Below are 57,671 nucleotides of genomic sequence, written 5' to 3'. Positions count from 1 at the left end.
AGATATACCAGTATAGCTTTCACAGAGAATAAGCTCCAGGAGTGTATAGATTCCGAGGTTAGTGTTTTAGTAGATGATGCCCCCCATTATGCAAAAGAATTTGCCGAAAAGAATATTCCAGTTATTTTGTTTGAACAGCCGTATAATACGTTTGTGAAGATTGATATGGTTTATCGTGCGTCTAATTGGTTAGAGGTAAGCAGACGTATCAGTGAATTAGAAGTGTCTAACATTAGTACTATAGTTTAACAATCAGTGAGCAGATTGCCGGTCGGCAGCGGCTCTCTTTTTCATTTAAGAAAAGGGCAGATTAGTTGTGTAAGAGGTGTTTGTACTCTATAAGTCGAATATGTTCTAGACTTTTCGATGGAGGTTCCATACATGGCTGATAAAGAATTAGTCCTCGATATTGGAGGAGTGCTTGCTACTAATTTTTCTCCTCTTTTTTGGCAAGAACTATCGGAACAATCAAATACTCCTTATGAAGTGCTTTTTGATTTTAGAAGGGAAATGCGTGAAGAGTTATGGACCGGAAAGATACCAGAGGAGGGTTTCTGGAAGCAGTTACATTTGAAATTCCCTTCAATTCATATGGAAAAGGCTAAAGAAATCCTTATTTCGAATATTCGTCCATTGCCGGCTATTGAGAAAGTACAGTCGTGGAGTAAAAACGCAAATATTCATTTATTAAGTAATCATCGCATTGAGTGGATTAAATCCATGCTTAAGCCTATTGAACCTTATATATGTAGTGTTACAGTATCCAGCGAAGTAGGCTATTGCAAGCCTAAGCCAGAAATATACGCACTTGTTCATGAGCAACTAAATAACCATGGAGATATATTATTTGTTGATGATCAGAATAAAAATTTTAAGGAAGCAAATTCGCTCGGTTGGAAAACCATATTAGCCGACGAAAACGGGGACTGGATTTATAATCTCACTTCACTTTTATCAACTGCAGAAGCTTGATATCAATTACCGTTCAACGGAGAACGTTAGTTCAATTCAAATTGATCGCAGCCAGGAAGTAACCGGCTGATGTTTTGCAATATATCAGAGTATCTTTATTTGAATTCACTGCTCGTAACGGAAGGAGTTCAAGCTTGTGACAACAACTATTTACGTAAAAACAAGTTCTTATAATTTCTGGTGGGGCGTCTATGGCATGGAGTCTCTAACAGGATGGGAAGATATCGTACTGTATACAGATAACAAGCAGAGGAATAAGCTGATTGCACTCTGTGTTTGCACGAAAAATTACTTTCGAAACGCTGTCGAGGAGTTGAAGGATGATCCTTTCGAGGCCGACTTCGTTCAGAAAATACAAGCTTTCCTTGTTGAAGATAAGGTCCACTATCATTACTATTATGACCATCCAGAAGATGAGAATCTTTATGAATTGCCTTTTGAAAAGTTGCCGCGCAACGAGCATGGTTTGTATCCTCGTTCATTGGAAGTATGATACCCAAGTGAAGGTATTAATGAAGCTCTCATAGAAGCATGTATCAGGGAAGTTAGCTGCGATTATCTTGAGATAGAGACTGATCATATTTCATTTATTGAGCCGACCGATAGGGAGGAGGCGCTGAAAGCCTATTCAGAGCATATAGCTCGTTTCGGGGGGAATGTGAAGATGGTTTTCACAGAAGAACTGATTGAGTCAATGATTAAATAAATGTCGTTCACGCGAGAGGAAGTAGTAAATCTGCTTGATCGTAGCGTATAACAGTAACCAATAATGAGTTAATGTGTATTGTGTGAGGGATGGAGAACGATAGTTGAATAACCAGAGAGCAGATCGCCGCGACCGCCATCTGTTCTCTTTTTCTTTGAAGTAACGGGAATTAAGTATAGGAAAATAAATGAATTAACCGAATATATTTATAAAATTGATAAATCAGGAAGGAGGGATTACGAAAGATGCTGAATTATTGGGCAGAGAATCAAAATTGGGCTAAATTAACACCTTGGTTGGGGTTCATTACCATTGTAATGCTATTCTGGACATTCAGTCCTGTCGACACGATGTTCTGGGCATTGATCAACATCCCATTATATTTGTTTCATCAAACCGAGGAGCATTATTGGCCGGGTGGCTTTAAGGATTACTTTAATCGAGTCGTGAATAGGTTGCCAGAGGGTGACGAGGCTTTAACGGATGAAAAAGTGTTTTGGATCAATATTATTCTAGTATGGCTGGCGTTCCTCATTTTCGGACTTTTATGTATCGTAAATATCGGCTTTGGTTTGTTAATTGTCATTTTTAGCTTGATGAACTGTGCCACCCATATTTATACAGGAATTAAATATAGAGAATGGAATCCGGGGCTGGTAATGGCAAGCCTTCAGTTTATCGCATCCGTTTATGGTGCATACGTGATTACGGCTAAAGGTATTTCCAATCCAATGACCTGGTGGATTAGCTCGGTTTTATTTTCGATTCTTGTTCATGCCATCTTATTTAAGTTTGTGATGGGTAAGAAATAGGTCGGGAACTAACGAAAAAAGATAGCGCTGCGGTGATGGAGCCGATCCATCGCTTATTTTCGTTTCGGTGCGCTCCGCTCAACTATTGGGCAGATAGTTTAATTAAAATTAATAATTCTCTTGTCCAAATATTCCAGATTATGTAATGATTAAGCATCCTAATATGAGTCGGTTTTACAGGTGCTTTCTTTACCACACAAATATGAAGCAATAATTATTCCTGGCGGGTCATTTTTACTCATAGAACAACGAGAAGAAAGGAATTTTTGAACGGTTATTGATATAATAGAAAGGTGGGAGATTCTTGATAGAAACAAAACGTCTTATAATTAGAGAAATGGTGCAGTTCGATTATGATGCATTGTGCGGAATATTGTGTGATGAGGAAGTAATGCGTGCTGCTTATGAAAGTGCATTCAACTTAGAAGAAGCACAAAATTGGCTTAACAGACATCTTAAAAGATATGAAGAGTATGGTTTTGGACTTTGGGCTGTTGTATTAAAAGAAACAAACAAAATGATTGGTCAATGTGGCTTAACAATGCAAGGCTGGAGAGAAAAAGAAATTTTGGAAATAGGATTTTTGTTTCAAAAAGCGTATTGGCACAAAGGTTACGCAACAGAAGCGGCAATTGCTTGTAAGGAATACGCGTTCTCAGTTCTTAATGCAAATAGGGTTTATTCTATTATTAGGGACACAAATATAGCCTCTCAAAAAGTTGCTGTTCGAAACGGTATGAATATTATTGATAAAGATACTAAGAATTTTAGGAATATAGATATGGAATTTTTTCTGTATTCTGTAGAGCGAACAAAATGAGCATAATACAAAGTAAAAAACAATTGATAATGTAATATACCTTTAAATGCTATTATGAAAGTCAAAATGATAAATTCCAAGTTGGAGAGATAATTTTGATTCTCAATCGTTTTCAATTGCGAATATAAAAGGCATTCAATCTTGTCATCGTAGAATGGAACGGCGAGCAATGGAACAACAATATTCTAATCCGACAATTCTTGAGACAGAATCCTGAAAATGCTAGAGAATACTCCGGAAGAAAATTTGAAGCTATGGGGAATATACATACGACCTTTACCAAACAAATGGATTAATCTTACAATCTTGTTCATTTCGCTCATACTTCTTGGATGCTTAAATTACAAGCTCAACTATCAAGTGGCTTGGGGTGAACATAAAAACAACTTAGGGATGCTTATTGAGTTTCTCAACAAGATTATACCAATAAGGCTTCTTTTCCAAAATCATTAAAGATGTATTCAATATTTATACCTGTTTGTTCAATAAAATCAACAGAGACTGAAGTAATAATGCTGCACAAAAACCATATGAGCGGTCAAGCTATAAAAGATAATATAACCTTTCAAAAGAAGTGATTACGATAACGGGGACACGATAGTTGAGCAGAACTAGTGGTAGCTATGCATATTGAAATATAGGGAGTAACTATGGAGAAAATGAACACCTTAGAAACAAAGCCCTCATGTCGCACTGATTTTGAGCTGATCACTTTTTCCTTGATCCTGATATGAAAAAAATTAATATCGGTCCTTTTTATTTTGAATGGGAAAATTATAAAAAAGTAATTAAGAGCACCTTAGGAATTGCAGGCGTTCAATAGTAAGGCACCAGGTTAAGCTATCTCGAGACAACACCAGGAGAGGCTGCCGATTTGATCGATGGCCTTCATGAAATTTTTGTCTACCGAAAGGCAAAGTTTATCTTGTTCCTTGGACGAATGAGTGGGGAGCGGAATTTAGGAAGGGACAGATCGCCGAGGCCGGCAACTGTCCCTTATTTTATTCAAGTGACGGGTAGATACGGTATCTTTTATATACGTCTTCCATTGGACTTTGCTGAATTTAGTAGATGAAACTCACTGTTAAAATCCAGCAAGCGCAATTATTCAATTAGGTTTTTCGTGGCCTTATACAGATTTTCCACGTATACATCTACTTCATCTCGCGTCATGCGTAAGCGATTCACAGAAGTACCATATCCAATTTCCTTTTTACCTTCTTCTAATGTTTTGAAAATTCCATCTACGAAGGCATCTAATGGTTCTCCTTGGGTATGCCCCCCCGCTCCACCTAAATTTGTATTCACTGCCGGAGGAGCAATTTCAATTACTTCTACAGACGTTTCAGAAAGTTGGTGTCGTAGACTCATTGTAAATGAATGAAGCGCCGCTTTTGAAGCTGAATAAATGGGGGCAATTGCAAACGGTGTAAAAGCTAATCCAGATGTCACGTTGATGATAGTCGCCTCTTTTTTTGTTGCAAAAAATGGGGCGAACATCATAGAGAGATGCAAAGGTGCTTCAAGGTTGGTTGTGATTTCTTTACTGAAATAATTCCAATTGTTCTTCGCATCCCCTTTTAACACATTAAAGCGTTGTTGGATCCCTGCATTGTTAACTAACACATTCACTTCTGGATAGTTTGCTGTTACCCAATCAAACAATGCTACACGCTCGAATTCAATATCCAAATTACTTACACGAGTAATAAGGTTAGGGGATTTTTCTTTTGCATGTTGGAGTACATCTATACGTCGTCCACAAACAATGACTATATTTCCTGCCTCGATAAAGCGCTCTGCAAAAGCTAAACCTATTCCAGTACTTCCGCCTGTAATAAGTATTGTATTTCCTGAAAGTTTCATTCTATTTCCTCTTTTCCAATATGGTTTCATCTTCTCTTGCTTCTTTTCTTTCCTGCGTATACTTTGTATAACGTGTGATTTTTACATCAATTCCTTTTAATGCTTCTTGCATTAGCGAAATTTCAGCTAGTACATTTTTTTTGTGATTCTTCATCATCTCAAGTCGCAATTCAGTAGTACTCTCTCCTTCTACTACCCAATCAACATATTGTTTAATTACACTTATTGGCATATGCGTGTTTTTTAGATAAATAATGATTCGAAGGAAAGTAATTTGATCTTCTGAAAATAACCGCCTCCCTGCTTCATCACGCTCAACTTGTGGTAATAATCCTTTTTTTTCATAATAACGTATCGTTGATTCCGGAATATCGAGTCTGTCTGAAACTTCGCTTATTGAATAATACTTCATCTGGAGGCCTCCAAATTTTATATTTCATGTCGACAGGAATATGATACGACTTAAACTATGGTTTAAGTCAACAAAGAAATTAATAGTCTGTCGAAGGCTAAAAATTTGAATCCAAGAACGCCTACCGTTCCTTCATAAATTGCAACCAAGTGTTTCGACAATCGTAATACAGCATATACTGATGTACGGAGGTGCTTGAGATGGATTTTCTGAAGGATTTAGGTAAGTTGGCAGGCGATGTGACAGGTAAAGTGCTTGGAGGAACTGTTCGAGTGGCAGGAGAGCTTGTTCGCAGTGATTATATAAAGGAAATCGGCAATGATATAGAACAGGTAACGGCCAAAACTGGCGAAATCGCGGGCCATGCAGCGAGCGGTGTATGGAATTTAAGCGCAGGCCTAATTACCGCAGATAAGCAGCAATCGAAAGCTGGACTCCATGAACTTGAACAAACAGCCATTACGACGGCAAAAGGAGTTGTCCATGGCATCGAGTATGTGGTTGAGAGCGGAAAAGATGTCGTGACAGGCTTTAAGGACAGCGATAAAGCACGGTTGAAAGACGGCGTGAAAAAGCTGGGAAAAGCAGCTGCTATCAGCATTCTGGCTATCGGTGTGATCGATGTCGTCGATGGTCCGGACGTACCAGATTCCTCAGGTACAGTTTAAGACATGTGCCGTCATAAAAACAGACCCGACGAGAGATCGTTGGGTCTGTTTTAGTAGTGGTATTAGTTTAATCTACCTGAACAGTGGTCAAGACAGCGGAATGAAGACATTTAGGTAGCTTACTTGACAATCAGTTGCCGTTCCCAAAATAGTAGAGCGTGGTTTATTCTTCCAAAGGTAAGGCAGTTAAGAGTTATCCTTGAATACGAAGAGTAGGATAGTTTGGAGTAATCCTTTATGATAAAATGTGGCTAAAAGCCTAAGGTGGATTCTATGGAGAACTGTTCACAAATAATGGGGATTCCAGTACCCAAAATAACAATGGAAGATACAGTCCATATCATTGACCAAGTAATAACGGAAAATAAAGCGGAACTGTTTCATGTGGTAACGCTAAATCCAGAAATCACTATGTCTTGTCAACATGATTTGCTGCTCCATACCATAATTGATGAGGCGGGTCACCTAACTGCGGACGGTGCAGGGATTGTCATGGTCTCTCGTTTAAAGGGGAATCCACTTCCCGAACGTGTTACAGGATGTGATCTTTTATTTAATTTATTAGAGATGGGGAACCGAAAAAAATGGTCATTTTATCTTCTGGGCGCCAATGAGATAACAAGTAAAATGGCAGCGGAAGTAATAAGTAAGAAATACCCAAATGTATCCGTTTTGGGTAGACAGCATGGCTTTTTTGATCAGAAGGATGAGGCACAAATTGTAAATGAGATTGCGACCTTGAGTCCCGATGTTCTAGTGGTTGCACTTGGAGCCCCAAAAGCTGAATTTTGGATACATAAATTTAAAAACGAATTAAATGTTAGAGTTGCTATTGGCGTTGGAGGAAGTCTTGATATCATTGCTGGGACAGTAAAAAGAGCACCAGTTATATGGCAGAAGTTAAATGTAGAATGGCTTTATCGATTATTAAATCAACCATCCAGATGGCGAAGACAATTAATTTTGCCTCGTTTTGCAATGAAAGCATTGTTATTTAAAGAAAATAATCGGTGATAACGGAACAGAAAAAGGTTTGGGAGAACTAGTCAAGAAGGAGAGTGAAAAGTATGTTTCATGTAAAAGATATGTTATCCGATCAGTTATTAGCAAATGCTAATGACCCTAGTTGGTACCTACCATTTTCAGCTGCAGTTGACAATTTGTCGGAGGAAGTAGCTTTTTGGAAGCCTAGTGAAGATAGCAATAGTATCGCTGAAATTGTGCAGCATTTACTTTATTGGAATGAAACATGGCAAGCCAGATACCAAAAATCTGATGTCAATGCCGTGCCTTCCATAGGAGATAATAATAAAAGTTTTATAGTTCCTAAAGACAAAAAGTTCACTGATTTAAAAGATCAATTATTAGATGTGCTTTTAAAATGGCAAGCTCTACTTACTGAAGAAAAAGTCGAAAGTGATGTAATCGGATTTCCGGTGGCTGCCAAGTGGTGGGAGATACTTGGAAATGTATCAACTCATAATGCCTATCACATTGGTCAAATTTGCTATATTAGGAAACTGCAAAAGAGCTGGAGTATAGACGAAAAATAAGAAGAATGAAATCCTTCGGATGCTTATTAGACAAAAACATGTTCTCATTAAAAGCCGCGCAAATCGCGGCTTTTTCTCATTTTTTAAGAAAAACTCTTCTCGTATTCTTTTAAAAAAGTCAGCAGAACGATAACAAAAAAGTCAGCATACTGTTAGTGGCGATTTCGACGCTATTGTATGATAGGACCAAAGAAACGCAGAAAGAGGGGAACTACTTGGCAGAGGCAGCAAAAATACGAAAGAGAGTTTTTAAAAAGTATATCCCGCTAACAGTAATGACGGTTCCTGGGTTGCTTTACCTGGCGCTCAATAACTACCTACCCATGTTCGGTATCATTATTGCTTTTAAAAATATCAACTATGCCAAAGGGATATGGGGTAGTGATTGGATTGGTCTTAAAAATTTTGAATATTTATTTAAGACTTCGGATGCTTACGAAATTACGAGAAATACGATTCTCTATAATGTAGTGTTTATTATAATAGGGACCTTGCTTTCTATAGGAGTAGCGATCCTTTTAAATGAAATCAAGAATCGATTCCTCTCAAGGCTGTACCAGAGCATTATTTTGTTACCGTTTCTCATTTCTATGGTCATCGTCAGTTACTTAGCTTATGCAGGTCTAAGCTTGGAAACGGGTTTTCTCAACAAAACAGTACTTCCTTTCTTGGGTATGCGGGAGATTGACTGGTATCAGGAGTCGAAGTATTGGCCGGTCATTCTAACCTTGATCCATGTATGGAAAGGCCTGGGTTACAGCAGTATTGTTTATTTTGCCGCTATCATCGGAATTGACGAAGAATATTATGAGGCAGCGAAATTGGATGGGGCTAGCAAATGGCAGCAGATCCGTCATATTACGTTCCCGTTGTTGAGTCCTACGATAACGATGTTGGTTCTGCTAAGCATCGGAAAAATATTTCATTCCGACTTCGGTCTGTTCTATCAGGTGACGATGAACTCCGGCGCCATTTACTCGACAACCAACGTCATCGATACCTACGTATATCGAGGATTAAAGGAACTAGGGGATATCGGAATGTCGGCGGCAGCTGGTTTGTATCAATCGGTGGTCGGCTTTGCTCTCGTCCATATAACCAACTATTTGGTTGGTAAATTCAACAAAGATAACGCATTGTTCTAGCGAGGTGACATCTATGAAAAATGAAAGTAAAACGCTTCAGTGGTTGGGGCATATCCTCATGATTTTGTTCTCCCTGGCGTGCGTGGTTCCATTTCTTCTCTTGTTTCTTTCATCCATTACCGATGAGAAAGAGATTATTCGAAACGGGTATTCCTTTCTCCCGTCTCAATTCAGCATGCTTGCCTACCGATATATTTTAGAAGAAGGCGCAGACATTTTTCGAGCATATGGCATCACGGTGCTGATTACTGTGGTAGGGACGACAGCGAGCCTTGTGTTCACTTCGTTATTGGCATATCCTATTTCACGGAGAGATTACCCTCTTCGTAACGTGTTAGCTTTCGTCGTTTTCTTCACTCTGTTATTTAATGGGGGATTGGTACCGTCCTATCTGATCTATTCGCAGATGCTGGATATCAAGAACACGATTTGGGCGCTGATTATCCCCGGCCTTTTAATGAATGGATTTAACGTCATGCTGATGCGGACCTATTTCCAAACCTCAATTCCGATGGCCGTGATTGAATCAGCCAATATAGATGGAGCGGGAGAGGTCAGAACGTTCGGATCGATTGTTCTTCCACTTTCAATGCCAATTCTCGCAACCGTGGGGCTTTTCCAAACGATTACCTACTGGAATGATTGGATGAATGGAATGATTTATATAACAGACCCGCGTTATTACAGCATTCAAAATCTTCTGAACCGCATTTTACAGGATGCGCAGTATTTGGCAAGCAGTGAATTCAATTCTGGCTCCAGCACAGCAGCGCAATCACTTCCCAGCTCTACCGTAAAAATGGCTATTGCGGTCATCGGCATAATCCCGATTCTGATCGCCTACCCGTTCTTCCAGAAATATTTTGTCAAAGGGATAACGATCGGAGCCGTGAAAGGGTAGTCCATTTTCAAAAATCATATCAGGTCCATTTAATTAGCTCGAAAGGGCTTATTAAATGGGCTTCCTTTTCTTATTCATGTACTATAATAAGGATACTAAAATGTAGAAACCAAAAGGTGTTAGGGCAGGTGTTAGATGAAGGCATCAAAGTCAAAATGGAAGCATTCCCTGAATTCAATAAAGATGAAATTGATGCTAGGGGTATTGATTTTAACGTTACCATTGATCACGATACTGATTTATTACAGTGTTTATTCAACCAAAGTCGTGCGAAATCAGGTAGCGGACTCCTATAAGAATATGATGATTCTATACATGGATCAAGTAGATAAAACTTTGGAGGACAGCGAAAAGTATATTAATAACACGGTAGCTGCTGATTCCGATTTTATCGCTTACCAACTATCGAAATCGGAATATGATTATAATTTCAATAAGATTATGATGTTCAATAAATTATCGAATGATATTAGCATGTATAAATCTGTCAATTCTTTTTTCCTGTATGCTCCAAAAAGAGATGATATGTTACGAGTCACCAGAGATAGAGGCACCATTGAAGAAGATGAGGCCATGAATAACGTCATTAAAATGACCGTGGATTCCAAGCAAATCAACTCCAAACATTGGAATGTTGAGCAGATCAACCATACCTATTATTTAATGTATATCTTCCAATCCGGGGATGTTTATTTTGGAGCTTGGATCAAAGTGGAGAATCTGATGGTTCCGTTCAAAACCATTGATTTTGGTACGAACGGCGGAGCTTTATTCGCAACTCAAAACGGAGTACCTTTGACGAACGTTGACCTTGTAAACCGAAATCAAGTTCAGCTAAAAGCGGTCATGGAGAATTATTATTTATCTGGTAATTATCATAATTTCTTGGTGGTTGGAGAACCGTCATCCAAAGGGGACTTCAATCTGATCGCACTCGTGCCCGACGAGAAGATCTTAGAAAAATTGCCCTACTTACAAAAAATGGTTGGCCTTATCACTTTTGCAAGCCTTTTTTCACTGCCGTTAGGGCTGAGTTTGTTACGAAGAACGATCATGCTTCCGCTTAACCGATTGATGGCTGCTATGAAAAGAATTCGAAGCGGTTATCTGGAAGCTCGCATTGAAACATTCCCAACATCCGATGAATTTATCTTGGTTAATGAGACGTTTAACAATATGATCGCACAAATCGAGGGACTGCGGATAAACGTTTATGAGGAGCAGCTAAGCAAGCAAAATGAAGAGCTGCAGCGCTTACAGCTGCAGATCAATCCTCATTTCTTTTTAAATTCGTTAAATATATTATACAACTTAGCCAAAGTGAAAAATTATGAATTGATTAAAGAAATGTCCTTATCCTTAATGAAATATTTTAGATATATGCTCAGAAGTAATCTCAGTCTAGTGAAGTTAAAAGATGAACTCGAACATACACAAAATTATTTTCGTATCCAGGAACTTCGTTTTCCAGAAAGCCTGACTTGCCAAATTAACGCACCGGAATATTTAATTGATACGTATGTGCCGCCTCTTGTCATTCAAACTTTTGTTGAAAACACGGTGAAGCACGCGATTACGTTAGATGAACCGATACATATTTCAATCGATATTGATGTAATCGAGCAGGATCATGTTCCTTATATTACTATTTCAATTCAAGATACGGGCACAGGATTCCCCGATGATGTGCTGCATGTACTGCAAAAAGAGGAAAGCCTGGTCACCGAACAAGGGGAACATCTCGGAATATGGAACATTCAACGGAGACTCCGCCTGTTGTATGCCCAATCGGCCCAAATCTCTTTCTCGAACCGTTTGCCTCGTGGAGCGGCCATTTTAATCACTCTACCTATCCATTTGAAAATGAAAGCTGGAGGTGCGGACGATGTACCATTTACTGATTGTTGATGATGAAATGCATGTGATCGAGGGTGTGAAATCCGATTTGGATTTAGCAAAAAACGAAATCTCTGAACTCTATACGGCATACAACATCAGGCAAGCTAAAGCCATTTTTGCCGAGCATCGCATCGATATTCTATTTTGTGACATTGAAATGCCGCAGGGCAGCGGCTTGGAGCTGCTTGCTTGGGTCAGAGAAAACCACCTGGAAACAGAGGTAATCTTCTTGACTGCTCATGCGGATTTCAAATATGCCAAACAAGCGATTCAACTAGGAAGCTTGGCTTATTTGATTAAGCCGGCACTTGTGGATGAACTGGAAGAGGTGCTGACGAATGCCAAGCAGAAGATATCCCGACATAGCGAGCTTCATCGTGTAAATCTGCTATGGACGCAAAATCATCACTTGATCGAGGAAAGGTTTTGGAAGGATTTACTTGATCAAACAATCCCCTCCCATGAAAAGGAAATAAGAGAAATTGCTACGCAACGGAATTTTCTTTACTCCGAAACGATGACTTTTCTGCCTGTTCTAATCAGCGTGCAGCGCTGGCATCAAGAATTTAGTATGCGCGATGAGAAAAATTTGGAATATGCGCTCAAAAATTCGGCGAAAGAGCTCATTGTTCAGCAAGTAACGAGCGGGCAAATAATCCCCATCGATAGAGGGCAAATTCTCGTCATTTTATATTTCGAAACGTATACCGATGAGCTTATGGAGAAGTTAATACGCAGCTGTGAAGATTATATTGAGTCTTGTAATCATTACTTTTACTGCGATTTATGCTGTTATCTGGGTACTGATGGTTATCTGCACGAAGTTTTGCCTATTGTACAGGAATTGATAGCGCTGGATACAAATAATGTGGCATTTAATAACAAAGTATTTCCGTTAAACAGGAAAGCTGTCTCCTCTGTACAGATCCAGTTACCGGACATGACCGTCTGGTCGGCGATGCTAAAAAAGGGAACGAAGGAGCAGGTGGTCGCAGAAGCGGCGGAATTTCTGGAGAATTTGGTACAAACCGAAGAGTTGAATGCCAATTTACTGCGTCAATTTTATGAGAATTTCCTTCAGATGACGTACTTCGTACTAAATTTGAAAGGCATTCAGGCTCATCAATTATTTTGTGATGAGATCTCTTTGTCTCTGTCCGGCAAGGCCACCCGTTCGGTAACAGACCTTTTAGCTTGGATTCGGCATACCGTTGTGAAAGCGATGGATCAAGCGGAGGCAGTGGAACAAGGAACTTCGGTTATTGCATCTGTTAAACAGTATATTGCCGTTCATTTGGATCAAGCGGAGTTATCCCGTGAAGATTTGGCTGAGCATGTCTATTTGCATCCGGATTACTTATCTCGTTTTTTTAAGAAAGAGACAGGGATGTCGATATCGGATTATTTGCTGCAAGAAAGAGTAAATTTGGCCAAGCAGTTACTGTGCAAAAGCAACATGTCAATCGGTAGTATCGCGTTCTCTGTGGGCTATTCGAATTTCTCCCATTTTTCCAAAATGTTCAAAAAAGTGACGAACTTGAATCCTAATGATTATCGTCAGCAGCATGGTTAATAAGCCGGAAAAAGTCATGTAGGCGGTAATGAAAATGTCATCAAACTGTTAGCAGGCTTGGGATCCCTTAGTTTATTATTACAACTAGTAACAGCCATAAACTTCAAAAAAAGGGGTTAGAGCATGAACAAACGGACTAAAATGATGATTATGTTTTTGGCGATGATCATGGTATCAATGCTTTTCCTAACGGCATGTGGAAAGAACCCGAGCAATCAGGAAGTTGCTTCCACCGCTACGACGGCGCCTTCAAACACAACTTCATCAGGTAAAGGCGATACGAAAGCACCTGCCGAGCTTACAATGGCGTTTCCTATTTACGGCGCGATGCCGAAAGATATGAATCTTGTTGAGGCAGAAGTAAACAAGATTACCAAAGCGAAAATAAACGCTACGGTCAAACTGCTACCTATTAACTCCGGGAATTGGGTTCAGCAAACGAATCTGATGATGAGCAGTAACGATAAGCTTGATCTTATGACAATCAATGGCGGCGGGAGCGTTTATTCTTCGCTTGTGGCTAAAGGCCAATTAAAGCCTTTGGACGATTTGCTTGCACAATATGGAAAAGGAATTTCCGCTGCTTTGGATCCCGCCTATCTGAACGCGCCAAAAATGGATGGGAAGATCTATGGTGTTGCGAGCATTCGGGATTTGGCTAAAAACTACGGATTTGTCATGAGGAAGGACATTGTCGACAAATACAATATCGACATCAGCAAAATCAAGACTTTAGACGATGTGGAAGCAGTTCTGAAGATTGTAAAAGAAAAAGAGCCGGAATTAACTCCGATTGCTTCAGGCGGTACCGGCAGTACGTTTCTAAAAGTATATAAACCAGAAGACCCATTAGTTGATGGCTTTGGTGTTCTGCCTGGCTATGACAATAATATGAAAGTTGTTAATTATCAAGAATCACCGGAATATGCTGCACTTATCAAGAGATTCAGAAGTTGGTACCAAGCCGGTTATGTGATAAAGGATGCGGCTACGAGCCAAACATCAACGAGTGACTTGGTTAAATCCGGAAAACTATTCGGGTATTTGGCCGGGATGAAACCCGGCTATGATGCTCAGGAATCCAGAGCATCGACTTATCAAATGGTGACTGTACAGCTGCTCGATCCCGTTGCGACGACAGGAACGATTACGAATCTGATGTGGGGAATTCCGCAGAATTCAGCGTATCCAGAGCGTGCTATGATGCTGTTAAATTTATTGTATACGGATAAAGACTTAATTAATTTGCTTAACTGGGGTATTGAAGGCAAACATTATGTGAAAGTTTCTGACAATATGATCGACTTCCCACCCGGTATTGATGCCAAAAACAGTGGTTATTACTTAGGGTTAAGCTGGATTTTCGGCAATCAATTTCTCTCCTATGTGTTTAAAGGCGATGATCCGGATATTTGGAAAAAGATGGATGAGTTCAATAAAAGCGCTAAGAAATCGAAGGCACTTGGCTTTAACTTTAATACCGAATCTGTGAAAACGGAAATAACAGCCGTCACGAACGTAGTCAATCAATATCAAAAAGGTCTTGAAACAGGAACACTCGACCCGGATAAGGCGCTTCCTGACTATAATGCTAAACTTAAATCAGCGGGCATCGATAAAATTATACAGGAAAAGCAAAAGCAGTTGGATGCGTGGGTAAGTGCGAAAAAATAGATTTTGGATCGGATAACGATTTTAGTTTAATAGGAATTAGATGATGATGTCGGCCTGAACCTTTATGGTAAGGGCTTTTTTTATTTTGTAGTTTGTGAGCTATTCCTTGAAGTTATCGTTCGATCATTTTTTCGTATTTAATCAATTGTCCATGGCATGTTAAAATCCGATTAAACAAGTTGGAAAAGTAAGAAAGACAATGGAGGGGAGGACAAGCGAGTATGAGGGCATATATGATGAAGCGGGTGCTGCACCTTATTCCAACACTTGTCGGCGCCTCGTTGGTTATTTTCTTTATCTTTGCCCTGGCGCCGGGGGATTTCATCGACTCAGACATAAACCTGACACCGGAACGGGCTTTGGAGCTTAAGGCGCTCTACGGTTTCGATAAGCCTCTGCTGGAGCGTTATTTCATCTGGCTGGGGAATGCGCTGAGAGGTGATTTCGGTTACTCGCTGCAATACCAGCAGCCTGTGATGAAAGTGCTCGGAGAATATATATGGAACTCGTTTCTCATAGCCGGCGCCTCCCTCATCATGACCTGGGTCATCGCACTTTTGGCGGGTGTCATATCGGCTGTCAAAATGTACACCTGGTACGATTCGCTCGTCACCTTCGGTGTTTTTGCGCTGATGTCGTTTCCGTCGTTTTTCCTCGGTTTGCTGATGGTGAAGTTTTTCGCCGTCGATTTGGGGTGGCTGCCTATAGGAGGCATGCTGAATACCGGAAGTGAGGCTACGGGGTGGGCTTACGCATGGGAGGTGCTGAACCATATGCTATTACCGGCAACCGTCATGACGCTGCTTAGCGTTGGATCGCTTACCCGGCATTTTCGGACCAATATGATCGACGTCATCAAGCAGGATTTTGTTCGTACGGCAAGAGCGAAGGGATTGAAGGAGCGGGTCGTAGTGTTCAAGCATGCGCTGCGCAATGCTCTGCTTCCGGCAATTACGCTGCTGGGACTCGAACTGCCGGGATTGTTTTCCGGGGCTATTATAACCGAAAAGGTGTTCACTTGGCCGGGAGTAGGCTACATCCATATGGAGGCGATCACTAACCGGGATTATACGCTGCTTATGGGTTTTACAATGTTTCTGGCCATTATAACAGTGCTCGGCAATTTACTTGCCGATTGGCTATACGCCACAGCGGATCCACGAATACGGATGAAATAGGGAGGTGGGGGAATGCAAGTTGAGACCTGGAGCTCGGTGCAGACCGGAAATAAGACCGCCGCAGATCACGAATCCCGCAAAGGGGCCGCGTCACTTTGGGGAACTGCCCGAAAAAGGTTAGGCAGAAAAAAATTGGCTATGGCGGGACTGTCCTTTTTGCTCTTTATGACGCTATTGTGCGTGATTGGCCCTTTGTTCTCGGATTATAAGGAAGGTAAGGTGATTGTATCGCTGATTAACAAGCCGCCTAATGTCGAGCACTGGCTTGGAACGGACCAGCTCGGCCGGGATGTGCTGACGAGGCTGATGCAAGCTGGGCGCATATCGCTGCTTGTTGGCGTCGTATCGATGGTACTCTCCGTCGTATTGGGGTCGCTGCTCGGGGCTCTCGCAGGCTACTATCGCGGAGCGGTCGATAACATCATTATGCGTGCGGCAGATATTTTGCTGGCAGTCCCGGAAATTCCGATTCTTATCATCATCGGTGCCATTCTGTCTGATCTCAAGGTGCCTTCCGAATATCGGATATATCTGGTCATGGTCATGATTAGCTTCATGGCTTGGCCGTCGCTCGCCAGGTCGGATATTCAATCGTTTATTCAAGCGTGATTGGACTCTTGTTAGGGGTGCTTTTAGTGGTGCTTAGACCAGGTCATCTTTATGCAAATCCAGTTGTCTATCATATCTTGAATACGATTATTAATATTATTCGCTCTATACCCTTTATCATTATTATGGTCGCTATTATTCCCTTAACGAAATGGCTCGTTGGTACGACTATTGGTGTAAAAGGGGCTATTGTGCCTCTTGTTTTTTACACTGCACCTTATATCTCTCGTTTAATGGAAACGGCGCTGTTGGAGGTAGACCTCGGTGTCATTGAGGCTTATCAGGCTATGGGCGCTTCCAAACGGCAAATTATTATTCGAGTCATATTGAGAGAGGCACGGCCAGCTGTGATTCTCGGACTTGCCATTGCTACCATTGGATTGGTTGGGGCATCGGCAATGGCTGGCGTTATGGGAGCCGGTGGATTAGGGGATGTAGCGATAAGGTTCGGATATCAGCGTTGGGAACCTGATGTGATGTATACCTCCGTGCTTTTGCTTGTTCTGATTGTTCAGATCGTGCAATCCCTAGGAAATTGGATATCGAAGAGTTTGAGGAAGTAAACTTGCGTATTATTTGGGCAAATTGGGAAACCTTAGGTGTAACAAATTCGTGTTTACTTTCTCAAGGAGGACAAGACATGTCAGTCACAGTCAAGAATTTATTAAGAGGAATCTCAATCATAAGTGTGATAACTGCTGCGGTTGTTGGTTGCTCGAGCAAATCAGGGGATAACACGCAAGGAACAGCTTCAGCAACACCAAAGAGCACCAATGCTGCCTCAGAGGATTTGTTGGCATCAATTAAGAAGTCAGGCAAAATCAGAATTGGCTTGATGGGGACGTACGCACCCTACAATTTTCTCAATGAGAAACATGAAGTGGACGGATTCGATGCCGATGTCGCCAAGGAAGTTGCCAAGCGGATCGGTGTACAAGCGGATTTCATTACGGGAGAATTCTCTGGATTAATCGAAGGTCTGCAGACAAATAAGTATGACGCGCTTGTCAGCCAAGTTACCATAACGGACGACCGCAAGAAAACGATGGATTTCTCTACGCCTTACATAAAAAACAGCGTCAGTGTCATCGTTAAAAACGATAATACCTCTGTGAAGGGGATTGAAGATTTTAAAGGGAAGAAAATTGGAGTTGGTCTAGGAACAAATGATGAGACTTATTTACGCAACGAAGTGCTGCCGAAGGTTGGTACCTTTGATATCGTGACCTATAACGATGTGATTACGTCGCTTACGGATTTGAATGCGGGGCGAATCGATGCCACAATCAACAATGTTTTTGCCATTCAACCATTGGTTGAAAAGAATCATTTTCAGATTAAAACCGTAGGTGCTTCAGTAAAAGATGACTTTGCCGGTATCGCGATTCGTAAAAATAACTCTGAACTCTTAAGTGCATTGAATAATGCATTGGCTGAGATGAAATCAGACGGGGCGTTTAAACAAATCTTCCAAAAATGGTTCAAAGTCGATCCTAACATCTGAGCATCAGTGCGTAGGAGGATGCAGGCATGGAGCTTGTTTGGCAAAATCTCGACTTTCTATTAAAGGGTGCGTATTATACGCTGTTGATCACCATGGTGTCGATGTTTTTCGGCTTCATTCTTGCGCTGATCGTGGCGTTTGCTCGTCTAAAAGGAAACATCGTTGTGAGAAATATCGCAATGTTTTATGTTTCTGTTTTTCGGGGAACGCCAATTCTCGTCCAAATTTTCATCATCTACTACGGCTTACCGGATTACGGCATTCGTTTGGGTCCCCTTACAGCCGCTATTCTTTCACTCAGTCTTAATATTGGCGCTTATTTATCTGAGACCTTCCGCGGTGCCATACTATCTGTCAGCAAGGGGCAGACGGAAGCTGCGATGTCACTAGGTCTTACTCCTTGGCAAACGACTTATAAGGTTGTACTGCCACAGGCCGCGAGAGTAGCGATACCTCCAATGGGCAACACCTTTATCGGGATGCTCAAGGAAACATCGCTTGTTTCCATTGTTACCGTGACAGAGCTGCTCCGAACGGCTCAGCTTTTGATTGCACAGTATTATATCGCCATGCCATTTTACATCGCTATTGCCGTTATGTACTGGGTTATGAGCTTGGTATTTTCCCATCTGCTGGCGAGGATTGAAAAGAATTTATCTAAGGCTTATTGAAGGTGTGAACCGTATGATTGAAGTGAATCAGCTTTCGAAGAGTTTTAATGACTTGCAAGTGCTGCAACAGATTGAGTTTAAAATGAAGGCCAAAGAAATCGTCGTGCTGCTTGGACCGAGTGGTTCGGGGAAAAGCACGCTGCTCCGTTGTCTCAATGGGTTGGAAGAGCCGGATTCCGGGACAATTCGCATGGATGATGTCACATGGGACGCTAACATGGCCAAATCCGCGAAACGGGAAGCCATTAGACGAATTCGGCTAATGAGCGGAATGGTCTTTCAATCTTTTCATTTATTTTCCCATATGACGGTGCTTCAAAATATTACGATGGCCCCTATGCTAGTTAAAAATTTGAGCGCTGCACAAGCGGCGGAACTGGCAGAAAGATTACTCGTTAAAGTCGGTCTTGTGGAGAAAAAGCACGAATATCCTTCTCGCCTTTCCGGCGGTCAGCAGCAACGAGTAGCGATTGCACGTTCGCTAGCGATGCAGCCGAAAGTGATGCTCTTCGATGAGCCAACTTCGGCGCTGGACCCTGAACTGACCAGTGAAGTGCTTCAGGTTATGAAGGAGCTTGCTTTGGAAGGAATGACGATGATCGTTGTCACTCACGAAATGAAGTTTGCGAGCGAAGTTGCAAATCGAATCATTTTTATGAGCGATGGTGCGATTCAAGAGGAGGGAACTCCGAGTCAATTCTTCCTGCAGCCGCAGACAGAGCGTGCTCGTAGATTTCTAAGACAGTTAGGGGATTTGTAGGCATAGACGAAGGAGAGGAGAAAAATAGCAGTGTCCCATCCCGATGAACGTCATTTAAACACAATTGCGGCAAGAGCGCGAGTACTGATGGACGAATTAAACTTGGATGCGCTCGTGGCATCGTCTTATGAAAATTTCTATTATCTTTGCGGGCATGAAAGCACATTTATGTATACATTGCGGATGAACGAAGTCGCTTTAGCTGTCCTATTCCGTGATCCCAGTACCAAGACGATCATTATTATGAATGATTTTGAAGCGGCTGGCGTATCCAGTGATTTACCGAATTGTGAGCTGCGAACGTATCCGACTTGGGTAGATGTCGATGATCCGCTTGGTTTGAGAGGTGGCAAGTATGAAGGGAAACGACCAACAGGTCATCAGGCACAGGAAATGTTCGGTCTTCTCCAGAGGACGCTAGCGGAATATGGCTGCCAGGCGGGCAGAATTGCTGTCGAACTGAACAATATGCGGCATTCATCGGTGGAAACGCTGCAGCAGGCGGCACCAGAAGCGGAACTAGTGGAGGCACAAGGTCTGTTCACTGCGTTGCGCATGATCAAAACAACGTGGGAGATCGAGCAGCTTCGTGCCGCGTGCGCCTATGCGGAAGCCGGCATAACGGATGCGGTTCAAAGCATTCGGCAAGGCAGCACAGCGGAGGACATCGTGCATGAGTTTCGACGGTCTTTGATGAAAGACGTGAAAGGCTTATCTGCACGTTTTCATATGATTTCTGTGGGTGCATCATTTGCACCTGCTCATCGCTTTGATACTTACCCCGCGAGAACAGGGGATGTCATCAAATTTGATGTTGGCGTAGATGTGAACGGCTACGGGTCCGACATTGCGCGGACCTTCGTTCTCGGCAATCCCTCGGAAACAATAACTCGGATCTACGGAGCATTGAAAGCTGGTCACGACCGCCTTTTGGAAATCATAGCACCGGGCATTTCGATGCAGGCAGCTTTCGAGGATGCAATGGCAGTGATCCGGCGCTCGGGGCTTCCGAATTACAATCGTGGGCACCTTGGGCATAGCGCAGGTTTAAGCCTCGCAGCCGAGGAGCCGCCTTTCCTAGGTCCGTCAGAAACGACATTGTTCCAGCCTGGAATGGTCATTTGCCTCGAAACGCCTTATTACGGTTATGGCATTGGTGCGATGATGATCGAGGATATGGTGTTGGTCACGACGAATGGTTGTGAACGCATGAATCGGCTTTCCCGAGAGCTCGTTTTTCTGTAAGAAGGGAGCTGATCTTTTCATTGACAAATTTTGGTCGATGGTGCTATTGTGTAAATACCGAGTAAACTTATAGGAATAAACAAATCTAACACTGACCGGAAAACCGGAAGCATGGATGCTAAATCCATGCTTTTTTTCATCTACCAATATTGTGGAATGAAAAACTTTTATGGAGGAATGACGGGTATGAGCACTCAAAATGCAGATAGAATTTCACAGGACAGAAGAGAGCGAGCTTTTCACGAAGCATTAACTTACCAGCAATTTATTGACAGCGCCAAGGTAAATGTTGAAAGGTTTCAAGTGAATTTCGAGCAGTATACATTGAGCAAACAGGAATTAACTTATTTCAAGAGTCTTCCAGATCAAATAAATGTCTTGGTGCTAGCCCACGATTGGTGCGGAGATGTTGTTGCGAATTTACCTTTATTTGCTAAGATTGAGCGCGAAACGGGTAAACTGAAACTGCATATTCTATTGCGAGATCCTGATAATCAAGATATTGCTGCCGCTTACCTGCACAAAGACGGGCGTAATCATATTCCAACTTATGTGTTTTTTAATGGAGCCGGAGAGGAGCTGGGCTTGTTCATAGAACGCCCCGATCAAATAACTGATCTAATCAGCACTTGGAAGGAGGAATTTTGGAATCTTCACCCAGAGTGGGAAGGGAGAGGTAAGGCACTTTCTGAATTGGATGAAAAGGTAAAAAGGTCGCTATTGGGTTATTTAAATGAGCAACGTCCAAAGGCTCGTGAACAAGAAAAGACGGCCATTATTGAAAGTATTCGTTCCATTCTCGGCTAAATGTAGATGCACCCGGAAATAAACAGACCGAGTTCAAACTATTCAATGCTTAATAGGAGGATGTCTCATCAAATGCCTATTCCAACATTAGATCAGGACCATAAGTTCCCTGGGAAAACATATGCGGAAGTTGTCTTGAGTCCAGCCTATGACCATGCCAATGAAGAATTGTTGAGTCCCATGATGGACATTAACAAAGCGCATTTAATCATGCTGTGGGAGCAATCTTTAATAAGTGATCATGATGCCCATTCGCTTGCAGTCTCTTTAAAGGATATGGATGTTGAGCGGCTGCGAGAAACTTCTTACACGGGAGAATTCGAGGATTTGTTTTTTGAAGTCGAGCACCAATTGCACATATTGGCTGGGGAAGCTGCAGGTAATTTGCATCTAGGGCGAAGCCGGAATGATATGGGAATAGCGATCTATAGAATTACGCTGCGGGAAAAACTTTTGGATACATTGTCATCCGCTCTGTTTCTGGAGGAGAGTTTGTTGCAGTTTGCACGTTCTCACGTCCATACAATAATGATTGGTTATACGCATACCCAGCAGGCCCAGCCTACGACGATAGGCCATTATATAGCAGCAGTTTCTGACTCGCTTGGCCGGGATATCCGCCGGCTTCAATCAGCCTACGCGAATTGCAACCGCAGTAGTATGGGAGCTGCTGCTCTAACAACTTCCGGATTCCCTGTGAACAGGGAGCGTATGGCTGAATTACTTGCATTTGATGATCTTATTGAGAATGCATATGATGCAGTTAGCGGAGCGGATTACGTCGGTGAAATCGCAACAAGTGTTCAACTTGCGGCAATAAACCTAGGCCGTTTTGTACAAGAACTGCTGCTTTGGAGCACACAAGAGTTTGCCGTTCTGAAGGTGGCGGATCCCTATGTTCAGATTAGCTCTATTATGCCGCAGAAACGGAATCCCGTATCTATTGAGCATATGCGCTCCCTATTGTCCAGTTGTGTTGGCCTTACACAGACCGTGTTGACGATGATTCATAATACCCCGTTTGGCGATATTGTTGATACCGAAGATGATATGCAGCCCTACGCGTGGAAAAGCCTTGCGATACTTGAATCCAATTATCGGTTGCTTGCTAATGTTATCGCAACACTTACGATTAATAACGAAGTGCTGGAGGTTAGAGCAGAGGAGAGCTTTTCGACGGTTACTGAGCTTGCGGATACATTGGTTCGTGAGGAGCAGCTTTCGTTTCGAACCGCACATTCCATTGTTAGCAGTGTCGTGCGAAAAGCGTTGGAGTTCGGAAATTCCAAACGTTACCTTTCTTTAGAACTGCTAAACGATGCCGCTTCTGAAATCATTGGACGTAAATTGGAAATAAGTGAAGAAAGGCTAAAACTTGCGTTGAATCCCAGGAATTTCATTCATGTCCGAAAGATTATCGGCGGACCGAATCCATCGGAGGTGGAGCGGGCACTGAATGGGCAAGATCAGCGAGTAGATGTTGAAAAAGAATGGCTCGCTAGTAAAAGAAGCGCGATACACGATGCTCATGTGAAAGTGGAACGCGTACTCGATAAACTGGCTAAACAAGATAAATAGATCCGTTCAGTTCAATTTACCGGTTAACCGGAGATGAGTTTTCTTCTGCCATGAGGAGATAACACATCTTTTTTTTATCATTCTTGGAGACATAACTTAAGGAGGAAGATGGCTATGTTTAAAAATGGTTTTCGTGTTTTTGATATTCATGCTCATTTACCTTATTCTTTGCCATTAGCTTCACGCCATGAGTTCATTAATCGTCATAAAGCGCTGCGATCCGAGCGTATGCGTTTGACTTGGGATTTTCCTTCCCAGTCTGACAATGAAGAGGAGTCCAAGCGTCCGCTCATAGATCGATGGATCGATGAATTAGATCGATATTCGATAGGCGGTATTAATTTCTTAACGGCTTGGAATAACGATGATCTGGCTGCGCAAATTCGTAAATATCCCGATCGTGTGACAGGATTTGCCCATCACAACATTGAAGAGCCGAATGCTGCGGAAGAACTCCAGAGAGCCGTTGATATCTTAGGTTTGAAAGGTTATAAAATATTTGGACCGCTGGTTGAGATTCCATTTCATGATCCTCGATTGACTCCGGTATGGCGGTTTCTGGCTGAGAGAAAGCTTCCGGTTTTGATCCATTTTGGCTTGTTAGGTCACACAGGAGGAATTGTGCAGCATTTGAACATTAACCCGCTGGCCATTTTTAACGTGGCAAGAGAATATCCCGACATCCCGTTTATCATCCCGCATTTTGGAGCCGGATATTTCCAAGAACTGCTGCATTTATGCTGGAGCTGCCCCAATGTCTATATCGACACTTCGGGATCCAATCAGTGGATTCGATGGAGTCCTTATGAGCTGACGCTGGAGACGTTATTTCGCAAAACCTATGAACTCATTGGGCCTGAACGCATCATATTCGGCACAGATTCGAGCGCGTTCCCTAGAGGTTTCGTATACCGATATTTGCAGGACCAGGTCCGGGTCTGTAGAGATCTTCGGTTCAGTGAAACGGATATTGAACTTATTTTCGGAAATAATGCAAGGAAGTTACTGCAAGTGGGTACATATTCACTGATAAGTGGAGGGGAAAAAAGATCATGACAACCACATACCGCATAGCCAAAGGAGCTTTTGTTTCATCTTTAGGATTTATTGTTCTACTAACCGGTTGTTCGGCAGGAGATAGTAAATCGGTATCGACTACAGCTCCGAATAGTCCGACCGCACCACAAGCAGCGGTTACGGCCAATGCAAGTAATGAAAAAGTGACCATTGAATACTGGCAGTATCAGTACCCAGCCAAGGTGGAGCTCATTACCAAATTAATTGACGATTTTCAAAAGAAATATCCGAACATAACGGTAAAGCAAACTACTTTCCCATATGATCAATACAATGAGAAAGTGGCGACGCTCGTACCTGCCGGCAAAGGACCGGATGTCATCAATCTGTATTATGGCTGGCTGCCCAAATATGTCTCATCGGGCTTTTTACAGCCTCTACCGGAAAGTGCATTTTCTGAAGAGAAAATTAAATCAGAGTTTTTCCCTTTTGTTGAGACAGCGAAGCTGAATGGAAAATATTTTGCCATACCGACGGCGGTGCGAACACTTGCGTTGTTCTACAATAAGGATCTATATGCGAAAGCAGGACTTAACCCGAGTAAACCGCCCGCTACTTGGGATGAGCTAGTCACATATGGGAAGAAGTTAACCGAAAAAGACAAGAATGGTCAATTTGTTGTTGAGGGCATTGCTTGGCAGCCGGGGGCGCAGCTGCACCACTGGTTCCGTGATGCATTGATTTATCAAGCGGGAGGTAAAGATATCAGCGATGACCGTCGGCATATTCTGTGGAACGAATCCCCAGCAGGTTTAGAGGCGTTCAAATATCTAATTGACTTGTCGCTTGTTCATCAATTGGGTACAAAAGATTTTTACAACGATGACATCACGGCGTTCAAAGGTGGCCATGCAGCGATGAACATTGACGGTTCCTTCCAGCTGGGGGGATTAGGTAAAGACGCGCCGAACCTTAATTATGCTGTTGCGCCACTGCCTTCCTATAAAGATAAAGCTACTCAGGTTTCCTTCTGGGCAAACGCGATTACTAAAAATGTGCAAGGAAAGAAGCTTGAGGCTGCTACGGCATTTTTGCAGTTTCTAACAAGTAAAGAAGTTCAGGAGCAGTGGGCGGAGAAGGTAGGAGAGCTGCCTGCCAAAAAAGAGGTCGCTCTCCAAGATAAATATACGAAGGATGAGAAACTGGGGCCGTTCATTAGTCAGCTCAGCTATGCTCATGCGCATTACTTCGTGGATGAGAAACTCGAGAGAGATTATTTCACGCAGGCTGTTGATGAAGTCGTGCTGAACAAAGTTCCGTATGAAAAAGCCTTTGATGACCTGGTGAAGAAAACTCAAAAGCTATTTGATGATTATTGGGCCAAGCAGGATAAAAAATGATGTTAAAGCAAAAATATTTGTTCATTTACAGCTGCTTACTAATTCCACTTCTCTTTTTCTTAAGCATTCGAATCGTACCGATCCTTTACTCGTTTAACATAAGTTTCAGAGAGTGGGATCTGCTTTCGGAAGAGAAGCCTTTTGTCGGCTTGCAAAATTTTGTTCATTTATTCCAGGATGAAGTTTTTCTTGCGTCGATTCGAAATACGCTCATTTATGTCATTGTTGGTGTGCCTGCACAGCTTCTGGTAGGACTTGTGATTGCACTCTTGCTGCAGCGGTTAAATCGGTTAAAGGGTTTCTTTCGTACCCTTTATTTTATCCCTTATGTGACAAGCGTTGTGGCCGTAAGTTGGGTGTTCCGTTGGACGTTGATGAAGAACGGTATTGTGAACGCGCTGCTGATTAAGCTTGGGTTCGAGCCGCAGCTATTTCTTGGATCTCCATCACAGGGAATCTACATCATTATTGCCGTTATGATTTGGCAAAATATCGGGTTTCAAATGCTCATTTTCCTGACGGGGTTGGAGACAGTACCGAAGTCCTATGAAGAAGCGGCTGCGATTGATGGCGCCAATTCATGGCAAAGATTGTGGTCTATCACACTGCCGCTGCTGAATCCCGTGATCATCTTTTCGATCGTGATTGCGACGATAAGCTTTCTGCAATCGTTCACGCAAGTGCTGAACATGACTAACGGCGGACCCCTGAACTCTACAGTTTCACTAGTCCTTTACATTTATAATTTAGCATTTAAGCATTTTAAAATGGGAGAAGCATCGGCGGCTACGATTATCTTATTTGCAATGATCCTGTCATTGTCACTTTTGCAGATGAAGATACTCAATAGAAAGATTGAATATTGACGGAACGGCCAAGATTACGGAGGTGTAACAATGAGCAGAACGTTCCGGTTGATTTTACTAGCTGTCGGAAGTTTGGGCATGATTTTTCCATTTGTGTGGATGATATCAACATCTCTGAAATCTCCGGTTGATGCTTTCACACTAAATCTATTACCGAAACAAGCAACATTGTCTAATTACGCGGAAGTATTCATTCGGACGCCATTCTCTCAATGGATTCTGAACAGCGTTATCATAGCTATTATAACAACGATAAGCGTCTGTTTCTTTGATACTGTGATCGGGTATGTCTTGGCAAAGTTCTCATTTAGAGGAAAGAAACTTATTTTTGCTGCCATTCTGAGCACATTAATGGTTCCTACCGAAATGCTCATCATTCCTTGGTATTTGCTCACCGTAAAGCTAGGTTGGGTAGACACGTATATAGGTATTATATTTCCTGGTCTTATCTCGGCATTTGGTATCTTCCTTATGAAACAATTCATGGAATCCTTGCCAGTGGACCTACTGGATGCTGCAAGAATTGATGGAATGAATGAGTGGAACATTCTATTCCGTATAGCCATTCCGCTTGTAAAGCCTGCACTTGCCACGCTATGCATATTATCTTTTCTTGGTAGTTGGAACGCGTTTATATGGCCGTTAATTGTTACGCAAACCCCGGAACGCCTGACGATTCCGGTAGGAATCTCTTTTTTCTCAAGTGAATTAAAAGACAGCGCAAGCTGGGTGTTAATCATGACGGGAGCCTCATTATCTGTCATTCCGCTTATTGTTATTTTTTTCATTTTTCAGAAACAAATTATTCGAGGGATAGCTCTTACAGGGTTTAAATAACGAGGTAGGAAAGAGAAGGCACGGTAATCAGAGAAAAGCGGTGGCAGCATGGAACGCTATTGGAAACGTAATCTTTATATGTTATGGTTTGGCCTATTTTTTAATCACATAGCCTATACCCTTTCAGTTCCGTTTTTTCCTATCTTTTTGCAAGAAGATTTAGGTATTCAGAGAGGTTTAGAAGTTTGGTCGGGCGTTTCCATTTCGATCAGCTTTCTGATTAGTGGTTTGTGTGCGCCATTTTGGGGAGGGCTCGCGGATACATATGGCAAGAAACCTATGCTTATTCGTTCTGGGATAGGCCTGGCTTTGGCACACTTCGCGAACTACTTCGTTCATGATCCTTATAGTTTCATGATAGTTAGGATCTTTCAAGGACTTATGGCGGGTTTTAGTCCTGCTTCAATTGCGTTGGTCGGCACGAATACACCAGAGAAACATGTCGGTTACGCACTAGGCGTCATATCGACGTCTACTGCTGCTGGAGGAATTTTGGGGCCGCTCGCGGGAGGTGCTCTTAGTCACTGGTTGGGATTGCGGGCGTGCTTCATCGTATCTGGTCTTATCACATTAGTTTCCGCTTTCATTGTTCTGATAGGTGTTAAAGAGGTTCATGAACGGCGTACGGGGAATCGTCCAAGCGTCATCGGCGATCTTAAACAAGCTGCTGGCAACACACGATTGATGCAGATATTTGGGCTAACCTTATTAGTCTCAACTTCCGTTATGATTCTGGAACCACTGTTAACGATCTATGTGGTTCAAATCGGCGGCAGTATAAACAATGCTACGCTCAGCTCGGGTGTTGTTTTTTCAGCAGTGGGCATTGCCATCGTCATCATGGGTCCCAGATGGGGTATAATCGGAGGACGTATCGGTTATGACAAAATCCTATTCATAGGGCTAATCGGCGGAGGTATTGGAAATTTACTCCAGCTAGGTGTTCATCATCTTGTTGGCTTTGGTATACTGCGTTTCAGTTATGGGCTGTTTTTTGCTGCCGTTTATCCCGCATTGAATTCACTTGTTGTCAAATATAGTGAAGCTGATTTTCGTGGAAGGGCTATCAGCCTAAACCAATCGTCGAATCAGTTCGGCATTGTCGCTGGTCCCTTGCTTGGCGGTGTTCTTGGAGGAATGATAGGGATCCATTTCGTTTTCCTCGTTACTGGTGTTGCCTTGATTGTAGCCGCCTTGACGATGAGAGTGCTTGAAGCTAAGCGTGTTAAACAGCTCCAATGCTAATAGCAATAAAGAGAAGTCTGCTTCGGTAATGGCTCTTTAATTTCCACCATATAAAAGAAGTCTGCTGGAGACAAATTCTTGAGAATATATTTCTTGAGATTTTTGTCTTTTTTTTGTTTTGGAAGTTTAGCCGGCTTGAGATTAAATGAAGTCGCCTCATCCGTGATACAATATGGAGTGGTTGGATTTTAATTAGTTGAGACTGAATTCAGGCTGTAGGAGGAAATAATCGTGAGGAACCTGCTCATTGCAGACGATGATGCGAATATTCGAGAACTGCTTCGATATGTGATGACGAAAGAAGGATTTGGGATTTACGAGGCTCAGGATGGCATGAAGGCTATCGAGCTGATGAAGCAAACACCTATTGATTTAGCGATTGTTGATGTCATGATGCCGAGAATGGATGGGTTCGAACTATGTGACTATATTCGACGAAATTACGATATCCCCATTATTATGCTTACTGCTCGGGATCAACTGCAAGACAAGGAAAAGGGGTATACCCAGGGGACAGACGATTATCTGACCAAACCATTCGAGCCGGAAGAGCTGGTATTCAGGGTTAAAGCCTTATTCCGACGATATCATCGAGCTTCAAGTGATATGATTCGTTTAAATCGAATTACGATAGATCGGAGAAATATTGAGGTTACGGACGGCCAGGCCGTATTTTTGCTGCCGATGAAGGAATTTGAATTGCTTTCTCAGCTTGCCGAGTATCCTGGCCGCTTATTCTCGCGCGATGAACTGATTCAACTTGTTTGGGGAATGGATTACGAAGGTGATGATCGAACGGTTGATGTGCATATTAAGCGGCTTCGTGAACGATTTGCAGAATACATGGATGATTTCTCTATTAAGACGGTTCGCGGGATCGGTTACAAAATAGAGGTGGGCAAGCCATGAAGTCGCTATACTCTCGGGTCTTCCTGATTACATTGATGGTAATAATTGTAAGTAGTGTCATTGGTTTTCTCGGATCCAATATGTACTATCATGTCAAACTTAAACCCTACAACGACGAGAAATTAATTGGCATTGCAGAGCAGATGAAGCAGTATGCGGAGAAACAACCTGATGACATGCCCTTATATCTGCAAAACGCCGCGGCACTTGGGTATCAAATTTATTTGACAGATGGCCAAGGGACCAATCGCTACTATGGACGTGATTTCCGAGAACATGATATGGATGATCAGACGAAAAAATCGGTCCTTAGCGGCAACTTGTATCACGGTGTCGCTGAGTTCCCGAACAAGCCTTTTATCTCTGGTTTTTTCGATAATCGATTGAGCAATACAGTAGGTGTCCCCGTTCATGGAAGGGACAGGACCTATGCCCTCTTCATACGCCCGGATGTGCTCCTGCAATTTGGTGAATTGCGCATATTCTTCGCACAAATCATTTTGTTCACCATTGCCATTAGCATCGTGCTTTTTTTAATCAGTACAACCTATTTAGTGAAACCGATCACACGCTTGTCCGATGCGACGAAACGAATTGCTCAGGGAAGCTATAAGATAAAACTCCCCATCCATCGCCGCGATGAAATCGGGCAATTGGCTGAGCATTTTATGACCATGAGCCATGAATTGGAAAGAGTCGATCAAGCACGGCAACAATTTGTCGCCAACGTCTCACATGAGATTCAATCACCGCTAACGTCCATTCAAGGGTTTGCCTCCGTACTCGCAGATCGTGAACTTCCTCAGGATGAAAGAAAGCATTATGCATCCATTATCGAGAAAGAGAGCCGCCACTTATCTTTGTTAAGCAAGCAACTTCTTTTGCTATCGTCACTTGAACAAGGACAAGAATCCGTAAACAAGACATCCTTTTCGCTGCGAGGGCAGATTCGCCAAGCTGTTCAAGTCCTGCAATGGCAGATTGAAGAGAAGGAGCTGCTGTTAAAGCTTTCTATACCTGAAACGATCAACCTTTATGGCGATGAAGTGCTGCTTATGCAAGTTTGGATGAATTTGATTGGCAATGCCGTCAACCACATCCCGAAGGGAAGAAGCATCGATATACGAGCCGAACGGACGAACTCTTTTTGCAAAATACATATTCAGGATACTGGTGATGGGATTGCGACGGAGCATCTGCCGTTTTTGTTCGACCGCTTCTATCGGGTAGATCGTGCACGTGAGCGTGCATCCGGTGGGACAGGTCTTGGACTTTCCATTGTAAAGAAAATCGTTCAAGTTCATGAAGGCAGCTTGGAAGTAGCTAGTTCGTCGGAAGGAACCACCTTTACGGTAACGCTGCCTCAGATGTAATCTACACGAAGAGTCATTACAACATTTTATCATCTTAAAAAAACCTTCTATTAAGAATCACTTCATTTTAATGGTAAGATAGAGGCAAATGAAGAAAAGGGAGTGCTTTTTTGGCTGATAATTCCTGGAAAAGAAATCTTTTCGTGCTGTGGGTAGGGACTTTCCTCGTCAGTATGGCCTATACGGTATCCATACCGTTTATGTCTATATTTCTGCAAGATGATCTCGGTGTACAAAACCATCTGGAACTATGGACGGGTGTCGTATTCGCCATTACATTTTTGGCTGCTGCATTAATCGCTCCATTCTGGGGCTCCATGGCCGATAAGTATGGCCGGAAGCCTATGATGCTTCGCGCCGGGATTTGTTTGTCCATCGCGTATTTTTTATACTTCATCGTTCAAAATCCTTACGAGCTTATCCTCGTAAGAATTATCGAAGGCTTGCTCGCGGGTTATATTCCCTCAGCCATAGCGCTCGTAGCAACGAATACGCCGGAGAAACATGTTGGTTATGCGCTTGGCATTATCTCTACCTCCGGAGCAGCCGCTTCCGTCATAGGACCGCTGGTGGGAGGGAGCGTAAGCTACTTGATCGGCACGCGTGAAACCTTTTTGCTGGCAGGTGTGATGGTGCTGATTGCCTTCGTGATTGCATGGGTTTGGGTGAAGGAGCCTTCTTTTGTTAAAACCGAGGCGAAGCGTTCCTCGGTGCTTAACGACCTGAAGGAAGCGCTTGCGAATCGGACGCTGGTATCCGCGCTGTTCATTGTCTTTATTACATCGACGTCAATTATGATTTTGGAACCGTTATTAACGATCTACGTGCTGAAGCTTGGCTCCAGTCAGTCCTCCGCATCGCTTCATGCGGGTATCATTTTCTCTGCGGTTGGAGTTGCCACATTGATTGCGGCGCCTCGCTGGGGCAAGCTCGGAAGCAAGCTGGGTTACGAGAAGGTATTGTTCATCGGGCTTATTGGCGGAGGCATCGGGAATTTTCTGCAAATCTTGTTCCACGATTTGATTGGATTCGGAACACTGCGGTTTGTGTACGGGCTCTTTTTTGCTGCCGTATTTCCAGCGCTTAATGCTTTTATCGCTACTCATACGGAACCGGGCTTCCGCAGCCGTGCGTTCAGCCTTAATCAATCGGCCAATCAAATGGGCCTGCTGCTGGGTCCGTTAATTGGGGGCTTTCTAGCAACCCAACTCTCGATTCCCGTCGTGTTCGCCATCAACGGCAGCTTGTTGTTGCTGGTTGCTGTTCTGCTGAAGCTGCCGAAGTTTTCTTTCCAACCTCGTGCATCCACAGCCAAGGAGATGTCGAAATAAGAGCATTACCACACAGTTCCATAGCGCATGACGCTCAATATCTGCAATAGTGACCATAAGCTAAGATGTAATATATGAGAAAAGCCGGAAAGCGGAGGTTCTCATGAATATTACATCTTTTGTTATTTACTGTATAATTGCTACGTTTACGCCTGGACCTACGAATATCGTTATTTTATCCACCGTACATCAACATGGGGCGAAGAAGGCGATGAATTATACGTATACATATGGGCATATCCCCCTACCAATACTTCTTAAACGCCAAAATCGAACGGGCGAAATGTATAATCGAGAAAAATAAAGATATTTATTCAGCCGTAGCTGCCTGCGGATTTGTTGATCTAACTCATTTAAACAAACATTTCAAAAGTGTCTACGGGACAACAGCTTTTGAATATATCTCGCATCTGCATTGAGAGAAACATCCAATGAGGATGTTTACATCAGCCGGAACGAACGCAAGTTATTGCGCCCGTTCCGGCTGGTGGCGTTTATATCAATCTCGGACACAATTTAATGGATGTTCGTGCATTTCCAACTGTAAACGCATACATTATGATTTGAATTATAGACAGTCCTACTAAATTTTCAAGAATTGGAAAGGGTGTGTAGATGATGAGAAAAAAGTGGTCATCGACTGCTGCAGCAATTTCGTTAACAATCGCGTTAACTGCATGTACACCTAATGTCGGAGAGTCTACATCTGGCGATAATAAAAATGCAGCGCAAACAAATGCAGATGGAAAAAAGCTAACATTATGGGTGTTTGCAGAGCCTCATAAACGGTTTTTTGAGGCTGTGAAGGAAGATTTTAAGAAAAAACAGCCGGATGTTACGGTTGAGATTAATTTAATGGAAGGCACAGCGCTTGTCGACAAATACTCCGTTATTTCCAAATCGGGAGGAGAGGGCGCACCTGATCTTATCGACATTGAACAAGGACAGTTTCCTAAATTTATTCGCGGTGATATCCCTTTCATGCCGTTGAATGACTATTTGAAAAAAGACAATCTAACCGAAGTGATGTCTAAAGGTCGGCAAGCGTTGTATACCATTAACGACAAGCAGTACGGGATCGAACATGCCGCAACGGCTTCTGCTCTTTATTATCGTAAAGATTTGTTTGATAAAGCAGGAATCAATGTAGCAGAGCTCAAAACGTGGGACCAATTTACGGAGCAAGCTAAAAAATTAGTCAGTGATAAACATTTTATTTTTCCCGGAAACTCCACTACAAAAACTGGAGGGGACCAAACCTATTTCGAATTATTTATTAAGCAAGAGGGCGGAGATATTGTAACGAAAGACGGCCAACCCGGATTTAATACCCCGGAAGGCCAAACAGCTTTGAAGCGGATGTACGCATGGAAAAAAGACGGTATCATGGATAAAAACTATTATGACGGCCCGGCATATTGGGATCAATTCAAGAAAGGGAATTACATAGCAGCTTTCGGTCCCGATTGGTGGGTTAATTTGCTTGCGGATAACGCACCGGAATTAGAGGGGAAATGGGCGGCTGTTCCCATGCCTTTAGGCGGCCCGAAATCAGTTCCGACTACCGTATGGGGCGGAACAGGCTTGATGATTTCAAAGTTTTCCAAGAATAAAGAATTAGCCTGGGAATTTATGAGGCTTGCGCAGTTAACACCGGAAAACTCCGTCAAACGTTTCCAAATTGTGAACCTGTTCCCTGCGCTTCTGACTTCCGTCAAGGAGAAGGGCTTGCATGAGCAAAGCAAATATACGAAGTATTTCGGCGGACAGGATCTGGGAGATCTGTACGGCAAGCTTGTAGCTGTAGCTCCAAACCAAAACCAGGCTTGGTGGCGGACCTTATTCACCGATGCTTGGGATAAGTATAGATTTGAATTGGAAGGTGGCAAATTGACTCCTGAGCAGTTTCTTCAAAAGGTTGATGATGAATTAAAGCAGTCGATTAAGAAAAATGAAGCTGCCAGTTAGATGGCGGGCAGTTTTAATGACAAGGGAGATGAGGGGCAACCTGCACCTCCTTTCTTCTTGTTACATAAGGTTTGGACATTGGGTTCATAGGAGGTTTGAACGTTGCCTATCAAACAGTCAAAGTGGTTTAAACTTGCACCATATTTGTTCATTAGTCCTTTTTTTATTCACTTTGCCGTGTTTAGCCTATATCCGACTCTGTACGGGTTCTGGCTCAGCTTATACCAAGGTGTCAGCAAATTGACCTTCGCAGGTTTCAAAAATTACTCGCTTGTTATGAATGACGATGTTTTTTGGAAATCGATGTGGAACGGGTTGAAAGCGACAGGGGGCAGTGTCTTTATCATCTTGCCCATTGCGCTCATGGTGGCTTTGCTAATTAACCAGCCTTTCATAGAAAAGAAGAAGGGGTGGTTTGCGACCTTCTTTTTTACACCTAATATTACATCGGCTGTTGCGGTAGCCATCATTTTCGGATTCATCTTTAACAGATCATTCGGTATTTTAAATACAGTGCTTGCTTTTGTCGGTATCGATCCGATCGGTTGGTTGGAGAATCCAAGGTGGACGCTTCCCTCATTAATCCTATTATTGACATGGAGATATTTAGGCATTAACATCCTTTATTTTCTGGCAGGACTTCAAAACATCCCTAAGGAGCTTACCGAAGCGGCCAAAATAGATGGGGCAAACGCGGTCCAAAGGTTGTGGTCTGTGACTTTACCGTTGCTGAGACCTATCATGACTTTTATCGTCTTTCAGGCAATTATCGGCTCATTTACCATGTTTGCCGAGCCGTTTGTGCTTGCCGGCCCCGGTCAGTCAGGACCTGAGCAATCACTGTTATTCCCGACGATGTACATCTACCAGCAAGCTTTCCGGTTACAAAACTTCGGGTATTCATCCGCTGTGGGTTATGTGTTTACTGTCATCCTACTGATCGTAGGTATTATTCAAATCCGGATGTTCCAGGAGAAGAAGTAAAGGGGGAATGCACAATGACAGCAAACCGAATTCATCAGATAGCTGTATATACCGCTTTAGTTTTGTTGAGCTTATTATTCAGTCTCCCTTTTCTTTATATGGTAGGAGTATCATTTAAAACTTACGATGACATCGTTGCATCTCCATTGAATCCGATTCCGCTGCATCCAACGCTGGACAACTTTATCTTGCTGTTCGAGAAGATACCGTTTTGGACACAATTTTTCAACGGAGTTTTTATTGCAGTAGCGGTATCTGTGCTCTCTATGATTGGTAATGCCTTGGTTGCTTATGGCTTCTCAAGGTATGATTTTAAAGGGAAAAATGTGCTATTTACTATTGTAATTGCAACCATTCTGATTCCATCGCAGATGACGCTCGTTCCGAGTTTCATTATGTTCAAACAGTGGGGATGGTTGGATACGTTCTTTCCCTTAATATTTCCGGGAGCCATATCGGCCATTAACATATTCCTGATACGCCAAATAATGACGGCCATACCCAAAGAACTTTATGAAAGTGCACGGGTGGATGGTTGTACGGAATGGCGGACATTTTTGAGCATCGCAGTTCCTTTGTCCATGAGCAGTATCGGAATTGTGGGCCTTCTCAACTTTATGAACTCGTGGAATGACTATTTAAGCCCGTTGATCTTTTTAACCTCGGAGCACAAAATGACGTTATCCGTAGGCATTTCGACGATGAATAATCCCTATAAAGAGGACTATGCTACGCCGATTACAGGCGCGTTTCTGATGGCGGTTCCGGTTTTAATTCTTCTAAGTATAGTGGGGAGGAAGTATTTTATCAGCGGAGTTGCGTCAGGAGCTGTAAAAGGATAATGAATAAAGCCCGGTACTACGCTTGAAAAGCGTGGCCGGGCTCCTCTCAATTACACGTTCGCTCCAGAGCGATAGGGCTTGTTGTAGTGTTCCTTACGAATTTCACTAGGTGTTAGACCAGTATGGCGTTTGATGGTGCGTGCAAAATGGTACGAGGTTTTAAAACCTGACTGTTCGGCAACTTCACCAATATTCAAGCCTGTACTGCGCAGCAATTCCAACCCCTTTTTTACCCGGTACTGCCATAAGTATTGTATCGGTGTAACCCCTTCATCACGCTGGAACAGCCGAATCATATGCTCGGGCGTTTTTCCGGTAATTTGCGATAAATCCTTAAGGTTGAGTTCTTCCCCAAATCTTTCGTGGATGGTTTCAACTGCAAGGACAACGGCGGGATGTTTCAGGTGATTCAGTCCCAAATGCAAATACTCCGTCGCATACAACCACAGAGCAGAACGGCCTAAGGCTTTTACCACTTCCTCCTCCGTAGAGCACCCATCGTTTTGCAAAGATATCAGCATATTCGTTAATTGATTCAGTCGCGCCGTCAGAGGGATGTAAAGCGGTAGCAACTCGAAATAAGCGGCAGCATCCGGCAAAAGCGGTTCGACAGCCACAGCAATCCAGCGGTGCCACGTGTCACGTTTCTCATTAAAATGAAACATCTCCTCATGCCCTGGTTTGAGCAGCGCAATGCTCTCAGGAGGGACAGAGAAGGGGACGCCGTCAATTTCTACGGTCATGGAGCCGCTATGAACCAGGACAAGCTGCAGGTCCATCTGCGTACGGGGACCGTATTTCCCACCGGGGCCATAAACCACGGTACCTGCGTAGGTATTCGTCACAACAAAAGAAGGTGGAATGACTTCCACCTTGGATGCTATTTCCATTCGATTATTCCATCCTTTCGGACAGCTTTTCTTTCATTATACAAGAGAGATTTTCTTTTTTAAATCTTCTCTCTCAATCGTTGAGTCATGGCGGATGTAGTGGCATACATAGGAGCGGCGCCAGCGGTTGGAACGGTTTCGAGTAGAAGAGTGTATAAGGTTGCTGTCAAAAATCAAGATATCCCCTTTATCCAAAATAACGGGAATCTCCTTGCTTAAATCGATGCCTTCCACCTCATGGGTCCAGGCTTCGTGTTCCTGTAAATTTTTCACATCGCCGTGAGGCAGAACTCCGAGTTTCTGAGAGCCGGGGATGACGTACAGGCAGCCGTTTTCTTCATTGGTATATTCCATGGCAACCCATGCGGCGGTCAACGTATTCGGATCATTCTTAATGTAGTAATAGTCTTGATGCGCAGCTTGCCCTGGAGAGCCGGGTTCTTTGTAAAAGTACATGCTTTGGACGCCAGTAGCTTCATCCCCCAGAACTTGGGCCAATGCGCCGCGTACAACCGGCAATTTCATCATCTGCAACGAAAAGCCATCATGCAGGTGAGGATTGAACAGCCGGAGGGAAAAGCGGTCCTTGTCATCCACGACGGCTCCGCCTTTTCTTGGTTTTGCCCATTCAGGCATAGATTCGGAAGAACGGATAGCATGAATATGCGAATTAAAAGCATCGATTAGATCGTCGCTGCAGCCATTTTTAATAATAATAAATCCGTCTTCATGATACTGCTTGATTTGTTCCGGTGTTAGTGGATTTACTCTCTCGGATTGAATTTGAATAGTCATAAAAAAGCCTCCTTTGTTTGTATAAGACTGATGTGCAATTCCTTTATATTTATAATAGTAGATGATTTAAAGGGGGAATAAAATGCACATGATTTAGATATTTTGTGTCTCTAATTGATATAGTCTCCAAAACCTTTTTGAGGTAAATTTTTAAAATGGTTGAGAAAATTATCATTATGAATTAACATACAGGAAGTGTTCATCTAAGTGATAGGGAAACACAAGTTCGCTTTATATGGAGCGGAGTTGTCTAGGGAAGTAATGGTGGAAGCGGAGTTGACTGACGGATCATGATGAAAAAAGAAATCGCGCATATTCGCAAGTTATTTAAATTGGATCACGAGATGCTAAATATTTACGACATTTTTAACGTGTATATTATGAAGGAAACCAACGAGATCTACCACTACGAGCGCCAGCCGTTCGCCTTATTGGACAGAGAGAAGCAGGAGCTCTATATGGCCAATTTCAAAAAACTGCTGACCGGCGAATTAGATCAGAAGATGTTCGAATTGAAATTTCAGGAAGAAGCGGAACAGCCTACAAAGGTGCTTCTTCATCAAGGTTTGGTGACCGGTGATCCGCAAGAATGGCAGGATCTAATGCTTTTGCTGGTGGATAAAATGTTGGTGGATACTGTATACGAACAGGATACGGTGATTACTTTTGTCCGCGGACAATATTCCCGTCCGACCAAGGCGAGGAACGATGAAGCCGAGCAGAGCGAAAAGGACGAAATGTTCGCGAATTTGTTCATTCTGTGCAGCATAAATTCCACGGAGCAGCAGCGGAAAACGCTCATGTTTGATTATGTCGAGAGGGAATTCAAGTATAATGTCTTCGTGGATCCGATTATTAAATTGAACACGCCGGAGCAAGGGTTTTTCTACCCTAGCGTGACGGACAACTATTCCGATGTAAATCGCATTCTGTATTGCTCGGGGAGAGCACATGAACCGAATGTACCCTTCATCGAGCAAGTCCTGAATGCCGAGAAGACCGTGACGGCGATGGAAGAGAGAGCTATTTTCGAAGATATCGTGAAGGAAGTGGCAGGCGAACAAATGGATGCCGCTACGATTGCCCAGGTGTACGAGGAAATTCATCGGGTCATCGAGTCCAACGAGGAAGAGGAGCCTCCGAAGCTGGATTATCAAGATGTGGAACGTATGCTGATGGTAAGCGGCGTGGAGGACGTGACGAAGGAAAAGGTGGAACGGGCGTTTCAAAATGTCGTTGACGACAAAAACTATGAAATTAAAGCAAGCAGCGTCCTTCCGAAGTTCACGTCGAAATCCATTAAGATTGATACAAAAGTAGCCACGATTTCGGTCAGTCCGCAAGATTTAAAGTATGTGAGACAGGTGAATTATCAAGGAAAACGATGTATCTTGATCGAAGTTGACGAAGACGTCATTATCGAAGGTTTCACGCTCAGTACGGAATCATTGTAAAATTGGAATAACAAAAGTGGGGCCACGCGAGTTTGCGGGCTCTTTTTTGTAGTGAACGGGCATTTTTTATTTTCAACATATGAATGTTATCATAGCAGTGTGAAATGCAGTCTATTTAAGGGAGAATCTGATAATGGAAGACAGCCAATTTGACCAAATCTACGCGATTATGAAAGCTTCATTTCCTATTATTGAACGCAGGACTTATGAAGGAGCCAAGGAACTGCTATCTGATCCTAATTATCGTCTTATTACTGAAGTCGAGGGCAACAAGATCGTTGCTTTTTTAGCCGTATGGGAATTTCCTATGTTTCGGTTTGTGGAGCACATTGCTGTTGATCCTGACGTACGGGGAAGCGGATTGGGCGGAAAATTAATGACGGCATATATGGGAGAATCGTCAAAGCCCATTTTATTGGAAGTGGAGCCCCCAACCACGGATATAGCGGAGCGGAGAGTAAACTTTTATACGCGGCTCGGTTTTCATCTTATTGATTTCGACTACATACAGCCACCTCTCCAGATTGGGCAGCCTGATTTACCGCTCAAGATGATGAGTTACCCTCATACGCTTACGGAAGCGGCGTTTTCTGATTGTAAAGATACCTTATATACAAAAGTGTATAAAGTTAATAAAACATATTGAACAAGCTTACGGACAGGTTCTCTCTCCATTTAAGTTTCACTGAAACAAGCCAGCTATGTGATATGGAGGAGCGTCCGATCCTTGGTAAGCTGCTCGAAGTACCTGAGTACAAGGAGAAGTATCATGCTTACTTGCAAGAAATCGTAGATGGTTACTTTGCTGACGGCAAATTTGAACAAACGGTTGCGAATTTTGATCAATTGATTTCAAGCCATGTGCAAAATGATCCAATTGCTTTCAACACCTTTGACGAGTACAAAGCTGCTGTTACTAAGTTAACGAAGCTGGGAACGCTTAGCACGGAAAGCATTCAAGGGCAGCTTTACGGAGAGATTCCTTCAACGACCGAGGGACAAAAAGCTGACGCCAGCGCACTGATCGATGCCTCTACGGTAGATCTGTCCAAGATGGGCAAAGGAGGTCCCAGCGTCAAAGACGGCTTCGGAGGAGGGCAAGTCCGATTTCCGAACGGGATGGATGGCGGTAACCAACCTGCGACAGAGAAAGGAAGTGAAACGGCCTTACAGGCAACTACGGCACCAGCTAACTAATGTGAGAAGTCCGTGAAAAAAAGTCCTCAAACCGCTCGTATTGAGCTGGTTTGGGGCTTTTTTTATTTTTTTAGAGAAAATTAATTGGCAATCTGAGATACTTTTTATTTTGGCGATGTTCGTTAGGAGAACATTATATGAAGAAGCTTTGCAGATCATTCTAAAACACGTTAAAGTGATGCAATTTCATTATTGGACCTATGACTTTAGTAGTGTATAAATAGGATGATTTATCTAATGTCCTAATAGACCATTTTTCGTTTATTCGACAAAAACTATTATGATTTTAATACTTTTCTAAACATTTTATGAGAAAATACCGATATACACTTTATACACATCGACAAATTTCTACATTTAGTAGGTATCAAGTAGGGGGAATTGAGAACTACAATATGTAGGATGTTGATGAAAACTAAGAAAAGGGGAATAAACGTTGAATAGACGTCGGAAAGCCGGATGGGCCAAACTATTAATTGCTGCATTGCTACTACAGTACATACCGCTATTACACGGCGGGTTGAGTGTAGCTCAAGCTGCAGGAGTGGCTAACGGAACCAACACAGTGCTGCAGAATACATACGGTCCAGCAACAAAAATTACGGATTATACATGGAGTAGAGTAACAACCAATCTTACACCTAATGCTAGACAAGGTGCATCCATGGTCTTTGACGAAATGGCTGAGAATGTGGTCATGTTCGGAGGCCAGGATAACAACAAGTTCTTCGATGAGACATGGATATGGGATGGTCAGGAACAAACTTGGCAGGAAATGCGTAATCTAACGAGTTCTCCACCAGAACGCAGAGGCGCAGCCATGGCTTATGATCCAGCCACTGGGAAAGTTCTGTTATTCGGCGGCGAGGGTCAGTCCGGTGTGCTGCTTGGTGACACTTGGCTTTGGGATGGTATGAATGCCAAGTGGGAGCAAGTTACAGGACTTCCTAGCTCTCCGACAGCTCGCGGAGGTGCTCAGATTGCCTTCGACGGCAAACAGCTGGTTCTGTTCGGCGGATATTCAGGCAGCGGAAGTTCAAAGACTCTTCAAGACGATACTTGGCTGTGGGATGGAACAGGCTGGGCGAAGATCAATCCTACTGAGAAGCCGCCTGCGGCCTATGGCGGGCAGATGGCTTTTGACGGCCAAACGGCTGTGCTTTACGGTGGAAATGCAGGTTCTATTACGAAAGAGTATACGAGTGTTGGTACGAAAGTAACGAAAACGGTCACGCACGATGACAGCTCTCCATTATTGTGGAAGTGGGACGGTGAGGCAAAGTCCTGGAGTTCGACGAATGGTCCTGAGGCTTACGGGCGTTGGGGGCAGGCGATGGCCTATGATGGGCGCCGCGTTGTCTTTTTTGGCGGAGAACGCGACTATGTCCATACTTATGATAACGAATTGGTTAAAAAATTAAAGCTGCCAACGAGCACGTATCCTCCGACGTTTGGGAGTTTTATATATGGTTGGAAAGGAAATGATTGGGAGAGAGTGCCGTTAAAATACTCCACCGGAACACTGTACCAAAGTAATAAGGATACAGATAATATTGTTCGCGATGTACAAGTCATTCCCAATCAAATACCATTCCCGCTAAGTTATGCCTCCATGGCATTTGACGGCAAGAATTTTGTCATGTTCGGCGGAAATCGCGATCAAATTAGTATCATGGATAAAGTTTTCGGCTCAGTAGTTGATTCCGAACCCGCAGGCAATATGAAAGAGACCTGGGTGTTTGGTTACACGCCTCCGACACCTCCGGGAGTAAGGATGGATGTTGAGCCAATCGTCAATTACGATCGGGAGACAAACAACGATACGGTCAGTGTCATCACAAATGTTTATAGCGATGGCAACAAAGATCTCGATGCGCGGGGGGTGGAATACCGCAAGGCGGGAGACGAGGATTGGATTCAGGTACCGTATAAAAAAGTGGAACCGAAAGGAGCAGGCTCTTTCACCATCTCGCTTGAAGGTTTGGTCTTACAACAAGAGTATGAAGTCAGGGGTTATGCTGTTAATAGTCTCGGCACCAGCTACACCGATATCAATAAATTTAATATGAATAACGATCCAATAGTGAAAGAACCGGATGTCAAATATGACAGGATAGGGGCTTCCGTACTGCATGTGAAGGATAAGAAGCGGTTGGTTGCCGTCGGCACAGGTATTACCAATTTGCTTCGTAAACCTAAAGAAGGCGTCCATTATTACTTGCAGGGCAAGGACGGAAAACAGTATCAGCTGGATTACAATATTGTCAATGCTCGTCAGTTGGAGCTGACCTTGATGAAAACCGAGATTGTTAGTGGAACTACAGATCTCAAAGAGCCAGAATTGCCTCCAGGTAAATATGATGTTCATCTGGAGCACAATTACTTTAAACCTGATTATGTATTCACGGATGGTCTTCTAATAACAGCACTAGACTTCTACAAACCAAGAAACTTCGCCAGAGTAGATGTGCCTAGCACGTCCACCAGCAACGAAGTAAACAGTCTTGGTCTGCAAGGGCCGTTTACGGAAGATCCTTCAGCGGCTAATGTCTATGTCCTTAATGATCCATCCGAACCGGTAATCATCAACGACTCGGTCATGTTCAAAGGAACCAGTCTTACCGTGGATAAAACGCAGACCCCAGCAACAATAACCGGCAACGGCCGCTTATATGTCAATGGCGGTGGAGCACTCGGGTCGAATCTGTCTTACACGATTCATGAGGGGCCGTTCACCATCACATCAGACAAGTTCTCTTTCGACTTGAGCGGTTCGGAAGCGACAGATTACTTGAATATGGACATGCCCGTTAAAGCAAGCTCGCTTATTTTCACAAAAGACGGCCTGCGTCTAACCGGTGATCTGGAAATCGGCTTGCAGGTAGGCAGTCAAAAGGTTAAGGAAACGGTGCCGTTTGACGGCCTGAAATACCGCAATAATCGATTTGATTTGTCGGGAACCTTTATGATGAAAAATAGCTTTCAGGTTGGCCCAATCAAAGCAAGTGATACCAAATTCGTCGTGGAAAGCCGCATTCCATATGTCGGTGTTCAGGCAACAGGCAGCATACCGGATACGAAGTTAAGCTTCGATATGAATATGAGAACCAAACAAGGACGTTTGGATAGCGTAAGCTTCGGCATGTATCAGAAAGTGAAGCTGGCGTCGACAGGTCTTCAAGTCAATTATCTATTCGGCAGCGTGGACAAACTTGCAGAGATGTCTCAGATTCCTCAAAAGTTCGCTGTTACCGGATCTGTGAACGATGTCATTGTCCCTGAAATGAAGCATCCTCAGGCGAATTACAAGTTCAATCTGATCGGTACCGATTCCATTGATACGGATCTAACGACCTACGGTTTTAACGGCAGCGGAACGGAATATTACTATTGGCTGCCAGTGAAGAACATGAACATGCAAACGGTAGTGAATCCGGCAACGGCTGGAATCAAAGGATTTTCTTCACCGGGCTTTGCAACGAAAGGCGACATCAATCTTTTTGAAGTCGTCAAAGGAGCAATTGGCACGTACTCTTTTAACCAAAAAGGATTCAACGGCGCGATTAAAGGAACGGTTTATGTTCCAAAAGGGATTCCGCGTATTGGCGGAGCGACCGTAAGTAACGTTGCACTCAGTGTAAATGAAACAGGTATCTACGGTACTTTCAAACATAACGGCGTAGGCGCTAATCTGAAGTATACGTTCAATAACAATACGATCCTGTTTGAAGTGGAAGCAGAGCCGCCTAAGAAATCTTGGTGGGAAAAAGGTTTGGATTTCGCGAACAATGTTTCCGATTTTATGGACGCAGCTGAACCATGGTTGGACATTGCGGAAGAATTGTTCTTAAGAAATACAGATTCGGGCAATCAGGGCAAAGACGGCAATGAGGTAAGGATCGCTGCTGCGAATCCACTTAAGCGTGTCTTTGATCTAAGACCGGTTAGCCTGTCTTTTCAACCAGAGGAGCCGGTGCATACCGATGCGAAAGCGCGCATTGTGAATGGACAGCTTACATCGCTGGATCAAACGCCTCTAATCACAACGGCAACCAATGCTACAAATGGGAAGTCGACGGCTTCTTTTGCGGTGGAGCGTTCCTTCACGGCACTTATTGCCTTGACAGGAGATCAACGAGCTGCTGTTCTGAAAGGCACGGCATCTGGTCAAGGTTTTGAACAGACCTTGTCTCCAGAAATCAGCTATGATGCCGTCAGCCAAATGACCTATATGCGCTTATCGTTGATTGCAGGCAAATGGAGTCTAACAACAAATACGAACAGTCACATTCAAATGAATGAATTGCTATTTGCCAACCAATCACTGAACTTGAATCAGTTGGCGGAGCTGTGGTCGCAAACACCGGATCGCTCGGTTACTTCATTTACAGTGAAAGAGCGTGGAAGTTACGTACTTAACGTTGGTGAGGCTCAAGGCGATGTTATTGTTTACAAACCAGATGGACGGCCATACAGTTTGAACACGGCACAGAACGAACCCAATTGGAATGCTTTGCGCGACGCCAATGGTCATGTGTACACGTTGGTGGATGCGGTTGAGGCAGGAACATGGATGATCAGCGCAGGCACAAGTCCAAGCGCCGTATTAAGCACAGTACCATCTAAGGTGAAAATCGAGGATGTTGCGCAGTGGGTGCAGGATCAAGCTTATCCAACCGTGTTTGATATGACCAAGACAGATAATGGTCAAGCGATTGTAGAGATTTACGGGGCCAATGAGCAGACAAAGCTGTATGCGCCAAATGGTGATTTGTACAAGCTTCAATCTGACCCGAGTTTGCCAGGTTTGAATGTGCTGTATGATGAATCACAGCAGAAGAAAACGTATTTGCTGGATGGTAATGATTTGAGTGGACAGTGGAAAGTTGTAAGCAGCAGTTTTACAAGTGTTGTTGCCTACAAGTCGACTAGGAAGTTTAAGTCGATTAAACCACTGACGATGGAAGGCCGATTCAGCAAATACTTTGATATCGCCGAGAAGGGCGATTATATGTTAACGGTCAGCGGCGGGAATGCCAACACCGTGATTACAGCACCTGACGGTTCGCCGTACACGCTGAATTTTGATGCTCCTGCGGGCAACGCCTATTTACAGCCGGCGTCAGACCGAGTATTAAGTGCAAGCCCAAGCGGAGATCCGCTTGAACAAACGAAAGTCTCAACACCAAATCCAGTGAACGACGGCAGGGATACACTTTACGTGTCACTCCTTAATGCGCCAGCTGGCAAATGGATGATTCAAAACGCGAAAAAAGTTGATCTGCAAATTCAGAAATTAATTCCTCAGCCAGAGATTAAGGCTTCCGTTAAGGCTGCAGCTGGTGTGGAAAATCGCGTTCAAGTTGCGTGGTCCATGGAGAATACATCATCTGATGCGCAAGTAACCATGATGTTAACGGACAGCGCCGATCAATGGGTTGGAGAAGTTATTCAAAGCGGTCTGCCATCTTCCGGCAGTAAAGTTATTGATCTTCCGACTTCCATGCTGCCTGGAACTTATTATCTTTCTGTAGTAGGGGAAAGTGCAGATAAAGCACCGATCCATGTTATTGCGGATGCAACTGTTGAGGTGACTGCGCCTATTTCACTGAGCACACCTGAGCAACCTAAGGTGCTTTCTACAGGAAATGGAGAAATATCTTTGCAATTTGCTTCTATTGCAGGTAACGTGACTGCTTATCGAATCTGGGTTAGTGACAGTACGAGCGGCAAAGCGGCAGTTCCGGTGATGGATATAACGCCTCAAGCGGGAAGTGAGCAGAACGCCGTAATTACCGGATTAACGGCTGGAGCAACGTACCAGATTTCCGTCTCGGCTATTGGCAATGAGCAAGGACGTGTTGTGCTAAGCCCAACGTCTGCGAGCGTGTCGACGGATCTGCCAGTTCCGCAACCGCCAACGTTAGCCGTGGCGCTTGACGCTGACGCACAACCCGTCATTGAACAATCGTATACGTCATATGACGGAAATGAAGAGACGTTGTTGCTTACAACAGCCGAACAAGCCTCTTTGAAAGTAACGGCCAATCAAGCCGCAGCGATTAATTTGTTTGTGAATGGACAGCAGCTTGGCAGCAGTGAGCATGTAGCAGCAGGTGGAACTTCCACGTTTGTTCTGCAAGAGTTGCTTCAATCTGCTGTATTGAAAGAACGGGAATATAACGTATTGGTTGAAGCCGTGAATGAGCGCGGTGACCGCAGTACGGCATACCGCAAGGTCTTCATTGACCGCACCGGACCGATGTTGATCGCTTCCGGAGGCAATGACGCGCAGGGCAAGCCGATTTCGCTGAATGGTATCGTTACAGATACCAGCAGGGTTTATATAACCGGCCAAACAGACGCGGGTGCAAAGTTGGTTGTTAATGGTGTGACGGTTCCATTGGATGATAAAGGAAAATTCAACTATTACGCACCATTGGAGTGGGGAGCATCGACGGATCGAATACAGCTCTCGATGACGGCTACGGACCGGGTTGGCAACAAAACGGAGTATGGCTTTGAAGTCATTCGAGGTGTAACTGAAGCGATTCCGGCAACTCCTAGCGATCTTGCGGCTCTGACAACAGGCAACGCACAGATGCGCGCACCGTATCAATTCGGTACAACCGCTTATCAAGCATTAGCTTATTCGGACAACGTTCGTGTTTATGCAGTTCCGATGGCTGCAACTTCTGTCGTGACGATTGACGGCAAAACAGTTCCTGAGAGCGGTTATGTTGATGTGGCGGTGCCTGTTACCGGGAAATCGGTATCCATCAAAGTACATTCCGATAGCGCAGGAGACAAGTTCTATACGCTAAGTCTTGATGGAACAGGTTCCAATGAAGCATTATTGGCTACATTGAAGCTTAATAATGCCACGGCGTCGCAAAAAAGCGATGTGCTTCCGGCGCAAGCTTTCACAGGGGCGGAAGACAGCTATGCCATTTATGTGGACAACACCGTGGACACGGTAACCTTGACACCTGGCGCTATGAAAGCAGGTTCCAGCATTGAAGTCAAAGGGCAATCCGTGCAGAGCGGGCAAGCATCCCAAGCGATTCAGCTGGAAGTTGGCGAGAATCAAGTGCCTGTGGTGGTTACCTCTCCGGACGGTGCGGAAACACGCAAATACCAAGTAGCCGTATGGCGGGAACCAAGCGGTAATGCGCTGTTGCAAAGCTTGGGGCTTGCTACAGACGGAGCTGATTTGTTAGCTGATTTTAACCCAGCAGTGAAAAATTATGAGGTACTAGTGCCTTACACAGCGGTCGAGTTTAAGCTTCTACCAGTTCCCGAACAGTCGGAAGCAGAAATTCATATCGATGGTCAAAAGGTAACGAGCGGAGCGGTCTTGACCCTTCCATTTACGAAGGATGCACAAACCTATGCCATTGAGGTCAAAGCACAAGATGGTACGACGCTCACATATAACGTTTCTGTATTGCGTAAGCAGACAGTGCCTGGGCAGCCGCCATTACTAGCGAGTTTGCAGGCAGGTACGATCTTGGACGGTGCTTTTACGCCATACAAGCTTAAATACGGAACGATTTCAACAACCGAAAGTGCCAACGCGACAATTAAGGCGATTACCAATGATCCAGAGGCAACTGTAACGGTGCAGCATGTAAAACAAAAAGGCGGCGGCACCTTTGAACCTGCTCTAGCCATTGGCAGCAATACCATTATCGTAAATGTGGAGTCAGCGGACCTTAAGTCTTCACAGACTTATTCCATCGACGTAAAACGTATAGAGGAATCAAGTTCTGGCCCTGACACACGCCAAACGACGGTTGCTGGAAGTTCCGGAGGTTGGACTTTCCAAACCAACATTGTGCGGACCCAATCATCAGATGGCAAAGTGCTAGATACGGTGAAATTGGATACTGTAGATGCACGTAGGATCTTGGAAAAAGCAGCACAGAATAACGACCAAGTTGCTCGCATTTATGTGACGGACTTGCCAGAAAATCCAGCGGATGAGCGGATTGTCAGCTTAAATGCAGAAACGGTTAGTTTGCTTGCAGGTGGCGGCATGTCGCTGCAACTAGTGCTGCCTGACGGGCAGATTACGGTATCGGCGGAGTCCCTAAAGCAAATGGGCAAAGACGGTAAGGATGCTTACTTCCGAATTGTTCCTGTCCGTGCTGAAGCTGAGCGCGGTGAAGTAACAAAACGCGTGCAAGCTGCTGAGCTTGTGATCAAAGATGCAGGAGACCGATCTGTCTCCATTATCGGCCAACCGGTCAAGATTGAGACAAACTATTCAGGATACAAGACGGAAGTTGTATTTCCGCTGAATAACCTCAGCCTGCCGGATAACGCAGCAGCGGCCAAACAAATTTTGGGTGAGCTGGCTGTGTACATTGAACATAGCGATGGCGAAAAGGTGCTGACGCACGGAGAAATTTGTTATGATGCGGAAGGCAAACCAGTCGGTATTGCTATTGAGATCAGTAAGTTCAGTACATTTACCATTATTCAGAAAAATGGAGCGGGTGCACTGAAACCTTATTTATCCGGTTACCCGGACGGCACATTCCGCCCTTCACAAGCCATTACGCGTGCGGAATTGGCGATGATTTTGAATCGTATTGGCGCTGGTAAGTCCAACACTGATTCGGCATCGGCACAACCTAGCGGTTATCCGGACGTTGCCAAAGAACATTGGGCGGCAGAAGCCATTGCCAATATGCAGCGCGCAGGTGTGATGCTTGGTGATGACACCGGCTTCCGCCCGGATGACGCGATTACCCGCGGAGAGATGGCCAGCATTGCTGCAAGGCTGCTTCCTGTCGGAGATGCTAGTAGCACCTCCTATCCGGGATACAACGATACGCAAGAGCATTGGGCTTTCGAAGCCATTAAGAAAGCTTCGCAAGCAGGTATTTTGCAAGGCTATTCCGACGGCACTTTCCTGCCGGAAAAACAATTGAATCGTGCGGAAGCAGTGACGATTTTGAACCGATTGTTTAAGCGGCCAACAGCCGACGTAAAGTCTTCAAGTTGGCCGGATGTACCGCAGGACCATTGGGCACTTCGTGAAATTGAATCAGCCTCCGGCACCGTACAACTGTTGTCTGATGGCAGTGTATATGTAGCACCTAATCATTAATAAGCTTTAAACATTAAAGCCCATGAGCATGAACTGCTCATGGGCTTTTTCGTGCTAAAAAGCATGATTGCCATAACTTGTTATTTTACTGGTAGAAGCTCCAAAGTTGGTTTAATATATGAAGTATAAACAAACAAGTTTATGAATTTTAACACAAGTGAGGGTGTTATGATTTTATTTGACTTCATAGTCAATATTGCTATATTTTCAATGCTTGTCAGTACGCCTCTGGTCATCCGCTCGTTTATTCATCAAACGCCGATTAAGTATTTTAGTTTGTGGGCGAGCCTTTATGCCGGGGTTGTTTCGGTCATTCTCGTCATCCTTTCTATCAAGCAGCAAGGGTATGCCTATGATATTAGATATGCGCCCGTTATTCTTGTTTTTGCTTATTTCGGGCCCATCCCAGGGGTAATAACCGGGTTATTTTCGCTGCTTACAAGACTTGTTTCCGGTGGAAATTGGGCTCCGGCAATCTTGGGTTGGATGATTAATATGATGATTTTGTGTGTGGTACATAAAATCATGTCTCGCAGCTCACAATCCAGAAAGATTGGCTCACTTTTTATGGCTTATGTTGCGGGATATTTGGTAACGATCCTGTCGTTTCGTATCTTATTGAACGAGCCGTTATTTCATCTGCAATATGTCCTGTTTGTCATGTTAGGCGTCATTTTGGGCGGATTGCTGATCGAATCGAATGATCGACTTTTAAGAATTAATAAGCAAAATAAATATATGGAAGCGACGCTGGAAAAAAGCGAATCGAAGTACAAGCTGATCGCAAATCATACTTCCGACTTGATCATGGTTATAGATCAAAATCATACGGTGAGTTATTTTTCTCCCTCCCATGAGCTTGTGTTAGGGTATGAATACCATGAATTAGAAGGAAATCTATTATGCATGCTGGTGCATCCGAAGGATTTGGAAATCTTTCATCAAACGATTGCGATGATGGTTGGGGGGCAGGAAGGTTATTCATTGGAGGTTCGCCTTAAACATAAAGAAGGCCATTGGAAAGAATTTGAATCACGCTGCCAGCCCGTCAAAGATAGTAGCTATGTCATCGTCATCAGCCGCGATATCTCCGACCGCAAAAAAGCGGAAGAAATTCTATTGCAGTCAGAGAAGCTTTCGATTGTTGGAGAGCTCGCGGCAGGGATTGCGCATGAAATTCGAAATCCTTTGACGACAATAAAGGGATTCCTACAAGTATACAAAGAAGGAAATTATTCGAGAAAACACAATGATTTGCTGTTATCCGAACTCGAACGGATTGAAGCCATTACCAGCGAGTTTCTTTCATTAGCCAAACCTCAATTGTCACAACTTACCGTCACAAACCTGCGTGAGCTGGTGGAATATACGATTGAGATTTTATCCCCCGAAGCACTTCTGAAAAATATTGAAATCCAATTGAGCTGTGAAGCGACATCCTTCCCGATCACCGGGGAAAAGAATCAGTTAAAACAGATGCTGCTTAATATCATCAAGAACGCCATGGAGTCGATGCCTGATGGCGGAGAGATTCAAATTTGTTTGCGAAAAGACGGAGAATGTCATGGTGTGATTGCCGTCCAAGATTACGGATGCGGGATTCCGGAAGAGCTATTGCCGAAGTTAGGGGAGCCTTTTTACAGTTTAAAGGAGAAGGGTACTGGTCTTGGTTTAATGATTTGCAAGAAGATTATTAAACAGCATGAAGGCGATATTACCTATTCAAGCAAAATGAATGAAGGAACTTTAGTAGAAATTCGGCTGCCGTTACTTCAAGCATGATTTAACTGATCCTAGCCATATTAATAGATGGGAGGATTGATGTATTTTGCCAACACGTACATACCTGAACGGATCAGTTCTGGTGCTTTGTCTGATAGCGGGCATCGTTGATGTGATCGGCTATTTGGGGCTGGGACATGTCTTCACAGCTAATATGACGGGGAATCTTGTGCTAATAGGAATCGCTATCGGACAGGCGAAGCTGCTAGCTGTGCTTCGTTCCATTCTTGCCTTTCTTGGTTTTGTTGCTGGTATTGCCCTCGCAACTGTGATTGTGAGGCGAGGTCGGGAAGAGCAGCTTTGGTCCAGAGGAGCAACGGTCGCGTTAGGCATCGAAGGTCTTCTCCTTTTGATAGCGGCTTTGCTTTCCTATGCAGGAAGCAGCGACAGGAACTTATATATAATGATTCTAGTATTGAGCATGGGGATGGGCATGCAAACGACCGTTGCCAGACATTTGAAAGTGGCTGGGATATCGACGACCGTTTTGACGAATAATCTGGCGAATGTCATCGAGGATACGATTGCCCATATTCGCCGAGATAATCAGTTTACTGCAGACGCATGGTTGCGTACTTGGGCGGTAGCGATTTATTGCCTGGGAGCGGTAATTACCGCTCTTTTGGAACCACACGCGCTCTTTGCTTCCATCTGGATACCGGTCGGTCTGTTGATCGGGCTTGTAACCATGGCGGCAATTCGCTTCCGTTAAAATGACGAGAAGAACTCATACAAAGGGGTATGCATGAATAAGACAAAATTTCTAGGGCCAAAATCATACTTATTAATATTTCCTGCGATTGCGCTAGTGATAGTTTCTGAATGCATCACCTTCCCGGCAAAATTCAACTGGCTGCTAGTCTTATTCCTCATATCAATAGCCATAATCGAACGGATGTATATGCATCTTTTCAATAAGATTTGGCTGCCTTATTTTATCATCGTGATCGGCCTCATTATTTTTGCAAAACATTCGATTTTGTATAGTTTCTTCTATCTTGTTCCGGATGCGGTGATCATTTGGTTGAAAAGAAGGGTTAGCTTCTGGTATGATCTGCTGCCGTCCCTGTCCATCAGCTTGATTACTATTGTCTTGGGCAATTCTTTTTACAATTGGACCTCCCACTCCTATATCAGCCGCCTTGGAACTTTATTTCTGCTTTTTGTGGTAAACTGGGTGCTCGCTTACTTTTTCTCATTTTTTGAGTCCGGTAAGCTGACCACTTCGCCAGTCGTTTCAACTTTCATACCGACTTGGTTTGAAATCGGTGTCATTTTTCCATATTTGGCTGTATTCAATTATTTTAATTACCCGGTCGTCATGTCATCTTTTTTGGCGTATTTAATTGTTGTCAAAGTCTGTCATTCGAGAAGGATGCAAGTGAATGAATCACATGTCAGGCAGCTTATATCTCTCATTGGTACAAGGCTTCAGTTGCAGGTTCTATTGATGGATTTAGGCTCCATAAAGGGAGTCTATTATCCTAACAAACGTATCATTGTGATTGATCATAAACTGGATTATCCGGAGCAACTGGATACGCTGGTGCATGAATGGATCCATTGCGAGTTAAGAAAATATAAAAAATCTCCCCTCTTTCTTGAGGAAATTTGGGTCACGATTTTAGAAGCAGTCATAAGTTGGTACTATGTATTTAATTTAAAAAGAATTCTATCGACAGGAGGATACAAATGAGTCAGCGACTGGGTGAAGAGCTAAGACGTTTGCGTAAAAAGAAAGGATTAACCTTGGAAGAAGCAGCTTCTGCGGCAGGAATAACTTTACAATATATGAGTCTCCTTGAAAAAGGGCAAAGAAAATCGGCCTCGTTTGAAATCATGGCCAACATTTCAAGGTTCTACGGCATTCCATTGGACTACTTCGCTCAATTTGTTGATGATGATCAAAATGAGGTTCATAACTTAAGTGAAACTGAACTTGAAATATGGAGTGCCATCAACAATAAAGTAAAGGATGAAATCTATTATAAGAAGGGAGATTTGCTGGCTGATTGGCTTCGTTCATTTTTTCGGAAATAAGGAAAAAATGCTTTCCTTATTTCAGTTGTGGCACGAAATTCAACTTTAGAAGAAAAAATAAAATTAAATTCATCAATAGTTGAAAAATTCTTAGGAGAACTTTATAATTTAGAATAACTGTTCTTCTGAGGAGGCATTTTGTTGAATCTTAACAAAAAAATTGAGCTGGCTGTATGGTCGATCAAGATCATAAAAAGTGATACGATTTTTCCAAAAAGAGCTAAAGCACTTGATTTGACCTATCCTACTCTTCAATGCACGGATGTCACCGATGTTGAGGCAGAGTTTGTAGCGGATCCTTTCGTAGTTTCGGATGGTTCGAACTATTATGTATTTTTTGAGGTGTTGAATAAACATTCCGAACGCGGTGAAATTGCGGTTGCTGTCAGTACAGACGGGGAAAAGTGGCAGTATGACCGAGTTGTCCTTAAAGAGAGTTTTCACCTATCTTATCCAAATGTATTTACATATGAGAATGACTATTATATGTTACCGGAGTCGTCGGAAGCAGGTGGCGTATTTTTATATAAATCCATGCAATTCCCATATAACTGGGAGAGGAAAAAACAGCTGCTATCTGGACCATTTGTAGACCCGACCCTTTTCTATCATAATCAGAAGTGGTGGATGTTCGTTGGCAGCAAAGATGGAAGGAACCTTTATTTGTTCTATGCTGACCGAATGGACGGAGAATGGGTTGAACATCCTTGTAATCCTATTATTAAAAATGACTTACATATCTCTCGACCGGCGGGGAAAGTTGTTGCTCATGATGGTGAAATGTATCGGTTTACGCAAGATGGAGTTCCGTCGTACGGGAAGATGGTTAGAGCTGCTCGAATCACGAAGCTGAGTGAGACCGAGTATGAAGAGGAGGTCATTGAGTCTGGTTTGCTGACGGGGTCAGGCCAAGAGCAAAGCTGGCGCAAGGATGGCATGCATCATATCGATCATCTCCAAACGAAGGATAACAAGTGGATGATCGCGGTTGACGGGCATTTCTTGAAAGAACAAAATTATCTCGTTTGGAAGACTACGCGCTTTATGAACAGACCTTTCTATAGCTCATATAAGCTGTCTCGTACGATTATTAAAAAATTGCAACTTATTGCCCAGTTATGGTTGTAACCGTCATCTAATCCGTGGAATTTGCGGATTTTTTTTATTTTAGTTTGAGTACGAAGCAAAGAAGGTTTATTGAAATTAACTATAAAGATAATCACTTTAATATATTAGACCAATAGATGTTTTGACAATATGATTAGGTATATGAATAATTACCAGATCAAGAGGAGGTTCGTAACCATGTCAATTTATCATTTTCAAGCAAACCTGATTAACGGAAAACAAGTCAATCTGTCAGATTTCAGAGGGAAAGTTCTCCTAATTGTCAACACAGCAAGTAAATGTAGTTTTTCGCGTCAATTCGCTGATTTACAAAGACTTTATGAATCTCAGCAAGAACAAGGTTTTGAAATACTTGCGTTTCCATGCAACCAATTTAACGATAAAGAGCCAACTAGCAATTCGGACGTACAGGAATTTTGCGAGAATAACTTTGGGATCACATTCCCATTGTTTGAGAAAACCGATGTAAGAGGTCCATCTACCCATCCATTATTTCAATATCTGACACAACAAGCACCGTTTAAAGGGTTTGATACGCAGACCAAGGACGGCCAATGGATGGACGAGTTTCTACGTGAAAAACATCCTGACATCTATATGGGCGACGGGATCAAATGGAATTTTTCTAAGTTTTTAATTGATCGAGATGGTCATGTGGTAGCAAGATTTGAATCAACGGCGTTGCCTTCTGAAATCGATACTAAAATTGCATCGTTGTTGTAGCATAAGGAAAGCCAGCAAACCTTTGAGTTTGCTGGCTTTTTATATTTTAGCCACACGATTGAGAGAGTTATTTACTTGGAGAAGAAAGGTTCGATGTAGGTCTGTAAGAATTTCTTGCGAAATACTTTAATATCTCCGATTGTTTAATTCTCCTATTAGCAAAACATCCAATTTTATTGACGAGCCGCAGGAGCCGGAGCCGCTCGCTGTGTTTGAATCAAGTTGTCTACATTGGACTGCGATTTATTGATTTGCTCCTGCGTCAACGGCTTGCCAACAGCGAAGCTCTTGACGATTTTCTTCAGCGTATCCGCATCGAAATCATCCATCGCATACATTTCCACCGTAAATCCCTTGTCTTCCCAGATAACAATTCCATTTGCAAAATACAGCTGGGTCCCATCAATCATTTCCGTTTTCACTTCGCCAGTTGTTTCAATTCCGTTCTTGCCGCCTTGCGAAATCAAGAAATTCACGGATTTTTCGCCTTGCGCGTATTGTACCTCTACCATCGTCTTACCTTGAATGACGGTGTTGACATACTTGAAGTCAGCCATCCAGGATGGAGCGGGGAAATTCATTCCCACGGCGGTACGGGCTTCGTCCACGTTTATCGTCGGCCGCGGCGGCAGTTCCACTCTACCAGTATCGGAACCTTGCTTCTGGTCGGAGGCATTTTTGGTAGGAGCCGGAAGCTCCTTATCGACTTGAACGATGTCCATATTGCCTACATGAAACTTCGCCAAGATCGATTGCATTATACCTTGGGCGTAGGAGGTTGTAGACAGTACTCCGCCAATCAGCACTACACCAAGCACAGCCACAGTAGCCGTTTTCCATGTTCTATTCATCGTTGTCATCCCGTCCCTCATCGTATTTTTCGTTGAAATGGTTTGCGTCTCGATCTTATGTACCAGACGCCTGTGAATCCGCTCTTTCGCCATTGGATTATCAAGCTTTGTATTCTCGAGCAAATCGATCACATCCTCGAATGGTTTGAGGTCTTGTTTGTTATTCATCCATCAACCCACCTGTCCCCAAAATTTTATGCAGCTTCTTCAAGCTCCTGTAGACAATGACACCAATCTGGGATTCACTTACTCCCATGAGTCCCGCAATCTCCGAGTTTTTGAGACTGGCGGCAAACTTCAAGGCGATGATGTTGCGTTCCTTGTCGCGTAACTTGGCAAACGCTTGAAACAGCGCCTGATGGTCGTCAACCTGGATGGCTAGCTCCTCAGGAGAAGGCTTCGGCCAGATTAACTCGGTAATCGAGTCCAAGGAGAAATGAAATCTCTTTTTCCGGGCGCGAAAGTAATCGGTGACGGCATTTCGTACTATAGCGAACAACCACACCTCGAATACGGCTTTTTCCTCCGAGAAGCTGCCATAATTGACAATAACCCGTTCAAATATTTGACTGCAAACATCCTCCGCCTCATACTGATTCTGAATCCGGTAGTAAATATACTTGTACACGCGGTTAAAGTACTGTTCATAAATCCGGGAAAATTGTTCGCTTGACAGAATCTCTCCGGCAGCGCGGAGCTTGTCCGTTCGTTCCGTGAATATGTCCTTGTTTACTCGGATGTTCTCCACTTGCTTTCCTCCTTCCTAGGCTTCTATTCCATCAAGCAAGCCGGTTACGTATGTTAATACGCCGATTAATGAAATCCATTAACAAGCCGCGGTCGATTTTTTTCTTCAAGTCACTATTATAGAGCATGAAAAAAATGCGGGCACCAGCAATCACTGGAAACCCGCACCCACTTTTCACGGATTCAAGATTTGATCCGCATACCCGTTTATATATTTAATTTAATTGTTTGTTCATGGTTATGGCTTTACGGACGTTACAGAATCCATTCGGATACTTGTTCCATCGTTCTTCTTGTTTTATCACGCGGTTCTTTTGCCCGATAACCGAAAGCGACCATAACGCTTACTTCATACTCGTCGTCTCCGAGCAATCCTCGTTTTGCTAAAATTTCGTTGACTCTATCAGGAACGAAGCCTTCGATTGGACAAGAATCGATTCCGATCATCGCCGCGGAAGTCATCATATTCCCTAGTGCGATATAGGTTTGCTTAGAAGCCCAAGCTGTTCTCGCTTGTTCGTTATCGAGGTGGAACGAATCGAAGAAATCGTGCCATGCTCCCACGTTGTTTCGCACCATTTCAGCGGGATATTTTTTAACTTTTGTCAGCTGCTCATAAATATAAGGGGATTCCGGGATAAGTCCTTTACGAGCAAGAATAACGACCATGTGACTCGCGGTTGGCAGTTGATTGTACGCGCCGTAAGCGAATGGCCGAAGCTCTTCCCTAAGTTCCGGATTTTGAACGACTAGAAATTTCCACGCCTCCAGACCGTTGGAGCTAGGCGATAATCTCCCTGTTTCAAGGATAAACCGGAAAT

49 protein-coding genes and 4 pseudogenes (1 of these 53 running past the window's edge) are annotated in these 57,671 nt (G+C 43.5%); 46 read left to right on the top strand and 7 right to left on the bottom strand.

Features of this window, described 5'->3' with window-relative positions; genetic code table 11:
* From RQP52_RS36535 to RQP52_RS26535, 6 genes and pseudogenes are all read left to right on the top strand, one after another.
* Nucleotides 1-249 carry the 3' portion of a 5' nucleotidase, NT5C type gene (locus RQP52_RS36535; protein WP_394358176.1) on the top strand. Its footprint begins 72 nt before the window's first position, so the window shows 249 of its 321 coding nt (coding positions 73-321); its start codon lies beyond the left edge, outside the window; it ends in the stop codon at nt 247-249.
* Between the two features lie 132 nt (nt 250-381).
* Entirely contained in the window at nt 382-972 is a 591-nt protein-coding gene (locus RQP52_RS26555; protein ID WP_315954637.1) for an HAD-IA family hydrolase, read from the top strand.
* 136 nt (nt 973-1,108) lie between these two features.
* Nucleotides 1,109-1,465 (top strand): hypothetical protein, encoded by a 357-nt coding sequence (locus RQP52_RS26550; protein WP_315954636.1) that lies wholly within the window; start codon nt 1,109-1,111, stop codon nt 1,463-1,465.
* Nucleotides 1,466-1,923: 458 nt separating this feature from the next.
* Nucleotides 1,924-2,490: an HXXEE domain-containing protein gene (locus RQP52_RS26545; protein ID WP_315954635.1), complete on the top strand. Its 567-nt coding sequence runs from the start codon at nt 1,924-1,926 to the stop codon at nt 2,488-2,490.
* A gap of 162 nt (nt 2,491-2,652) precedes the next feature.
* Nucleotides 2,653-2,748, top strand: a pseudogene (locus RQP52_RS26540) (class I SAM-dependent methyltransferase); the annotation flags it as partial.
* Between the two features lie 46 nt (nt 2,749-2,794).
* On the top strand, nt 2,795-3,310 hold the full coding sequence (locus tag RQP52_RS26535; protein WP_315954634.1) for a GNAT family N-acetyltransferase: 516 nt from the start codon (nt 2,795-2,797) through the stop codon (nt 3,308-3,310).
* A 1,104-nt stretch (nt 3,311-4,414) separates the two neighbouring features.
* Here RQP52_RS26535 and RQP52_RS26530 read toward each other — a convergent pair.
* Entirely contained in the window at nt 4,415-5,176 is a 762-nt protein-coding gene (locus RQP52_RS26530) for an SDR family oxidoreductase (protein WP_315954633.1), read from the bottom strand.
* Between the two features lies 1 nt (nt 5,177).
* Nucleotides 5,178-5,588 carry a MerR family transcriptional regulator gene (locus RQP52_RS26525; RefSeq protein ID WP_315954632.1) on the bottom strand — a complete coding sequence of 137 codons (411 nt, stop codon included), beginning with the start codon at nt 5,586-5,588 and terminating at the stop codon, nt 5,178-5,180.
* 200 nt (nt 5,589-5,788) lie between these two features.
* Between RQP52_RS26525 and RQP52_RS26520 the strand changes: the two genes are divergently transcribed.
* From RQP52_RS26520 to RQP52_RS26375, 30 genes and pseudogenes are all read left to right on the top strand, one after another.
* A complete protein-coding gene (locus tag RQP52_RS26520) occupies nt 5,789-6,256 on the top strand; it encodes a hypothetical protein (RefSeq protein ID WP_127448935.1) in 468 nt (155 codons plus the stop codon).
* Nucleotides 6,257-6,577: 321 nt separating this feature from the next.
* Nucleotides 6,578-7,270, top strand: coding sequence for a WecB/TagA/CpsF family glycosyltransferase (locus tag RQP52_RS26515; protein WP_315954631.1), 693 nt, complete (start codon nt 6,578-6,580; stop codon nt 7,268-7,270).
* Between the two features lie 53 nt (nt 7,271-7,323).
* The gene (locus RQP52_RS26510; RefSeq protein ID WP_315954630.1) at nt 7,324-7,809 is read left to right on the top strand and encodes a DinB family protein; all 486 of its coding nucleotides are present in this window, start codon (nt 7,324-7,326) and stop codon (nt 7,807-7,809) included.
* 275 nt (nt 7,810-8,084) lie between these two features.
* Entirely contained in the window at nt 8,085-8,954 is an 870-nt protein-coding gene (locus RQP52_RS26505; protein WP_379175196.1) for an ABC transporter permease, read from the top strand.
* 13 nt (nt 8,955-8,967) lie between these two features.
* Complete coding sequence (locus tag RQP52_RS26500; RefSeq protein ID WP_315954628.1) at nt 8,968-9,855, top strand: carbohydrate ABC transporter permease; 888 nt, start codon at nt 8,968-8,970, stop codon at nt 9,853-9,855.
* A 183-nt stretch (nt 9,856-10,038) separates the two neighbouring features.
* Nucleotides 10,039-11,763: a sensor histidine kinase gene (locus RQP52_RS26495; protein WP_315954627.1), complete on the top strand. Its 1,725-nt coding sequence runs from the start codon at nt 10,039-10,041 to the stop codon at nt 11,761-11,763.
* Nucleotides 11,741-13,327: a response regulator transcription factor gene (locus RQP52_RS26490; protein WP_315954626.1), complete on the top strand. Its 1,587-nt coding sequence runs from the start codon at nt 11,741-11,743 to the stop codon at nt 13,325-13,327. Before RQP52_RS26495 ends, RQP52_RS26490 begins: the two co-directional genes overlap by 23 nt.
* Before the next feature lie 123 nt (nt 13,328-13,450).
* On the top strand, nt 13,451-15,001 hold the full coding sequence (locus tag RQP52_RS26485) for an ABC transporter substrate-binding protein (RefSeq protein ID WP_315954625.1): 1,551 nt from the start codon (nt 13,451-13,453) through the stop codon (nt 14,999-15,001).
* A gap of 221 nt (nt 15,002-15,222) precedes the next feature.
* Complete coding sequence (locus RQP52_RS26480) at nt 15,223-16,179, top strand: ABC transporter permease (RefSeq protein ID WP_315954624.1); 957 nt, start codon at nt 15,223-15,225, stop codon at nt 16,177-16,179.
* Nucleotides 16,180-16,191: 12 nt separating this feature from the next.
* Nucleotides 16,192-16,758 (top strand): annotated as a pseudogene (locus RQP52_RS26475) (ABC transporter permease); the annotation flags it as partial.
* Nucleotides 16,740-17,351, top strand: coding sequence for a methionine ABC transporter permease (locus RQP52_RS26470; protein WP_315954623.1), 612 nt, complete (start codon nt 16,740-16,742; stop codon nt 17,349-17,351). The pseudogene RQP52_RS26475 and the gene RQP52_RS26470, both read left to right, overlap by 19 nt.
* Nucleotides 17,352-17,428: 77 nt before the next feature.
* Nucleotides 17,429-18,292, top strand: a complete 864-nt coding sequence (locus tag RQP52_RS26465) for a transporter substrate-binding domain-containing protein (RefSeq protein ID WP_315954622.1) — start codon at nt 17,429-17,431, stop codon at nt 18,290-18,292.
* A 26-nt stretch (nt 18,293-18,318) separates the two neighbouring features.
* Nucleotides 18,319-18,963, top strand: coding sequence for an amino acid ABC transporter permease (locus RQP52_RS26460; RefSeq protein ID WP_315954621.1), 645 nt, complete (start codon nt 18,319-18,321; stop codon nt 18,961-18,963).
* A gap of 13 nt (nt 18,964-18,976) precedes the next feature.
* The gene (locus RQP52_RS26455; RefSeq protein ID WP_315954620.1) at nt 18,977-19,723 is read left to right on the top strand and encodes an amino acid ABC transporter ATP-binding protein; all 747 of its coding nucleotides are present in this window, start codon (nt 18,977-18,979) and stop codon (nt 19,721-19,723) included.
* A 30-nt stretch (nt 19,724-19,753) separates the two neighbouring features.
* Nucleotides 19,754-20,968 (top strand): M24 family metallopeptidase, encoded by a 1,215-nt coding sequence (locus RQP52_RS26450; protein WP_315954619.1) that lies wholly within the window; start codon nt 19,754-19,756, stop codon nt 20,966-20,968.
* Nucleotides 20,969-21,079: 111 nt separating this feature from the next.
* Nucleotides 21,080-21,775, top strand: coding sequence for a thioredoxin family protein (locus tag RQP52_RS26445; RefSeq protein WP_315954618.1), 696 nt, complete (start codon nt 21,080-21,082; stop codon nt 21,773-21,775).
* A 72-nt stretch (nt 21,776-21,847) separates the two neighbouring features.
* Complete coding sequence (gene argH / locus RQP52_RS26440; protein WP_379173963.1) at nt 21,848-23,353, top strand: argininosuccinate lyase; 1,506 nt, start codon at nt 21,848-21,850, stop codon at nt 23,351-23,353.
* Nucleotides 23,354-23,467: 114 nt separating this feature from the next.
* Nucleotides 23,468-24,409: an amidohydrolase family protein gene (locus RQP52_RS26435; RefSeq protein ID WP_315954616.1), complete on the top strand. Its 942-nt coding sequence runs from the start codon at nt 23,468-23,470 to the stop codon at nt 24,407-24,409.
* Entirely contained in the window at nt 24,406-25,770 is a 1,365-nt protein-coding gene (locus tag RQP52_RS26430; RefSeq protein ID WP_315954615.1) for an extracellular solute-binding protein, read from the top strand. The genes RQP52_RS26435 and RQP52_RS26430 overlap by 4 nt, the downstream gene beginning before the upstream one ends.
* Entirely contained in the window at nt 25,767-26,636 is an 870-nt protein-coding gene (locus RQP52_RS26425; RefSeq protein WP_315954614.1) for a carbohydrate ABC transporter permease, read from the top strand. The genes RQP52_RS26430 and RQP52_RS26425 overlap by 4 nt, the downstream gene beginning before the upstream one ends.
* Nucleotides 26,637-26,666: 30 nt before the next feature.
* Entirely contained in the window at nt 26,667-27,473 is an 807-nt protein-coding gene (locus tag RQP52_RS26420; RefSeq protein ID WP_315954613.1) for a carbohydrate ABC transporter permease, read from the top strand.
* Between the two features lie 48 nt (nt 27,474-27,521).
* Nucleotides 27,522-28,718 (top strand): MFS transporter, encoded by a 1,197-nt coding sequence (locus RQP52_RS26415; RefSeq protein WP_315954612.1) that lies wholly within the window; start codon nt 27,522-27,524, stop codon nt 28,716-28,718.
* 231 nt (nt 28,719-28,949) lie between these two features.
* Nucleotides 28,950-29,627, top strand: a complete 678-nt coding sequence (locus tag RQP52_RS26410) for a response regulator transcription factor (RefSeq protein WP_315954611.1) — start codon at nt 28,950-28,952, stop codon at nt 29,625-29,627.
* A complete protein-coding gene (locus tag RQP52_RS26405; RefSeq protein WP_315954610.1) occupies nt 29,624-31,000 on the top strand; it encodes a sensor histidine kinase in 1,377 nt (458 codons plus the stop codon). The genes RQP52_RS26410 and RQP52_RS26405 overlap by 4 nt, the downstream gene beginning before the upstream one ends.
* Before the next feature lie 110 nt (nt 31,001-31,110).
* The gene (locus tag RQP52_RS26400) at nt 31,111-32,331 is read left to right on the top strand and encodes an MFS transporter (protein ID WP_315954609.1); all 1,221 of its coding nucleotides are present in this window, start codon (nt 31,111-31,113) and stop codon (nt 32,329-32,331) included.
* Nucleotides 32,332-32,434: 103 nt separating this feature from the next.
* A pseudogene (locus RQP52_RS26395) lies at nt 32,435-32,557 on the top strand (LysE family translocator); the annotation flags it as partial.
* Between the two features lies 1 nt (nt 32,558).
* Nucleotides 32,559-32,750 (top strand): annotated as a pseudogene (locus RQP52_RS26390) (helix-turn-helix domain-containing protein); the annotation flags it as partial.
* A gap of 199 nt (nt 32,751-32,949) precedes the next feature.
* The gene (locus RQP52_RS26385) at nt 32,950-34,299 is read left to right on the top strand and encodes an ABC transporter substrate-binding protein (protein WP_315954608.1); all 1,350 of its coding nucleotides are present in this window, start codon (nt 32,950-32,952) and stop codon (nt 34,297-34,299) included.
* A 102-nt stretch (nt 34,300-34,401) separates the two neighbouring features.
* The gene (locus RQP52_RS26380) at nt 34,402-35,283 is read left to right on the top strand and encodes a carbohydrate ABC transporter permease (protein ID WP_315954607.1); all 882 of its coding nucleotides are present in this window, start codon (nt 34,402-34,404) and stop codon (nt 35,281-35,283) included.
* Between the two features lie 14 nt (nt 35,284-35,297).
* Nucleotides 35,298-36,125, top strand: a complete 828-nt coding sequence (locus RQP52_RS26375) for a carbohydrate ABC transporter permease (protein ID WP_315954606.1) — start codon at nt 35,298-35,300, stop codon at nt 36,123-36,125.
* A 50-nt stretch (nt 36,126-36,175) separates the two neighbouring features.
* On the opposite strand, the gene RQP52_RS26370 is transcribed toward RQP52_RS26375, so the two are convergent.
* The gene (locus RQP52_RS26370; RefSeq protein WP_315954605.1) at nt 36,176-37,015 is read right to left on the bottom strand and encodes a helix-turn-helix transcriptional regulator; all 840 of its coding nucleotides are present in this window, start codon (nt 37,013-37,015) and stop codon (nt 36,176-36,178) included.
* Between the two features lie 36 nt (nt 37,016-37,051).
* Nucleotides 37,052-37,810 carry a phytanoyl-CoA dioxygenase family protein gene (locus RQP52_RS26365; RefSeq protein WP_315954604.1) on the bottom strand — a complete coding sequence of 253 codons (759 nt, stop codon included), beginning with the start codon at nt 37,808-37,810 and terminating at the stop codon, nt 37,052-37,054.
* Between the two features lie 290 nt (nt 37,811-38,100).
* Here RQP52_RS26365 and RQP52_RS26360 point away from each other — a divergent pair, with 290 nt between their 5' ends.
* The 10 genes from RQP52_RS26360 (at nt 38,101) to RQP52_RS26315 (ending at nt 55,252) form a co-directional block, all read left to right on the top strand.
* Nucleotides 38,101-39,264, top strand: coding sequence for a DUF4317 domain-containing protein (locus tag RQP52_RS26360; RefSeq protein WP_315954603.1), 1,164 nt, complete (start codon nt 38,101-38,103; stop codon nt 39,262-39,264).
* Between the two features lie 133 nt (nt 39,265-39,397).
* Nucleotides 39,398-39,910: a GNAT family N-acetyltransferase gene (locus RQP52_RS26355; protein WP_315954602.1), complete on the top strand. Its 513-nt coding sequence runs from the start codon at nt 39,398-39,400 to the stop codon at nt 39,908-39,910.
* Between the two features lie 62 nt (nt 39,911-39,972).
* Nucleotides 39,973-40,461 carry a CotH kinase family protein gene (locus RQP52_RS26350; RefSeq protein ID WP_315954601.1) on the top strand — a complete coding sequence of 163 codons (489 nt, stop codon included), beginning with the start codon at nt 39,973-39,975 and terminating at the stop codon, nt 40,459-40,461.
* A gap of 436 nt (nt 40,462-40,897) precedes the next feature.
* Entirely contained in the window at nt 40,898-49,579 is an 8,682-nt protein-coding gene (locus RQP52_RS26345) for a cadherin-like beta sandwich domain-containing protein (RefSeq protein WP_315954600.1), read from the top strand.
* Between the two features lie 168 nt (nt 49,580-49,747).
* Nucleotides 49,748-51,361 carry an ATP-binding protein gene (locus RQP52_RS26340; RefSeq protein ID WP_315954599.1) on the top strand — a complete coding sequence of 538 codons (1,614 nt, stop codon included), beginning with the start codon at nt 49,748-49,750 and terminating at the stop codon, nt 51,359-51,361.
* A 46-nt stretch (nt 51,362-51,407) separates the two neighbouring features.
* Nucleotides 51,408-52,073, top strand: a complete 666-nt coding sequence (locus RQP52_RS26335) for a YoaK family protein (protein WP_315954598.1) — start codon at nt 51,408-51,410, stop codon at nt 52,071-52,073.
* Nucleotides 52,074-52,106: 33 nt separating this feature from the next.
* Nucleotides 52,107-53,057, top strand: coding sequence for a hypothetical protein (locus RQP52_RS26330; protein WP_315954597.1), 951 nt, complete (start codon nt 52,107-52,109; stop codon nt 53,055-53,057).
* Nucleotides 53,054-53,401, top strand: a complete 348-nt coding sequence (locus tag RQP52_RS26325) for a helix-turn-helix domain-containing protein (protein ID WP_315954596.1) — start codon at nt 53,054-53,056, stop codon at nt 53,399-53,401. Before RQP52_RS26330 ends, RQP52_RS26325 begins: the two co-directional genes overlap by 4 nt.
* A gap of 141 nt (nt 53,402-53,542) precedes the next feature.
* Complete coding sequence (locus tag RQP52_RS26320) at nt 53,543-54,529, top strand: glucosamine inositolphosphorylceramide transferase family protein (RefSeq protein ID WP_315954595.1); 987 nt, start codon at nt 53,543-53,545, stop codon at nt 54,527-54,529.
* Between the two features lie 177 nt (nt 54,530-54,706).
* Nucleotides 54,707-55,252: a glutathione peroxidase gene (locus RQP52_RS26315; protein WP_315954594.1), complete on the top strand. Its 546-nt coding sequence runs from the start codon at nt 54,707-54,709 to the stop codon at nt 55,250-55,252.
* Nucleotides 55,253-55,425: 173 nt separating this feature from the next.
* Here RQP52_RS26315 and RQP52_RS26310 read toward each other — a convergent pair whose 3' ends face one another.
* The 3 genes from RQP52_RS26310 to RQP52_RS26300 form a co-directional block, all read right to left on the bottom strand.
* Nucleotides 55,426-56,271: a hypothetical protein gene (locus tag RQP52_RS26310; protein WP_315954593.1), complete on the bottom strand. Its 846-nt coding sequence runs from the start codon at nt 56,269-56,271 to the stop codon at nt 55,426-55,428.
* The gene (locus RQP52_RS26305) at nt 56,264-56,851 is read right to left on the bottom strand and encodes a sigma-70 family RNA polymerase sigma factor (RefSeq protein WP_315954592.1); all 588 of its coding nucleotides are present in this window, start codon (nt 56,849-56,851) and stop codon (nt 56,264-56,266) included. Before RQP52_RS26305 ends, RQP52_RS26310 begins: the two co-directional genes overlap by 8 nt.
* Nucleotides 56,852-57,105: 254 nt before the next feature.
* Nucleotides 57,106-57,671, bottom strand: a 566-nt coding sequence (locus RQP52_RS26300; protein WP_315954591.1) for an NAD(P)H-dependent oxidoreductase, incomplete at its 5' end; no start/stop codon positions are given.

The sequence above is a fragment of the Paenibacillus violae genome (genome assembly GCF_032461945.1).
Classification (GTDB): Bacteria; Bacillota; Bacilli; order Paenibacillales; family NBRC-103111; genus Paenibacillus_E; species Paenibacillus_E violae.
Note: the sequence above shows the minus strand (reverse complement) of the source record. Positions and strands in the feature narration are given on the sequence as shown.

Bases quoted from the DNA above. Each gene is read 5' to 3' on its own strand.
- RQP52_RS26555 (WP_315954637.1), top strand. From the start codon at position 382: ATGGCTGATAAAGAATTAGTCCTCGATATTGGAGGAGTGCTTGCTACT.
- RQP52_RS26545 (WP_315954635.1), top strand. From the start codon at position 1,924: ATGCTGAATTATTGGGCAGAGAATCAAAATTGGGCTAAATTAACACCT.
- RQP52_RS26530 (WP_315954633.1), bottom strand. From the start codon at position 5,176: ATGAAACTTTCAGGAAATACAATACTTATTACAGGCGGAAGTACTGGA.
- RQP52_RS26525 (WP_315954632.1), bottom strand. From the start codon at position 5,588: ATGAAGTATTATTCAATAAGCGAAGTTTCAGACAGACTCGATATTCCG.
- RQP52_RS26520 (WP_127448935.1), top strand. From the start codon at position 5,789: ATGGATTTTCTGAAGGATTTAGGTAAGTTGGCAGGCGATGTGACAGGT.
- RQP52_RS26515 (WP_315954631.1), top strand. From the start codon at position 6,578: ATGGAAGATACAGTCCATATCATTGACCAAGTAATAACGGAAAATAAA.
- RQP52_RS26510 (WP_315954630.1), top strand. From the start codon at position 7,324: ATGTTTCATGTAAAAGATATGTTATCCGATCAGTTATTAGCAAATGCT.
- RQP52_RS26505 (WP_379175196.1), top strand. From the start codon at position 8,085: ATGACGGTTCCTGGGTTGCTTTACCTGGCGCTCAATAACTACCTACCC.
- RQP52_RS26500 (WP_315954628.1), top strand. From the start codon at position 8,968: ATGAAAAATGAAAGTAAAACGCTTCAGTGGTTGGGGCATATCCTCATG.
- RQP52_RS26495 (WP_315954627.1), top strand. From the start codon at position 10,039: ATGAAATTGATGCTAGGGGTATTGATTTTAACGTTACCATTGATCACG.
- RQP52_RS26490 (WP_315954626.1), top strand. From the start codon at position 11,741: ATGTACCATTTACTGATTGTTGATGATGAAATGCATGTGATCGAGGGT.
- RQP52_RS26485 (WP_315954625.1), top strand. From the start codon at position 13,451: ATGAACAAACGGACTAAAATGATGATTATGTTTTTGGCGATGATCATG.
- RQP52_RS26480 (WP_315954624.1), top strand. From the start codon at position 15,223: ATGAGGGCATATATGATGAAGCGGGTGCTGCACCTTATTCCAACACTT.
- RQP52_RS26465 (WP_315954622.1), top strand. From the start codon at position 17,429: ATGTCAGTCACAGTCAAGAATTTATTAAGAGGAATCTCAATCATAAGT.
- RQP52_RS26460 (WP_315954621.1), top strand. From the start codon at position 18,319: ATGGAGCTTGTTTGGCAAAATCTCGACTTTCTATTAAAGGGTGCGTAT.
- RQP52_RS26455 (WP_315954620.1), top strand. From the start codon at position 18,977: ATGATTGAAGTGAATCAGCTTTCGAAGAGTTTTAATGACTTGCAAGTG.
- RQP52_RS26445 (WP_315954618.1), top strand. From the start codon at position 21,080: ATGGATGCTAAATCCATGCTTTTTTTCATCTACCAATATTGTGGAATG.
- argH (WP_379173963.1), top strand. From the start codon at position 21,848: ATGCCTATTCCAACATTAGATCAGGACCATAAGTTCCCTGGGAAAACA.
- RQP52_RS26435 (WP_315954616.1), top strand. From the start codon at position 23,468: ATGTTTAAAAATGGTTTTCGTGTTTTTGATATTCATGCTCATTTACCT.
- RQP52_RS26430 (WP_315954615.1), top strand. From the start codon at position 24,406: ATGACAACCACATACCGCATAGCCAAAGGAGCTTTTGTTTCATCTTTA.
- RQP52_RS26425 (WP_315954614.1), top strand. From the start codon at position 25,767: ATGATGTTAAAGCAAAAATATTTGTTCATTTACAGCTGCTTACTAATT.
- RQP52_RS26420 (WP_315954613.1), top strand. From the start codon at position 26,667: ATGAGCAGAACGTTCCGGTTGATTTTACTAGCTGTCGGAAGTTTGGGC.
- RQP52_RS26415 (WP_315954612.1), top strand. From the start codon at position 27,522: ATGGAACGCTATTGGAAACGTAATCTTTATATGTTATGGTTTGGCCTA.
- RQP52_RS26405 (WP_315954610.1), top strand. From the start codon at position 29,624: ATGAAGTCGCTATACTCTCGGGTCTTCCTGATTACATTGATGGTAATA.
- RQP52_RS26385 (WP_315954608.1), top strand. From the start codon at position 32,950: ATGAGAAAAAAGTGGTCATCGACTGCTGCAGCAATTTCGTTAACAATC.
- RQP52_RS26375 (WP_315954606.1), top strand. From the start codon at position 35,298: ATGACAGCAAACCGAATTCATCAGATAGCTGTATATACCGCTTTAGTT.
- RQP52_RS26370 (WP_315954605.1), bottom strand. From the start codon at position 37,015: ATGGAAATAGCATCCAAGGTGGAAGTCATTCCACCTTCTTTTGTTGTG.
- RQP52_RS26365 (WP_315954604.1), bottom strand. From the start codon at position 37,810: ATGACTATTCAAATTCAATCCGAGAGAGTAAATCCACTAACACCGGAA.
- RQP52_RS26360 (WP_315954603.1), top strand. From the start codon at position 38,101: ATGATGAAAAAAGAAATCGCGCATATTCGCAAGTTATTTAAATTGGAT.
- RQP52_RS26355 (WP_315954602.1), top strand. From the start codon at position 39,398: ATGGAAGACAGCCAATTTGACCAAATCTACGCGATTATGAAAGCTTCA.
- RQP52_RS26350 (WP_315954601.1), top strand. From the start codon at position 39,973: ATGGAGGAGCGTCCGATCCTTGGTAAGCTGCTCGAAGTACCTGAGTAC.
- RQP52_RS26340 (WP_315954599.1), top strand. From the start codon at position 49,748: ATGATTTTATTTGACTTCATAGTCAATATTGCTATATTTTCAATGCTT.
- RQP52_RS26330 (WP_315954597.1), top strand. From the start codon at position 52,107: ATGAATAAGACAAAATTTCTAGGGCCAAAATCATACTTATTAATATTT.
- RQP52_RS26325 (WP_315954596.1), top strand. From the start codon at position 53,054: ATGAGTCAGCGACTGGGTGAAGAGCTAAGACGTTTGCGTAAAAAGAAA.
- RQP52_RS26315 (WP_315954594.1), top strand. From the start codon at position 54,707: ATGTCAATTTATCATTTTCAAGCAAACCTGATTAACGGAAAACAAGTC.
- RQP52_RS26310 (WP_315954593.1), bottom strand. From the start codon at position 56,271: ATGAATAACAAACAAGACCTCAAACCATTCGAGGATGTGATCGATTTG.